This window comes from Staphylococcus sp. HMSC035D11 (assembly GCF_001836075.1).
Classification (GTDB): Bacteria; Bacillota; Bacilli; order Staphylococcales; family Staphylococcaceae; genus Staphylococcus; species Staphylococcus hominis.
The window spans coordinates 93,607-151,277 of record NZ_KV827226.1; the positions used below are offsets into that span (position 1 = coordinate 93,607).

The 57,671-nt window shown below is 31.5% G+C and carries 52 protein-coding genes and 3 pseudogenes (1 of these 55 running past the window's edge); 19 read left to right on the top strand and 36 right to left on the bottom strand.

Annotated features, from left to right (window positions below):
- Window positions 1-41: 41 nt before the first annotated feature.
- Complete coding sequence (opp3b, locus tag HMPREF2647_RS02730) at window positions 42-968, bottom strand: oligopeptide ABC transporter permease (RefSeq protein WP_017175826.1); 927 nt, start codon at window positions 966-968, stop codon at window positions 42-44.
- Between the two features lie 231 nt (window positions 969-1,199).
- Here opp3b and HMPREF2647_RS02735 point away from each other — a divergent pair, with 231 nt between their 5' ends.
- On the top strand, window positions 1,200-1,577 hold the full coding sequence (locus HMPREF2647_RS02735) for a DUF3899 domain-containing protein (protein WP_017175827.1): 378 nt from the start codon (window positions 1,200-1,202) through the stop codon (window positions 1,575-1,577).
- Window positions 1,578-1,629: 52 nt separating this feature from the next.
- Here the strand turns inward: HMPREF2647_RS02735 and fabF are convergent, their stop codons facing one another.
- Both fabF and HMPREF2647_RS02745 read right to left on the bottom strand, forming a co-directional pair.
- The gene (gene fabF / locus HMPREF2647_RS02740; RefSeq protein ID WP_049382334.1) at window positions 1,630-2,874 is read right to left on the bottom strand and encodes a beta-ketoacyl-ACP synthase II; all 1,245 of its coding nucleotides are present in this window, start codon (window positions 2,872-2,874) and stop codon (window positions 1,630-1,632) included.
- A gap of 13 nt (window positions 2,875-2,887) precedes the next feature.
- Window positions 2,888-3,829 (bottom strand): beta-ketoacyl-ACP synthase III, encoded by a 942-nt coding sequence (locus HMPREF2647_RS02745; RefSeq protein ID WP_002488368.1) that lies wholly within the window; start codon window positions 3,827-3,829, stop codon window positions 2,888-2,890.
- 225 nt (window positions 3,830-4,054) lie between these two features.
- On the opposite strand from HMPREF2647_RS02745, the gene HMPREF2647_RS02750 reads away from it, so the two are divergent.
- Window positions 4,055-4,255 carry a DUF2929 family protein gene (locus tag HMPREF2647_RS02750; RefSeq protein ID WP_017175830.1) on the top strand — a complete coding sequence of 67 codons (201 nt, stop codon included), beginning with the start codon at window positions 4,055-4,057 and terminating at the stop codon, window positions 4,253-4,255.
- 101 nt (window positions 4,256-4,356) lie between these two features.
- Here HMPREF2647_RS02750 and clpB read toward each other — a convergent pair whose 3' ends face one another.
- The 3 genes from clpB to HMPREF2647_RS02765 all read right to left on the bottom strand — a co-directional run bounded on the left by clpB (window position 4,357) and on the right by HMPREF2647_RS02765 (window position 9,866).
- Entirely contained in the window at window positions 4,357-6,966 is a 2,610-nt protein-coding gene (clpB, locus tag HMPREF2647_RS02755; RefSeq protein ID WP_048761195.1) for an ATP-dependent chaperone ClpB, read from the bottom strand.
- Between the two features lie 291 nt (window positions 6,967-7,257).
- On the bottom strand, window positions 7,258-9,072 hold the full coding sequence (locus HMPREF2647_RS02760; protein WP_017175832.1) for an acyltransferase family protein: 1,815 nt from the start codon (window positions 9,070-9,072) through the stop codon (window positions 7,258-7,260).
- A gap of 485 nt (window positions 9,073-9,557) precedes the next feature.
- Window positions 9,558-9,866 (bottom strand): metal-sulfur cluster assembly factor, encoded by a 309-nt coding sequence (locus HMPREF2647_RS02765; RefSeq protein ID WP_002448080.1) that lies wholly within the window; start codon window positions 9,864-9,866, stop codon window positions 9,558-9,560.
- A 119-nt stretch (window positions 9,867-9,985) separates the two neighbouring features.
- Between HMPREF2647_RS02765 and HMPREF2647_RS02770 the strand changes: the two genes are divergently transcribed.
- The gene (locus HMPREF2647_RS02770; protein WP_017175833.1) at window positions 9,986-10,807 is read left to right on the top strand and encodes a Cof-type HAD-IIB family hydrolase; all 822 of its coding nucleotides are present in this window, start codon (window positions 9,986-9,988) and stop codon (window positions 10,805-10,807) included.
- 82 nt (window positions 10,808-10,889) lie between these two features.
- Window positions 10,890-12,212: a CoA-disulfide reductase gene (locus tag HMPREF2647_RS02775; protein WP_017175834.1), complete on the top strand. Its 1,323-nt coding sequence runs from the start codon at window positions 10,890-10,892 to the stop codon at window positions 12,210-12,212.
- A gap of 40 nt (window positions 12,213-12,252) precedes the next feature.
- Here HMPREF2647_RS02775 and HMPREF2647_RS02780 read toward each other — a convergent pair.
- The 8 genes and pseudogenes from HMPREF2647_RS02780 to HMPREF2647_RS02815 form a co-directional block, all read right to left on the bottom strand.
- Window positions 12,253-12,653 (bottom strand): annotated as a pseudogene (locus HMPREF2647_RS02780) (YisL family protein).
- 129 nt (window positions 12,654-12,782) lie between these two features.
- Window positions 12,783-13,685 (bottom strand): fumarylacetoacetate hydrolase family protein, encoded by a 903-nt coding sequence (locus tag HMPREF2647_RS02785; RefSeq protein ID WP_049379475.1) that lies wholly within the window; start codon window positions 13,683-13,685, stop codon window positions 12,783-12,785.
- Window positions 13,686-13,811: 126 nt separating this feature from the next.
- A complete protein-coding gene (gene addA / locus HMPREF2647_RS02790; protein WP_017175837.1) occupies window positions 13,812-17,477 on the bottom strand; it encodes a helicase-exonuclease AddAB subunit AddA in 3,666 nt (1,221 codons plus the stop codon).
- Entirely contained in the window at window positions 17,470-20,958 is a 3,489-nt protein-coding gene (gene addB, locus HMPREF2647_RS02795; RefSeq protein WP_070859502.1) for a helicase-exonuclease AddAB subunit AddB, read from the bottom strand. Before addB ends, addA begins: the two co-directional genes overlap by 8 nt.
- Before the next feature lie 128 nt (window positions 20,959-21,086).
- Window positions 21,087-21,653 (bottom strand): signal peptidase I, encoded by a 567-nt coding sequence (gene lepB, locus HMPREF2647_RS02800; protein ID WP_017175839.1) that lies wholly within the window; start codon window positions 21,651-21,653, stop codon window positions 21,087-21,089.
- A 14-nt stretch (window positions 21,654-21,667) separates the two neighbouring features.
- Window positions 21,668-22,192: a signal peptidase I gene (gene lepB / locus HMPREF2647_RS02805; protein WP_049382051.1), complete on the bottom strand. Its 525-nt coding sequence runs from the start codon at window positions 22,190-22,192 to the stop codon at window positions 21,668-21,670.
- A 4-nt stretch (window positions 22,193-22,196) separates the two neighbouring features.
- The gene (locus HMPREF2647_RS02810) at window positions 22,197-22,772 is read right to left on the bottom strand and encodes a TVP38/TMEM64 family protein (protein ID WP_070859504.1); all 576 of its coding nucleotides are present in this window, start codon (window positions 22,770-22,772) and stop codon (window positions 22,197-22,199) included.
- Window positions 22,773-23,140: 368 nt separating this feature from the next.
- Entirely contained in the window at window positions 23,141-24,472 is a 1,332-nt protein-coding gene (locus tag HMPREF2647_RS02815; RefSeq protein ID WP_017175842.1) for a glucose-6-phosphate isomerase, read from the bottom strand.
- A gap of 324 nt (window positions 24,473-24,796) precedes the next feature.
- Between HMPREF2647_RS02815 and HMPREF2647_RS02820 the strand changes: the two genes are divergently transcribed.
- The 3 genes and pseudogenes from HMPREF2647_RS02820 to HMPREF2647_RS02830 form a co-directional block, all read left to right on the top strand.
- The gene (locus HMPREF2647_RS02820; RefSeq protein ID WP_070548398.1) at window positions 24,797-25,999 is read left to right on the top strand and encodes an argininosuccinate synthase; all 1,203 of its coding nucleotides are present in this window, start codon (window positions 24,797-24,799) and stop codon (window positions 25,997-25,999) included.
- A complete protein-coding gene (argH, locus tag HMPREF2647_RS02825; RefSeq protein ID WP_002455540.1) occupies window positions 25,992-27,371 on the top strand; it encodes an argininosuccinate lyase in 1,380 nt (459 codons plus the stop codon). Before HMPREF2647_RS02820 ends, argH begins: the two co-directional genes overlap by 8 nt.
- 682 nt (window positions 27,372-28,053) lie before the next feature.
- Window positions 28,054-28,857: pseudogene (locus tag HMPREF2647_RS02830) on the top strand (glycerophosphodiester phosphodiesterase); the annotation flags it as partial.
- A gap of 88 nt (window positions 28,858-28,945) precedes the next feature.
- Here the strand turns inward: HMPREF2647_RS02830 and HMPREF2647_RS02835 are convergent.
- The 5 genes from HMPREF2647_RS02835 to HMPREF2647_RS02855 form a co-directional block, all read right to left on the bottom strand.
- Complete coding sequence (locus tag HMPREF2647_RS02835; protein WP_017175846.1) at window positions 28,946-30,190, bottom strand: Glu/Leu/Phe/Val family dehydrogenase; 1,245 nt, start codon at window positions 30,188-30,190, stop codon at window positions 28,946-28,948.
- A 108-nt stretch (window positions 30,191-30,298) separates the two neighbouring features.
- The gene (locus HMPREF2647_RS02840; protein ID WP_070859506.1) at window positions 30,299-31,489 is read right to left on the bottom strand and encodes an ornithine--oxo-acid transaminase; all 1,191 of its coding nucleotides are present in this window, start codon (window positions 31,487-31,489) and stop codon (window positions 30,299-30,301) included.
- Between the two features lie 268 nt (window positions 31,490-31,757).
- Complete coding sequence (locus tag HMPREF2647_RS02845; protein WP_070859508.1) at window positions 31,758-32,885, bottom strand: NADH-dependent flavin oxidoreductase; 1,128 nt, start codon at window positions 32,883-32,885, stop codon at window positions 31,758-31,760.
- 174 nt (window positions 32,886-33,059) lie between these two features.
- Window positions 33,060-33,443 (bottom strand): S1 domain-containing post-transcriptional regulator Ygs, encoded by a 384-nt coding sequence (gene ygs, locus HMPREF2647_RS02850; protein ID WP_002455545.1) that lies wholly within the window; start codon window positions 33,441-33,443, stop codon window positions 33,060-33,062.
- A 227-nt stretch (window positions 33,444-33,670) separates the two neighbouring features.
- A complete protein-coding gene (locus HMPREF2647_RS02855) occupies window positions 33,671-34,273 on the bottom strand; it encodes a peptidylprolyl isomerase (protein WP_017175849.1) in 603 nt (200 codons plus the stop codon).
- 68 nt (window positions 34,274-34,341) lie between these two features.
- Here HMPREF2647_RS02855 and kapB point away from each other — a divergent pair, with 68 nt between their 5' ends.
- The 9 genes and pseudogenes from kapB (at window position 34,342) to HMPREF2647_RS02900 (ending at window position 41,883) form a co-directional block, all read left to right on the top strand.
- Window positions 34,342-34,722 (top strand): sporulation phosphorelay system protein KapB, encoded by a 381-nt coding sequence (kapB, locus tag HMPREF2647_RS02860; RefSeq protein ID WP_002448064.1) that lies wholly within the window; start codon window positions 34,342-34,344, stop codon window positions 34,720-34,722.
- Window positions 34,723-34,854: 132 nt separating this feature from the next.
- Window positions 34,855-37,257: a Na+/H+ antiporter subunit A gene (locus HMPREF2647_RS02865; protein ID WP_070859510.1), complete on the top strand. Its 2,403-nt coding sequence runs from the start codon at window positions 34,855-34,857 to the stop codon at window positions 37,255-37,257.
- Window positions 37,250-37,678, top strand: a complete 429-nt coding sequence (locus HMPREF2647_RS02870) for a Na(+)/H(+) antiporter subunit B (protein ID WP_017175851.1) — start codon at window positions 37,250-37,252, stop codon at window positions 37,676-37,678. Before HMPREF2647_RS02865 ends, HMPREF2647_RS02870 begins: the two co-directional genes overlap by 8 nt.
- Complete coding sequence (gene mnhC1, locus HMPREF2647_RS02875) at window positions 37,678-38,025, top strand: Na+/H+ antiporter Mnh1 subunit C (RefSeq protein WP_002448250.1); 348 nt, start codon at window positions 37,678-37,680, stop codon at window positions 38,023-38,025. Before HMPREF2647_RS02870 ends, mnhC1 begins: the two co-directional genes overlap by 1 nt.
- Window positions 38,012-39,511 (top strand): Na+/H+ antiporter subunit D, encoded by a 1,500-nt coding sequence (locus HMPREF2647_RS02880; protein WP_070859512.1) that lies wholly within the window; start codon window positions 38,012-38,014, stop codon window positions 39,509-39,511. The genes mnhC1 and HMPREF2647_RS02880 overlap by 14 nt, the downstream gene beginning before the upstream one ends.
- On the top strand, window positions 39,511-39,990 hold the full coding sequence (locus HMPREF2647_RS02885) for a Na+/H+ antiporter subunit E (RefSeq protein ID WP_017175853.1): 480 nt from the start codon (window positions 39,511-39,513) through the stop codon (window positions 39,988-39,990). The genes HMPREF2647_RS02880 and HMPREF2647_RS02885 overlap by 1 nt, the downstream gene beginning before the upstream one ends.
- Window positions 39,990-40,280 carry a Na(+)/H(+) antiporter subunit F1 gene (locus HMPREF2647_RS02890; RefSeq protein WP_017175854.1) on the top strand — a complete coding sequence of 97 codons (291 nt, stop codon included), beginning with the start codon at window positions 39,990-39,992 and terminating at the stop codon, window positions 40,278-40,280. The genes HMPREF2647_RS02885 and HMPREF2647_RS02890 overlap by 1 nt, the downstream gene beginning before the upstream one ends.
- Window positions 40,258-40,614, top strand: coding sequence for a Na+/H+ antiporter subunit G1 (locus HMPREF2647_RS02895; RefSeq protein WP_017175855.1), 357 nt, complete (start codon window positions 40,258-40,260; stop codon window positions 40,612-40,614). Before HMPREF2647_RS02890 ends, HMPREF2647_RS02895 begins: the two co-directional genes overlap by 23 nt.
- 109 nt (window positions 40,615-40,723) lie before the next feature.
- Window positions 40,724-41,883, top strand: a pseudogene (locus tag HMPREF2647_RS02900) (NAD(P)-binding domain-containing protein).
- Window positions 41,884-41,940: 57 nt separating this feature from the next.
- Here HMPREF2647_RS02900 and HMPREF2647_RS02905 read toward each other — a convergent pair.
- The 6 genes from HMPREF2647_RS02905 to HMPREF2647_RS02930 all read right to left on the bottom strand — a co-directional run bounded on the left by HMPREF2647_RS02905 (window position 41,941) and on the right by HMPREF2647_RS02930 (window position 47,578).
- Entirely contained in the window at window positions 41,941-42,315 is a 375-nt protein-coding gene (locus HMPREF2647_RS02905; protein WP_017175858.1) for a PaaI family thioesterase, read from the bottom strand.
- Between the two features lie 18 nt (window positions 42,316-42,333).
- Entirely contained in the window at window positions 42,334-43,653 is a 1,320-nt protein-coding gene (locus HMPREF2647_RS02910; protein ID WP_019835068.1) for a Na+/H+ antiporter family protein, read from the bottom strand.
- 193 nt (window positions 43,654-43,846) lie between these two features.
- Complete coding sequence (locus HMPREF2647_RS02915) at window positions 43,847-45,325, bottom strand: M17 family metallopeptidase (RefSeq protein WP_070859514.1); 1,479 nt, start codon at window positions 45,323-45,325, stop codon at window positions 43,847-43,849.
- Window positions 45,326-45,424: 99 nt separating this feature from the next.
- Complete coding sequence (locus HMPREF2647_RS02920) at window positions 45,425-46,633, bottom strand: NAD(P)/FAD-dependent oxidoreductase (RefSeq protein ID WP_017175861.1); 1,209 nt, start codon at window positions 46,631-46,633, stop codon at window positions 45,425-45,427.
- 327 nt (window positions 46,634-46,960) lie between these two features.
- On the bottom strand, window positions 46,961-47,320 hold the full coding sequence (locus tag HMPREF2647_RS02925; protein ID WP_049379468.1) for a HesB/IscA family protein: 360 nt from the start codon (window positions 47,318-47,320) through the stop codon (window positions 46,961-46,963).
- 12 nt (window positions 47,321-47,332) lie between these two features.
- The gene (locus HMPREF2647_RS02930; protein WP_002448156.1) at window positions 47,333-47,578 is read right to left on the bottom strand and encodes a YuzB family protein; all 246 of its coding nucleotides are present in this window, start codon (window positions 47,576-47,578) and stop codon (window positions 47,333-47,335) included.
- Window positions 47,579-47,893: 315 nt separating this feature from the next.
- Between HMPREF2647_RS02930 and HMPREF2647_RS02935 the strand changes: the two genes are divergently transcribed.
- Window positions 47,894-48,958 carry an NAD(P)/FAD-dependent oxidoreductase gene (locus tag HMPREF2647_RS02935; RefSeq protein WP_069723667.1) on the top strand — a complete coding sequence of 355 codons (1,065 nt, stop codon included), beginning with the start codon at window positions 47,894-47,896 and terminating at the stop codon, window positions 48,956-48,958.
- 89 nt (window positions 48,959-49,047) lie between these two features.
- Here HMPREF2647_RS02935 and HMPREF2647_RS02940 read toward each other — a convergent pair whose 3' ends face one another.
- Window positions 49,048-49,371 (bottom strand): YuzD family protein, encoded by a 324-nt coding sequence (locus HMPREF2647_RS02940; RefSeq protein WP_048679904.1) that lies wholly within the window; start codon window positions 49,369-49,371, stop codon window positions 49,048-49,050.
- Window positions 49,372-49,474: 103 nt separating this feature from the next.
- Between HMPREF2647_RS02940 and HMPREF2647_RS02945 the strand changes: the two genes are divergently transcribed.
- On the top strand, window positions 49,475-49,717 hold the full coding sequence (locus HMPREF2647_RS02945; RefSeq protein ID WP_002433501.1) for a NifU family protein: 243 nt from the start codon (window positions 49,475-49,477) through the stop codon (window positions 49,715-49,717).
- Between the two features lie 66 nt (window positions 49,718-49,783).
- Here HMPREF2647_RS02945 and dltD read toward each other — a convergent pair whose 3' ends face one another.
- From dltD to HMPREF2647_RS02980, 7 genes are all read right to left on the bottom strand, one after another.
- Window positions 49,784-50,941 (bottom strand): D-alanyl-lipoteichoic acid biosynthesis protein DltD, encoded by a 1,158-nt coding sequence (gene dltD / locus HMPREF2647_RS02950; RefSeq protein ID WP_049382060.1) that lies wholly within the window; start codon window positions 50,939-50,941, stop codon window positions 49,784-49,786.
- Window positions 50,938-51,174 (bottom strand): D-alanine--poly(phosphoribitol) ligase subunit 2, encoded by a 237-nt coding sequence (gene dltC, locus HMPREF2647_RS02955; protein ID WP_017175865.1) that lies wholly within the window; start codon window positions 51,172-51,174, stop codon window positions 50,938-50,940. The genes dltD and dltC overlap by 4 nt, the downstream gene beginning before the upstream one ends.
- 15 nt (window positions 51,175-51,189) lie before the next feature.
- The gene (dltB, locus tag HMPREF2647_RS02960) at window positions 51,190-52,404 is read right to left on the bottom strand and encodes a D-alanyl-lipoteichoic acid biosynthesis protein DltB (RefSeq protein WP_019835072.1); all 1,215 of its coding nucleotides are present in this window, start codon (window positions 52,402-52,404) and stop codon (window positions 51,190-51,192) included.
- Complete coding sequence (dltA, locus tag HMPREF2647_RS02965; RefSeq protein ID WP_017175866.1) at window positions 52,401-53,855, bottom strand: D-alanine--poly(phosphoribitol) ligase subunit DltA; 1,455 nt, start codon at window positions 53,853-53,855, stop codon at window positions 52,401-52,403. The genes dltB and dltA overlap by 4 nt, the downstream gene beginning before the upstream one ends.
- Before the next feature lie 14 nt (window positions 53,856-53,869).
- Window positions 53,870-54,040: a teichoic acid D-Ala incorporation-associated protein DltX gene (locus HMPREF2647_RS02970; protein WP_002455559.1), complete on the bottom strand. Its 171-nt coding sequence runs from the start codon at window positions 54,038-54,040 to the stop codon at window positions 53,870-53,872.
- Window positions 54,041-54,375: 335 nt separating this feature from the next.
- Entirely contained in the window at window positions 54,376-55,164 is a 789-nt protein-coding gene (locus HMPREF2647_RS02975) for a TIGR01457 family HAD-type hydrolase (RefSeq protein WP_002448132.1), read from the bottom strand.
- Entirely contained in the window at window positions 55,164-55,598 is a 435-nt protein-coding gene (locus HMPREF2647_RS02980) for a DUF86 domain-containing protein (RefSeq protein WP_017175868.1), read from the bottom strand. The genes HMPREF2647_RS02975 and HMPREF2647_RS02980 overlap by 1 nt, the downstream gene beginning before the upstream one ends.
- A 102-nt stretch (window positions 55,599-55,700) precedes the next feature.
- On the opposite strand from HMPREF2647_RS02980, the gene HMPREF2647_RS02985 reads away from it, so the two are divergent.
- Window positions 55,701-55,967, top strand: coding sequence for a DUF3055 domain-containing protein (locus HMPREF2647_RS02985; protein ID WP_002448201.1), 267 nt, complete (start codon window positions 55,701-55,703; stop codon window positions 55,965-55,967).
- 53 nt (window positions 55,968-56,020) lie between these two features.
- On the opposite strand, the gene HMPREF2647_RS02990 is transcribed toward HMPREF2647_RS02985, so the two are convergent.
- The 3 genes from HMPREF2647_RS02990 to HMPREF2647_RS03000 form a co-directional block, all read right to left on the bottom strand.
- Window positions 56,021-56,407, bottom strand: a complete 387-nt coding sequence (locus HMPREF2647_RS02990; protein ID WP_017175869.1) for a YutD family protein — start codon at window positions 56,405-56,407, stop codon at window positions 56,021-56,023.
- A gap of 203 nt (window positions 56,408-56,610) precedes the next feature.
- Window positions 56,611-57,531 carry a lipoyl synthase gene (gene lipA / locus HMPREF2647_RS02995; RefSeq protein WP_002448197.1) on the bottom strand — a complete coding sequence of 307 codons (921 nt, stop codon included), beginning with the start codon at window positions 57,529-57,531 and terminating at the stop codon, window positions 56,611-56,613.
- Window positions 57,532-57,642: 111 nt separating this feature from the next.
- On the bottom strand, window positions 57,643-57,671 hold the final stretch of the coding sequence (locus HMPREF2647_RS03000; RefSeq protein ID WP_048679484.1) for a bifunctional metallophosphatase/5'-nucleotidase. 1,303 nt of this gene lie beyond the right edge of the window; the window shows 29 of its 1,332 coding nt (coding positions 1,304-1,332); the start codon falls outside the window, past its right edge; its stop codon occupies window positions 57,643-57,645.

A 57,671-nucleotide genomic window follows, 5' to 3' on the forward strand; every position in this document is an offset into this window, starting at 1 on the left:
ATTTGAATGGTCATCAAATGGTTTATTAAAATTTTCAGGCATTATTTTTTACCTCCTTGTACACGGATTCTTGGATCAATTACACCATAAAGAATATCTACGATAAAAATTGAAACGATAAATAATGTACTAAATAAAATTGTAGTAGCCATAATAACTGAGAAATCATTTGTTGTAATCGATCTAACGAATTGGTCCCCTAAACCAGGTACACCAAAGATATTTTCAATAGTTAAAGTCCCTGTTAAAATACCGGCTAACATTGGAACAATAATTGTAATAATAGGAATTAATGCATTTCTTAATGCATGTCCAAAAAGGACTCTTATCGGAGAGTTACCTTTAGCTCTTGCTAATAATATGTAATCAGAACTTAGTACCTCTATCATTTCAGCTCGAATATAACGAGCTACTGTGGCCATTACACTTGCTGATAATGCTAAGGAAGGCAATACTGCTGTTGAAAATCCTTCCCATCCTGCCACTGGAAACCATCTTAAACGTACTGCAAAAACGTATTGTAATAGTACTGCTAAGACGAATGAAGGTACTGATACTGCTATAACAGAAATAACAGTAGTTGTATAGTCTACCCAAGTGTTTTGTTTCGTAGCAGCAGCTACACCTAAAATTAAACCTAAAATCACTCCAATAATCATTGCAGTAATACCCATTTCCATAGAAGGAATCAATCTCGGTTTAATTAATGACCAAACTGGTTGATTATGATATTGGAACGAATAGCCAAAATCTCCAGTTACTACATTTTTTAAATAATGAAGATATTGCACTGCTACTGGATCATTTAATCCATATTTTTCGTTTAAAATTGCTTTTTGTTCAGCACTTAATTTAGCATCATTAAATGGTGATCCAGGCATCATTTTCATTAAGAAAAATGTAATTGTGATGATAATAAATAACGATAAAACCATATATCCCAAACGTTTTAATATATATCGCGTCATCATATAGTCCCCCTTTACTAAATATTCAAAATTAACATTCCCTTCAAAATTTTCAGAAATATTTATACATATTATATATACTATTTTCATAAAATTGCAATATAATTTTACATTTTCTTAATATAAGTGTAATTTTTATATATATTATTTAAAAGAATATAAATTTTAGATTTTATTTATAGTAAGTTTACAGTAAATTAGACTATATAGATAAAAAAGTCGGAGGTATACATGAACAATATTAAAACTTGGTTTATATGGCTCTTTTTGCCACTCATATGTACTTTTTTACTTTGGATGTTCGTAACTCAACATTCGTTTGTCTCATTTATTAATATCTTATTTTATATATCACTTGTATTATTTATATTGTTATTTTTAATTCTCCTTGTACAAGAAGGTATATTTGATGCTACAAGTTTTGGTTTTAGACGCATGCGTTATCAACTCGCTTCTCGCTCTAAGAAAAAAACTTTAGAGAACGATGACTTTTTCAATCCAAAACAAGTAAAAAAAGAGCATTATACCATTTCAACATGGTTACTACCTGCTCTAATACTATGTGCATTTTACTTCATTTTGACTATTCTCATTTCACTTTTTCTATAATATAAAAAAACCATGCATCTTATTGCATGGTTTTCTACTCTTAACTTAATTTTTAATCTTTAAACTTTTTAAATACTAATACTGCGTTATGCCCACCGAAACCTAGACTATTACTCATTGCATATTCAATTTCTAAATCTTGTGCTTCATTTGGAACAATATCTAAGTCACATTCTGGATCTGGTGAATCTGCATGAATCGTCGGTGCAACTTTAGAGTCACGAATAGATAATGCAGAGAAAATTGCTTCAATTCCCCCAGTAGCACCTAATAAATGTCCTGTCATCGATTTAGTTGAGCTAATTTTTAAGTTTTTAGCTGCATCTCCAAATGTATTTTTAATCGCTTTAATTTCATACAAGTCACCTACTGGCGTACTTGTACCATGTGCATTTAAGTATTGAATATCTTTAGCTTCAATACCTGCATCATCTAAAGCCGCTTGCATTGCACGAGAACCACCTTCGCCTTCAGGTGCTGGTGCAGTAATGTGATAAGCATCTCCAGTTGAACCATATCCTACAATTTCAGCGTAAATTTGTGCGCCACGTGCTTGCGCTGATTCTAATGATTCAATGACTAAGATACCAGCGCCTTCACCCATGATAAATCCGTCACGTCCTTCTTGGAAAGGACGACATGCTGTTTCTTTATCATCGTTTGTTGATAATGCACGACTTGCACTGAATCCTGCAAGTGCCATATGCGTAATAGGTGCTTCAGTACCACCAGTAATCATAGCATCAGCAGCACCTCTTTGAATGATTTTAAATGCTTCACCGATAGAATTTGTACCTGTTGCGCAAGCAGTAACAGTTGAACCATTAGGTCCTTTTGCACCTAAATCAATTGAAACTTGCCCAGTAGCCATGTCAGGGATAAGCATTGGAACAAAGAAAGGACTAACTCTTCTTGGTCCCTTATTCTTCAGTATTGTATGTGCAACTTCAAATGTTTCCATTCCACCAATACCTGAACCAATCCAAACACCGATACGATTAGCATTATCATCATTGATAGTTAAATTAGCATCTTCTACAGCTTGTCTTGCCGCTACTACTGCATATTGTGTAAAACGATCCATGCGACGCGCATCTTTTTTCGAAATATGATCTTCAATATTAAAGTCTTTTAATTCACCTGCTAAGTGAACGTTATATTCTTCAGTATCAACGCGTGTAATTGTATCAATTCCATTGACACCTTTTAAGGCATTTTCCCAATTTGTTTGGGCATCGTTTCCAATAGGTGATAATGCACCCATACCAGTAATTACCACTCTTTTGTTTTCAGTCATACATTAATTCCTCCTATTTACCCCATTTGATTACCATAGCGCCCCAGGTTAGGCCGCCACCGAAACCTACGAGTACTAAAGTGTCATCATCTTTAATTCTTCCGTTTTCTAACTCTTGTTGAATACTTAAAGGAATCGAAGCAGCTGACGTGTTTCCAAAACGGTTAACTGAAACACTCATTTTTTCTCTTTCAATACCCAATCTTTCACGTGCTGATTCCATAATTCTGATATTTGCTTGATGTGGTATAAACATATCAATATCATCAGATTCTAAACCCGCTTTTTCAACTACACGTGTAGACGCTTCGCCCATAATTCTTACAGCGAATTTAAAAACTTCGCGTCCATTCATTACTAGTTTACCAGTCTCTTTATTTAAATATAAATATTTTCCACCTGACCCATCTGAGCCCATTTCATAGCTAATAATACCTCGTCCTTCTGAGACTTCACCAATTACTACTGCACCTGCACCGTCTCCAAATAGTACAGCAGTTGAACGATCAGTTAAGTCAGTGATTTTGGATAATTTATCCGCACCCACTACTAAAATATTTTTATAGTCTCCAGATTGAACATATTGTTTTGCAGTAATCATTGAATACATGAAACCTGAGCATGCAGCAAGTTGATCCATAGTAGGCACTTTACCAGTACCTAATTTTTCTTGTAGTATATTAGCTACAGATGGAAATGGCATATCTCCAGTTGCTGTAGCTACAATAATCATATCTATATCATTCGGTTTAATACCAGCATCTTCAATTGCTTTCTTACTTGCTTCATATGCTAAGTCTGACGTATCTTGGTCGTCACGAGACCAACGTCTTTCTTTAATGCCAGTCATTTTTGAAATCCATTCATCAGACGTATCTAAAAAACCTTCAAAATAGGCGTTATCGACTACTCTCTCAGGTGCATAAGCACCAAAACCTTTTATACCTACGTTCATGAACGTACACCTTCTCACTTCATTTTTTAATACCAGGTATTAATTTAACATACTTTTTAAATCTAACTCAAGTAGTTACACTTGATTAGACGATTTTGTTAAACAGTCACGAGCCAATAATTCATATAAAAAATGGCACAAATTTTTATACATTCTCTACTAATACTATACAAATAATTCACTTTACTTTAAAATGATAATATATATAAATTGGAGGTCATATATATGAAATACCTCGTAACTTTTATTTGGGCGTTAATCTTAACACAAATGGTTAACTTTGTACTTAATAGTTTAAATGGTGGCGGCAGTTTAGATGTGATTAAACCAATTATTATTGCAATCATCATTACCATTGCTATTGCCATTTTAGGTGCTATGATTAAACCTAATGATTTCGCTCGTAAAGGGAATAGAGACGTCTAAATGGTATTGTATTACGTGTTTGGAGTAATATAACGCTCTTAACAAGTTTAATAATAAGAAAAGGCATTGGAAAGCTTTGCTTTCCAATGCCTTTTTATATACTATTCAGCTGAAGGTTTTTGTACATCAAATGTTAATTCTTGACTATCGTTAAGATCAACATTTACTTTTGTACCTTCTGGCATATTTTCTTTAATCATCATACGAGCAAGTGGTGTTTCAATTTGACGTTGTACAAAACGTTTAAGTGGTCTAGCACCAAATTGTGGTTCGTATGCTTCTTCACCTAACCATTTTTTAGCTTCGTCTGATACTTCAATTGAAATACGTTGATCCATTAATCGAATATTTAATTGAGTTAAAATTTTATCTACAATCATACTCATATCATTTATAGATAATGGTTTAAATAATACAATATCATCCATACGGTTTAAGATTTCTGGTTTAAAGAATGCATGTAAACTATCCATAACTGCTTTTTCAGTGCTTTCAGTAATTTCACCAGAATCTTTAACATTTTCTAATAATATTTGTGAACCAATATTACTTGTCATGATAATAATTGTATTTTTGAAATCTACGCTACGACCTTTAGAATCAGTTAAACGCCCTTCATCTAAAATTTGAAGTAACACGTTGAATACATCACTATGTGCTTTTTCAACTTCGTCGAGTAGAATAACTGAATATGGGTTACGTCTTACCGCTTCAGTTAATTGACCACCTTCATCATGGCCTACATAACCAGGAGGCGCACCAATTAATCTAGAAACAGAATGTTTTTCCATATATTCACTCATGTCAATACGAATCATATGTTTTTCAGAGTCGAATAATGATGAAGCGAGTGATTTAGCTAACTCTGTTTTACCTACACCAGTTGGACCTAAGAATAAGAAACTACCTATTGGACGATTAGGATCTTTTATACCTGCACGCGCTCTCACTACAGCATCTGACACAAGATCAACCGCTTTATCTTGCCCTACGACACGTTCATGTAAGATATCACTTAAGTTTAATAATTTTTCTCTTTCTGTTTCGACTAATTTAGAAACTGGAATACCTGTCCATTGGCTTACAATATCTCCAATTTCCTCATCAGAAACAACTTCGCGAATCATGCGTTCATTATCGCCTTGTTCATCATGGAAAGCTTCTTCGTATTCTTTTAATTCTTTTTCTAATTGTGGAATCGTACCATATTGTAATTCTGCTGCTTTTTCATAATTACTTTCTGTTTGCGCATCTTCTAAAGCTTGACGACTACGATCTAATTCAGCACGTTTTTCTTGAACTTTCGCGATTTTTTCTTTTTCTTGTTCTACACGAGATTGTAATGACGCTTGTTTTTCTTTTTCATTTGAAAGTTCTTCTTGTAATTCTTCTAATCGATGTTTACTTGCATTATCTGATTCATTTTTTAATGCACTTTCTTCAATTTCTAATTGCATAACACGGCGATTAACTTGGTCTAATTCAGTTGGATTTGATCCCATTTCTGTTCGGATAGTTGCACAAGCTTGGTCGACTAAATCAATTGCTTTATCTGGTAAAAATCGATCAGTAATATAACGATCTGATAATTCTGCTGCTGCTACTAAAGCACGGTCTTGAATACGCACACCATGATAAACTTCATAGCGTTCTTTTAAACCACGTAAGATTGAAATTGTATCTTCTACGTCAGGTTCACTTACACCTACTTTTTGGAATCGACGTTCTAAGGCTGAATCTTTTTCAATATATTCTCTATATTCATTTAATGTTGTAGCACCGATACAATGCAATTCACCACGAGCTAACATTGGTTTTAACATATTACCAGCATCCATTGCACCATCTGTTTTACCAGCACCAACTAACATGTGAATTTCATCGATAAATAGGATAATACGTCCATCTGATTCTTTCACTTCTTTAAGTACTGCTTTAAGACGTTCTTCAAATTCGCCTCTAAATTTTGCACCTGCAACTAATGCACTTAAATCTAATTCAAAAATAGTTTTATCTAGCAATGATTCCGGCACATCTTTACGTACAATACGTTGTGCTAATCCTTCTACAATTGCAGTTTTACCTACACCAGGCTCTCCAATTAATACTGGGTTATTTTTAGTTTTACGGCTTAAAATTCGAATGGTATTACGGATTTCTTCATCTCTACCAATAACTGGATCCATTTTGCCTTGGCGAACTTCTTCTACTAAATCTCTACCATATTTCTCTAAAGCTTCATAATTTACTTCTGGATTTTGTGAAGTCACATGATTTCCTCCTCTAACTTTAGTAATAATTTCTTTGACTACTTCTTCTTTATTTCCTACAAATTGTTGTGTTGTTTCATCAATGTCCATAGCAGCACGTAAAATATGTTCCATTGAGATATATTCATCTTCATATTCTTTCATATATGACTCAGCTTTATTTAATAATTCGTTTGCTTTTGAGCCAATATATTGTCCATATTGAACATTATCACCTTGTACTGATGGATAGTGTTTTAATTTTTCACTATACGCTTGATTTAATTGATCAGTGTCTATATTTGCACGTTCTAAAATACTTTTAAACAAACTTTCGTCTTCTTCTAAAGTTCCTTTTAGTATTGCTTCAATTTCAATATTTTGTAATTCATTTTCTTTACTTAATTCAATTGCTTTTTGCAAAGCTTCTTGTACTTTATAAGTCATTTGATTGATATCCAAATGTATTCACCCCTACTTTTTGTATAAGAGTATGGTCAAATACTTCTTCGTTTGACTTTGACTTTCTTTGACCTTAATTACATTATAGACCTTCTTTACTAATTAATCAACACTTTTACTCATCTTTTTAACAATTCAATAAATCCTATCATATCAAGCATTCATTTACGTTTCATTCATTACTTATCATATTACCTTACTATTTAAACATTGTTACCTTAATTTTTTCTTAAATGCTAAAAAAGGATTAACTTTGTGAGCATCCTCAACTAGTTAATCCTTTTTAATTATTTATTTTTTAGTCATATTTTTTAGTATTTCATCCGATAATGCTTGTACCCCACTATGTTCTAAGTGCACACCATCAGATGCAAAATATTCAGTGTGACCGGCAGAACGTTTATACCAGTCTACTAAAACAACATTTTTATGTCGCTTAGCTGCGTCTGAAAGTTGTTTATTTACATTATCTTGCCAGCTTCTCGGTACCCTTGTATTAACTAAATATATTTTAGCTTTACCAAATTTACTAATAAGTTGATCAAGCTCATCTTGAGTAAAATCTCCATTTGTACCAAGTTCTAATACAACTTGATTTGATGGTTTATTATAATTAGTATAATTATTTGCAACTATCAGGGCTTCTTGTAAATGACGACCTACTTTACCATCTATAGTTGCTTTAGGAACTTGAGATTTAAATTCTTCACCAATATCTACCATAACTGAATCGCCAATAAGTAATGGGCTGATATTTGTGTAAACTTTATCTTTATTCTCACTCTTACTTGTTTGTCCATTTAACTTAATATTTTCACCGGGCATCATTTTGACTAAATATTTATCAGCAGTACTTGTATTAAAACTGTTTGCTTTATTTGCAATTTCATCTTTTCCAAATCGATCAAATGCACCCATAAATATTAATAACAATGGAATCACAGCTATGATAGTAACGATTGTTCTTATAAATTTAGGTTTACGTAATCGGTCAAAAGAAAATGCACTTAATCCTTCACGTCTAAATGGTGTTTCAATATAACGATAAGATAATTCCGCAAACACCACAGTTAATAGTATATCTAAGATATATACATATATTGGTAACTGACCATCAACAAAATGTATATGTAGAAAACTAATGACGGCGAAATGCCATAAGTATAAACTATATGAACGTTTTCCGATATACACTAACAAAGGATGTCCTAAAAATTTAGCAATCATTGTAGATGGGTGAACGACACTTGCAATAACAAATAATGTCACTAAAGATATCAAATAAAACCCACCATTGTATATCCAATCACTATCGTCATTAACTGTAAAGAATAAAATAATTAAGATAAGTAGGCTACCTATACCAATACCATCTATTGCACGACGTAATCGTTGTGGTGGATTAGCTTTTAATTTAAATGGTGGCCAAACAAATGCTAATATGACGCCTAATAATAATGTTTGTAAACGAGTATCTGTACCAAAATAAACACGTGAATATCCCACATTTGGTTGTGATATAATGACCATTTCTAATAAAGAGGCCAATGATACTATCCAAAATATAAGTGTCACATTACGATATTTTTTAATCGTAAGTAATAATATCACTAAAACGAATGGGAAAAATAAATAAAATTGTTCTTCGATAGCAAGAGACCATAAATGTTTAAGAGGCATGAATGAAAATTGTTCAAAATAGTTAACATCTTTAGCGATATACCACCAATTTGAAACATAAAATAACGCCGCAATAATATCATGTTTAACTCTAATAATTTGTTGAGGTTCAAATAATAAGGTCGCAATACCTACTGTTATTAATAAAGCTATCACCGCTGGCAGTAGACGTTTTATGCGTCTAATCCAAAATTGTTTAAGATTAATAATTCCTTTTTCTTCATACTCTCTCAAAAGTAAACTTGTAATTAAGTATCCTGAAATGACGAAGAAAGTATCTACGCCAATAAAACCACCAGTTAGCCACTTTCTATTCAAATGATATATAATGATGCCTAATACGGCAATTGCTCTTAGACCATCTAAACCAGGCATATAGCGCATTTTTATTTTATCATGAACGCCCTTTTCTAAATTTTGTTTCATTGTTCACATTCTTTCCCTATTAAATAATAAATTTTCAATAAATTCATTAGATATAAAAGCACTAAAATCAGAATAACAATAAAGTTAATTATAGAAATTTGTATGTATGATTGGTCATTCTATAGTCTATGAATTTAATACACTGTATAATATGATTCTGTGTTTTATACTAAGTTGACTGAAAATTTGATATACAATTAAATAAAATATAAATTCATTTTCATTGATTAATTCTTAATTGTTGAAAATTATACTTTTCTTAAGATATAAGTCTTATGTATTGTAGTATAACCTAGAAGTAAATTCAATTTATATTACAATTGTGTCATTTCTTTTTTACTCATTTAAAAATAAAATTGTCACATTCTTATATATTAAAAAAGAGAGTAGAAGAAAAATTCATCCCCTACTCTCTATTAAATATTATATGAAGCTCTTCATAATAAAGAGCTTCATACAATTAATGCTGTCGAGCTCACTTAAATTTATCCAACGCCTAATGCGATTTTTGCATATCTAGACATCATATCTTTATTCCATGGCGGATTCCAAACAATATTAACTTCTGTATCTTGAATCTCTGGAATTTCGGCTAATACTGTCTTAATTTGATCGATGATTTGTGGTCCAAGTGGACAGCCCATAGATGTAAGTGTCATCTCTACAGTACATAATCCTTCATCATCAACATTTACTTTATATACTAAACCTAAATTAACAATGTCTATACCTAATTCAGGGTCAATTACCATTTCCAAAGCGCCAAGGATACTATCTTTTAATGCTTCTTCCATTAGTATCACCTCTCAATAATTATCTTTACACTAATATATCAAATATCCGACAAAACGCCAATAAAATGCTATGATACAAATAAACTAATATTTATGAACTGTAATGCAAGGAGATATTTATGAAACCTTATTTAATTTGTTTAGATTTAGATGGAACATTATTAAATGATAATAAAGAAATTAGTGATTATACAAAAAAAGTTTTAACTTCCTTACAAAAACAAGGTCATTACTTGATGATTGCAACTGGACGTCCTTATCGTGCAAGCCAAATATATTATCATGAACTTAACATGAATACACCTATTGTTAATTTTAATGGTGCCTATGTTCATCATCCAAAAGCAGATGACTTTGAAACCAAACATGAGGTATTAGATGTAGACATCGCTAGAAGTATGATAGAGGCACTTCAAAAAGCTAATGTTACAAACATTATTGCTGAAGTGAGAGACAGTGTCTTTATCAATGACCATGATCCTCGATTATTTGAAGGTTTTTCAATGGGCAATCCTAAAATCCAAACAGGCAATTTATTAGAAAAACTTGATGAATCTCCAACTTCCATATTAGTGGAAGCTGAAGAAGTGAATATCACACGTATTAAACAAATGTTAACTCGTTTTTATGCTGAAAATATTGAACATCGTCGTTGGGGTGCACCTTTTCCTGTTATTGAAATCGTAAAACGAGGTATTAGTAAAGCTCGTGGCATTGACTATGTTAAATCATATTTAAATATAGATTCTTCTAATATTATTGCATTTGGAGATGAAGATAATGATTTAGAAATGATTAAATATGCTCAATACGGAATTGCTATGGACAATGGTTTAGATGATTTAAAACATATCGCTAATCATATCACTTATTCCAATAACGAAGATGGAATTGGGCGTTACCTAAATGAATTTTTCAAACTAGAAATACCTTATCAATAATAAAAATGAGAGTACTTAAAGTAAGATTCTAAAAATTATAATTGTATCTCACTTGTTTACTTCTTAGTTATGGAGGATATGTATGGCTAAAATTATTATAGTTGGTGCTGTTGCTGGAGGCGCAACATGTGCAAGTCAAATTCGTCGCTTAGATAAAGAAAGCGACATTATCATTTTTGAAAAAGATCGAGATATGAGTTTTGCTAATTGTGGTTTACCTTACTATATTGGACATCTCGTTTCTGATCGTCATCAAATATTGCCTATTACACCAGACATTTTTAAAGAGAAGAAAAATATTGTAGTTAAAACACATCATGAAGTAATTGAAGTAAACGATCAACAACATGTCGTACGTGTATTAAATCATCAAACAGGCGAAACATTCGACGAAACTTATGACAAATTAATCTTAAGTCCTGGCGCTAGTGCGAATACTCTTGGATTTACTAATAATTTTACTTTCACTCTAAGAAATGCAGAAGATATGGACCAAATCGATCAATATATTTCTCGTCATAAAGCTAAGCGAGCATTAGTTGTCGGTGCTGGTTACATTTCATTAGAAGTATTAGAAAACCTTTATCAACGTGGTCTTGATGTGACATGGATTCATCGTTCAGATAAAGTCAATAAATTAATGGACCAAGATATGAATGCAGCCATTTTTAGCGAAATTGATCAAAGAAACATTTCATATAGATTAAATGAAGAAATTGAATCAATTCAAGCGCATACTGTTTATTTTAAATCTGGTATACATGAAGATTTCGATATCATTATTGAAGGTATAGGAACTCATCCTAATTCATCATTTTTACGTTCATCAAATATTCATATAGATAAACAAGGTTTTATTCCTGTTGATGATTGCTTTAAAACAAATATACCTGATATTTATGCTCTAGGTGATGTCATCACCTCACATTATCGCCATGTAAATATGAATGCTCAAGTACCTTTAGCTTGGGGTGCTCATCGTGCAGCAAGTATTATAGCAGAACAACTCTCAGGTAATAAACATATTACATTTAAAGGTTTTCTTGGTTCAAATATTGTAAAATTTTTTGACTACACTTTTGCGAGCGTAGGAATAAAACCTGAAGAATTAAGTCTATTTAATTATGAGATGGTTGAAATTAAGTCTGGTGCACACGCAGGATATTACCCAGGTAATACACCCCTACACTTACGTGTCTATTTTAATAAAGACAATAGACAATTAATACGCGCCGCAGCAGTTGGAAAACAAGGCGCCGATAAACGTATTGATATTTTATCAATGGCTATGATGAATCAACTTACAGTAGATGAATTGGCTGAATTTGAAGTTGCCTATGCGCCTCCTTATAGTCATCCTAAAGATTTAATCAATATGATTGGTTACAAAGCACGCAATATATAAAAAGAATCGTTTGAGTAGACACTCAAACGATTCTTTTTACTTAACTTAAACCGAACATTTTAGATAATGGACCCCATGGTAAGATAATTCCAAGAGCCATAGTAATAATAATTAAAATAATTGTTGCCCAAAATAAGCCATGACTAGGTGCATGTTTTTTCTTTTAGCTAATGATACTTCCATTAAAGCAACAACACCTAAGCCACATAACATTTTTAAAGTAAGAAGCATGTGGTTGCCACCTTCACCATGACTCGCTGCCATAAACTCTTCAATTAATTCCCAAAATCCTGAGAATATTGTAAGGAGCATAAAGACTCTAAGCCCCATATGTAATGATTTAAAAGTTGGTGTTGGCCCCTGTGATTTTGAAATGTGTAAAAATGCAATAATATATAACACAATGGTTAAAACCCAACTCACAATATGCATATGTAACAAGACTTGATTACCTCCAATATTTATAATCACTTTCTTTTAATTATCATAACATATTTCCACTTTTTAAGTATTAAAATTTAAAAAGGAGAGAAGCCTTAGCTTCTCTCCTTTTAAACATAACTAGCATTATTATTTGGCAATATAAGTTGTCAAAGTACCAATGTTATCAATAGTTACTTTAACTTCATCACCTGGTTGTAAGAATTTTGGTGGTTGTAATCCAGCTCCTACACCCGCTGGAGTACCGGTTGCAATGATATCACCAGGATGTAAAGCAACATATTTAGAAATTTCTTGAATTAAGTCATCAATTTTATTAATCATTTGACTAGTGTTTCCATCTTGGCGAATTTCATTATTCACTTTAGTGACAATATTAACATTTTCTGGAGTAGGTAATTCATCTTTAGTAACAATATATGGTCCCATTGGGCAACCACCTGTTAAACTTTTAGATAAGAATGCTTGATCTTGTGTATTTTGAGCAGTGCGGTCTGTAATATCATTAATGATAGTATAGCCATAGACATAATCTAATGCTAAGCCTTTAGGAATCTTTTCGCCATATTTACCGATCACAATTCCTAATTCACCTTCGTAATCTAACTGATCTGTAATATCTTTATGATTTGGAATTGTTGCGTTATCACCAGTTAAAGAAGAAGCTGCTTTAGTGAACACATATAAACGTTGCACTTCATGATTTAACTCAGAGGCATGATCTTTATAGTTACGACCAAAAGCAATAACATTATTCGGTGGTGTTACAGGAGGTAAAAATTCAATATCATTAAATGAGAATTTATACTGATCTGCTTTTCCACTATTTTCAACAGCTACTATTGCTTTACGTACTTGTTCTTGGAAATCAAGTGTTTGGTTTTGTTGTAAACCTTCAAGTAGCGTTTGTGGATGGAAGTCTCCTTCACCAAATTCAGCAAAAATTTGTTTTAAATCCCATACAGCGTCTTCACGCTTTACTTTAACGCCATATGATTCAGCGTTATTGTATTTGAATGATAAAAATTTCATTCATTATCAACTCCTCATCTATATCTTATTTCATATTATAACTTTAATTATTAATAAATAACAAATATATATGTCTGAAATTTTAGAAATTTGACGCATCTTTTCTAAAATAAAATAAGATTGATATTATAAAGCATCTTCAATGCTCATCTCACCGAATTGGAAGAAATATAAATAGCCGTTCACTCTTTTATTTAGTATTGTTTCTAAGGTGTTTTTGTAATATTTCATTTGAATTTTATACTTATCACGTAATTGTATTCCAATCTCTTGATCCGTCAGCCCTCTTCTTCGATTAAAAGCATCTGTTTTGTAATCTACAAAATAATATTGATTATCTTTAATAAAAATCAAATCAATCATACCTTGGATAATGGAGACATCTTCATCTAAATCTGGTATTTCATCTACACGTGCTTGATTAACTACAAATGGTAGCTCTCTGTATACTTCATCAGCTTGTGCAATTTTCATATATAAGTCACTACGAATAAATTCCATAATTCTTTCAAATTGGATATCTTTTTTAGCGTCTTCTTCAATAATGTGTTGATCAATTAACATATGAATATAGTCATCTAACTCTATTTCAGTTAATCGTTGTTCTCTAAATGGAAGATGCTGCATAACGGTATGCATCAATGTACCAATTTCATTAGCTTTACGTTTTCTTTCTTGTCTTAAGAATTTAGGACGTTCATAAGTATAAGCACCAATGCGATATTGTCTTACTCTATCGTAACTTGTTCCATCTTCTTTAGTTTCTAATTGACGTTTTAATTCAGATACAGATTGTTTTGATGGCTTTTGAGTATTTTTTATAAATGGATACTTAAACGTTAATTGATGAATCATTTGTTGTTCGTTTTCTTTATTATTCGGAGCCTCTTCTTCAATATCATTGATAGTTCGATGTAATGTCTCATTTGAATCACTTATTAAAGATAATTCATCAAAATGAATGATTTTCAAATCTACATATGGTTTCAAACTGTCATCTAATTGATTGATAGATGTCTCAAATTGATAATCGGATGTGATAGATTGAGATAAGTGTTTCGCTAAAATACTATATACCAGATTAAAAGGTCGTTCTACTGATAATCTTTTATGAAGTGCAATGAGTTGATTTGAAATAGGCAAACGTTCATACTTTCTTAACTTTTCTTCTTTATCTACCGTTCCAATTAGAATGAGCTGTTCTTTTGCACGAGTTAATGCCACATACATTAAACGCATCTCTTCAGAAATCAATTCTTTTTCTGTTAACGATTTAACAACTACAGATGAAAGTGATGGATAAGAAATATTATCTGTTAAATCATAGTACTCCATTCCTAAACCATATTTTTGATTTAATACTAAAGGTTTCCGAATATCTTCTTTATTAAAATTCTTAGAAAGACCAGAATAAATAACATATGGAAACTCTAAACCTTTACTGCTATGAATTGTCATCATTCGAACTACATTATCATTAGGTCCTATCACATTTTCTTCACCAAAATCTTTTTTACGCTCTATCAATTCATCGATAAATCTTATAAATTGATAAAGTCCTCTAAACGTAGAGTTTTCAAATTCTATTGCTTTATTAAACAATCCAAAAAGATTAGCACGTCTGCCTTTACCACCAATCAGTCCGCTAAAATATTGAATGACATAATGATCATTATAGAACTTATCAATTAACTGATACACAGGATGTGTTTGCCCATAATCTTGATATAAATGTATATCTTCAATAAAACGACGTAATTTATCAACTAATTGTGTGTTAGCTTGATCATATTTTATATAGTGTAAAATTGATTGATAAAAGTAATCATCATTTGAACTGACTACTCGAATTTCAGCAAGTTCATCTTCAGTAAATTGATAAATAACAGAGCGCATTAACCCAACTAGATAAATATCTTGCAATGGGTTATCAATCGTTCTAAGAAACGATAGTACTAGTCGTACTTCCGTTTGTTCAAAATAACCTTCCTTACTATTAACATGGAACGGAATATTATTATCTTTAAATACTTTTTGCAAACGTCTAGCATTACTCATTCCACGTTCTAAAATAACAATATCTTTATAAGTTGCTTTACGATAGGCATTGTTTTTCGCATCGTAAACGAGTTTATTATCAAGGATATGCTTTACTTGTTCAACTACATAATATGCTTCTTGTTCCTGTCTATCTAAGTCTGTGTCCTCATTTTCAGATTTAATCAGCGCATGTAATTCGAGTGGCATTGGTTTTTCTGGATAATAATGAGCGCCGAAATATAAACGCGCATCGACATCATAATTAATTTCTCCAACCGCTTCATCCATCATATGATCAAAAAGATAATTAGTCGTTGAAAGTACTTCCTTTCTTGAGCGGAAGTTATTAGATAAGTCAATTCGAAGTCCCGTTTGTTGCCCTTCTTTAGTGAATCGATGATATTTACTCATAAACAATGTAGGATCCGCTTGTCTAAACTTATAAATAGATTGCTTTACGTCTCCCACCATAAATAAGTTGCCATCTAATTCATCACCACGTTTGATAGTAGATATAATTGCCTCTTGTACCTGATTGGTATCTTGATATTCATCAATAAGTATTTCTTCAAATTGATGACGATAATCTTTAGCGATAGTAGAAGGCATCCCGTTTTCATCTGTTAATATTTGTAAGGCAAAATGTTCATAATCTGCAAAGTCTAGTACATTTCTACTACGTTTTTTCTTAGCAAAATCATTAATGATATCTTTAATGATTTGAACTAAATATTTTATCCGAGGCGCTAACTGTTTCATATCGTCTTTAAGTTCATCTACTGACCGCATTAAATATTTATTTTTTACATCTTGAATGGTTTCATTATATTCTTTATAGAAAGATTTAATATCTTCAAGTGTCTCTAAATCTTCATTTTCTTTTTTTATTTTTGATGACATTTGTGGAAATTTTTCAGGTGTATGATTAAGAAGTGCATCTCTATTCAAAACACCATCTTCTAATATGCTTTGACATATCATTTTCTCTCTTTGGACAACTTCTAAATGTTTTTCAACAGCATTACAATAGGATAAAAGATTTTCTGCTTCAAGAAGTGAGTCAAATGCTGCTTTCATATATATTTCTGCAAGTATTTTTAATTCTTTAAGGTAGTCTTGTTGCTTCTCATCATTCTCGTAAGGATCAACTAATGAATCTAACCATTTAAATGGTGAAGGATTAGCTATACTAAAATAATAAAATCGCTTTAACATTTCTCTAAATCCATCGTCATTTCTATCATTTGATAGTTGTTCGACTAAAGTCAAAAATTCAATATCAGGATTTTCATAATGATGTTCTAGTACTTCATCAATTGATTGCTCCAATAAAAGTACGTTTTCTACTTCACTAATCGTTCTAAAATTAGGGTCTAGTTGGATAACATCATAATGTTGTTGAATCACCTTTAAACAAAAACTATGCAGTGTAGAAATTTGAGCTTGATGTATTTTTATACGTTGACTTTTTAAGTGTTCATTCTTAGGATCCTCTAATGAAGCTTGTTGAATACGTTGTTCTACACGATGTTTCATCTCTCTAGCACTTAAGTTCGTAAATGTTACTACAAGTAATTTATCAACATCTACTTCATCTCTTAAGATTTTTTGAATAATACGTTCAACTAGAACAGCTGTTTTTCCTGAGCCAGCAGCTGCTGCAACTAGTATATCTTGTCCTTTTGCATATATACTGTTCCATTGTGCATCCGTCCATTGTGCGTCTTTAGGTTTTATCGGAATATTATTCATTGTCCTCACCGCTTTCTAATTCGACCTCTTGAATTGCTTGAATTGGATTAATCGATTCATCTACATGGCGATAATGTTTACTATCAATAAGGCTATCTACGTGACATACTGACTGGAAACTACAAAATTCACATGGTAATTTGTCTTCAAATTTAAGTGGAGCTACTTCTGTATGACCATCCATAATATTTGAAGCAGTCTCAATAAAATTATTTTTATTGTGTTGAATAAATTTATGAATCGTTGTTTCATCAGCAACTTGGCTTCCCCGTGCACTAATACCTCCATCTTTTTTTAATGTCACGGGTACAATATCTGATTTAGATATCTCGTTAAGTCTTATATCCATAGCATCGATAACTTCAGCATCACTATTGATTAATCCTTTTAATTTATATTCTTTTAGAATAGCTTGATTAATATTTTTCTTATTTAATGCCTCTTCAGTTAAATCGCCCCATTTTTCAAATTTCAAACGTTCATCATGAATGTGGAAATATAACAATCCACCTGGTTTAACCTCTGAACTTAAACCAAGTCGCTCTGAATTTTGTAATACGATATCCATATACGTCATCATTTGCATCTGTTTACCATAATAAACTTTTTTCAAATTTAAATTGGCGCTATGATTAGATGATTTATAATCAATAATATTTACAAAACTTGTATTATTTTTTGTATAAGTATCGATACGATCAATTTGTCCACGAATATGAATCGGAACCCCTTGTGTCGTCATTAAGGGATGTGCAATCAACTCTTCTTCAGTTCTTGGTTTCTTTCTAAAAGCAGTTTCAAAACGTTTTGGTCTAAATTTTGTATTCTCATTTTGATAACGAAGTGCCTTTAAAGTACTTTCAACAATGACACCTATACGTTTAGATACATAACGATAATATGCATTGGAATCCATTAAATTAAATTGCACTTGTGGTAAAACATGTTGTAGAGCTTCTTCTGTAAGTGCATGGATTTTCTGATTATCCAGTTGACTAAATTCTCCGTTTACTTTATCCGAAATATATTTTAAAGCATTATGAAAAATATTACCTAAATCAAAACTTTCAAGTTGATATTTGGTACGTTCATTTAAACGAAGACCGTAAGTAGTATAATGTTGGAACGGGCAATCATTATAACCTTCAAATCGTGAAACACTAGCATTAATAGACGTTCCATATAATGCTTCTGACAATTGTGGTGTGAGTTGAATGGTTTCATTATCATATGTTAATGCTGTTGATAAATAGTTTATACTGTCATTTAATTCTTCATTTTCACTTATAACTTTATAAGCATCAAGCCACGTATCTGCTACCGCTTCTTCTTCCAACCACGATTTCAATGCTTCAAATAAATGAATTTTAGTTTGATGTGGATGTTCCATTAATGTAAGAGGATAAGCATGATGCAGATAATGAATATTTTGGATATCCAAATTACTGAACAATGCTTGAATCTGATTTAAAAATGGACTTTTCTCTTTTTCATCTCCTTGCATCCCCATAAGACTATATGAAAAAGTCATTTGTTCACATGCACGTGTCATAGCAATATAGCATACAAATGCTTCATCCATTTGTAAGATATCAGAGGTTGGACTTAATTCAACACTTCCCTGTTCCTCTAACAAACGTTTTTCTTCATCAGTGATTAAGCTTGAAGATGACATGGGCTGTGGCATCACTCCATCATTCATCCCAACCATATAAACGTGTTTTTTATTATCAACTTTTGCTAAATCCATAGTCCCTATGCTCACTTGATCCAATGTTTGAGGAATCATTACAAATTCGAGTTGTTCAAGTCCAATGTCAAATACTTCTAAGAATCGATTTAAACTCATTTCTTCTTCTTCAAATACTGTGACTAAATCATCTAGTATTTGTATTAATCCATTCCATAATTGGTCAATTTCTTCTGCTTTCTCATGGTCCCCTTTTAAATCTAGTTCATCACGGTGAGCCATTAAATATTTAGGTAAATCAAAAGCTTCCATTGTTTCATAAAATGCAGTTGCATAATCTCTAACATTTTTAGAGTGAAGCATGGCTTGTTCAAAACGAAGTATTTTATTTACAACATCATCCTTTAAGCGTACGACGTCTTCAAATGCTTCTTTTTCTTCTTCAGTTAATTGATGCTCTTTACGTCCCATTTTTGTAAAATTATCGATATTAAACAATTTATCATCTAACCATTTTTTACCGTAAATACCTCGTTCAATGACAAAGTTTTCTAATAGATCAATTAAGTAACTACTATTTTTAAATTGATGAGATAAAATATTGGTTTTAAATAGTCTCATCATTGGACTAAGCCCCATATTACTTTGGATAACTTCTAATAAAGAACGTATCATTTCCATTATAGGATGATGTGTCATCGATTTTTTAGTATCAATATTATAAGGAATATCGTATTGTGGCAAAATAGATTCAAATAGATAAGCATATGTTTCATCTCTATATAAAATTGCAATATCTTGATATCTAAAGTGTTTATCACGTGTATCTTTAATAATACGTCGTGCTATTTCATTAACTTCTTCTCTCATATTCGATGACTCAAGTAAATCAATATAACCATGTGATTGAGTTGGATTAACTTGAAGTGCGTCAAATTGTTGTTCTAATTGTAATAAATCTTTATTTTTGAAACGATATGGTGTTGTAAAATAATGTTCATTTAAAGGTATATGTAATTCATTTGCAATTTCTTTTAAGTGAATAAGTACGTCAGAAGGTTTTCTAAACATACTAAAGTGATCTTCATTACCATCTGTAGTTAATAATATAGTAACTTGTTTAGCATTTTGTACTAATGCTTTAATAATTTGATATTCAAGTGTTGAAAAGTTATAAAATCCATCTATATAAATATCAGCATGCTTAATCCACTCAGATTTGTGCATTATTTCAATAAAATAATTAAGACTGTCTTCAGCGGTAATAAATTCTCCATTTAATCGTTCTTCAAAATAATGATAAATAAGCGAAATATCTTCTAGTTTATGTCGGGTTCTTGTTTGTAATTCATTATCTTCTAAAAATGAATCAAGTTGATGAGGTGTTACAGAATATTTCTTAAAATCTTGGATTTGTTCACTTAATTTTTCACTAAAACCATAATAATCTGCTTGAGATTGATATAATTTCATTTCTGATTTGTGTTGTTGAACGATATTGAATATCATCATTTCAATAGCTGCTTTAGTTAAACGTGTTTCAGTTAATCCTCCGAGTTCTTGAAAGATTCTATAGCTCAAACGTTCAAAATGTAAAACTTCCGTTCTTAAACTCCCGTTTAACTCTCGATCATTTACGAAAGATTGCTCCAATTGAAACGTACTTTGGGTAGGTGCAATCAAAATGATAGGATCTCCAAGAGGATTTTCTTTCATTTGTTGTTTAATATTTTTAATCATATGATACGATTTACCGGTACCAGCTCTTCCAAGATATGTATTTAATTCCATTATCTACACACTCCTTTAAACTCATTTTACCACGGAACATACGTTCTTAAAAAGTAAAGTAGATAAAATAAAAGTAGAATGTGAATTCACCTGAATTGACATTCTACTTTCATTTTTAAATTGATATCCTACTTATCTGGATTAAAATTAAATTTAAAATCATTTAGTGGCCAAAATCTAAATGATACTTTACCGACGATTTGTTGTTTATCTATTAATCCAAACGCTCTACTATCTTTACTAACTTCACGATTATCTCCTAGCACTAAGTATTTATTTTTAGGAATAACGTTAGACTTAGGATGAGCATTAAGAAGATCCTTAGTTTCAAAAGATCCTGTAATGTACTCTCCTTGTTTATGTTTTTCATTATAGTCTAAGTAAGGCTCATTTACTTTTTTTCCATTAACATATAGCTGATCTTTTTTATATGTCACACTATCTCCTGGTACGCCTATCACTCTTTTAACATAGTCATCAGATTTATTAGCATGGAAAACAATAACATTTCCTTTTTTTATGTTTCCTACCTTATAACCTAAAATGTTAACCATTACATGTTGTCCATCTTTTAATGTTGGATCCATAGAGTCGCCTTTTATTGTATAGGATTTGGCAACAAAAGTGACTACAAGCCATACAAGCAATAAGCCTACAGCTATCGCAACAATCCATTCTGTTATTTCTTTTTTCAAATATAACACCTCATCTATTTATTAAACTCATAGTTGAATGATCTAAAAGGATAATACCTTAGATATACATTTCCTATAACATCACTTTTTTTAATTAATCCATATTTTCTCGAATCAGTTAATGTATTACTATTATCATTCAACACTAAAAATGAGTCAGGTGGAATAATATCCCCATCAGTATTTTCTAAATCTCGTAATGCGAAATCATTAATATCTCTATTTTTAGCATAATATTTATTCACTTGTCTATCATCTTTATATAATTTACCATGCCTTATTTCTACCGATTCGCCTGCTTTCCCAATAATACGGCTAAAATGAATTTGATCATGATGACGATACATAATAATATCGCCTTCATTTAATAAATTAAATGTCACTTTCAATTTATTAATCATTATATAATCATTTTTATTTAGAGTGGGGGCCATCTCATTAGTATGAACAATTGCACTTCTTAGTAAAAAATTTTGGATAAATATCACAAAAATAATTGCTAAAATAATGGAGATACTCGTACTTATAATTCGACGCAAAATGTCACTCCTCATGTGTTCCCATAAAATGTTTTTCAACTCTTTTTCCAATAAACCATATGACTATAGTAACAATAATTAAAATAATTGCTCTTATAGGATGGGTTAAAAATGTAGTCACTTCTCTACCCATCACTGCTAAAAATGAGATGGAAATAAACTTTGAAAATAATAAAATAATAAAATAATTCTTCATTTTAATATGAGAAAAACTAGCTACAAAGTTTACTACTGTATTAGGTGTAAATGGAAAACACATTAATATAAAAATAGGAACAAGTCCTTGTTTATCTATAAAATATGTAAGTTTTTTCACACCTTTTTTTGCTTTAACTCTTTGCATAAAAGATGCATCAACGAATTTCCTAAAAAAATAAAATACAGTAAATGTCCCAGCGACGATCCCTAACCAACTAATAATGGTTCCTGTAATAAAACCATAAGCATGAACATTTAAGATGACATATAGAGTTAAAGGAAAAACAGGAATCATAGCTCTTAAATAGAGAATAATAAAACCTGCAAAGTATCCTAATTGTTGTAACACATTAAACCAATGTTCAATTTGATGAAACACTATATCATCAAATCCTTTCTTGAAATTTCATCATTCTCTATTGAGTATAAAATTATTTTACACTCTTTTCTTAAAAAAACTATTAATTCAATAAGAAATCAGTCACAAGTACTAGATAACAGATTTAACATTAGTCATATTAATCATTTAAAAGAGAGTGAGACTGAATTCAAAACGAATTCAGTTTCCTTCTCTTGACCCCATATTACGTTAAACAAAAACTTCTTTTTATGAAAGTCTAGTATGTTGAAAAAGATTGATATAAGTATATATTCAATTGAGTCATTGACTGCCAATATATAAAAAACGCCTAAGACAGCTCATCATGTCCTAGGCTTTAAACTATCATTTTATTTAAATTTATGTTGATATTATAAACGTTCTTCTAATTCTTTTTTCTTATCTTCATAACCTGGTTTACCAAGTAAAGCAAACATATTTTGTTTATAAGCTTCTACACCAGGTTGGTTAAATGGATTAACACCTAATTGATAGCCACTCATCGCACAAGCTAATTCAAAGAAGTAAACAACATAACCGAATGTTTCTTCATCTAAACGTGGGATATTCACAACGATATTAGGAACGCCACCATCAGTATGAGCTAATAACGTACCTTCAAATGCTTTTGTATTAACTTCATCGATTGTTTTTCCAGCTAAATAATTTAAGCCATCTAAATCGTCATCATCTTTTTCAATTGTAATATCATGTTTAGGTTGATTTACTTTTACAACAGTTTCAAATAAGAAACGGCGTCCTTCTTGAACGTACTGACCTAATGAATGTAAATCAGTAGTATAGTTTGCGCTTGAAGGATAAATACCTTTAAAGTCTTTACCTTCAGATTCACCGTATAACTGTTTCCACCATTCATTAAAGTACTGCATAGATGGTTCGTAGTTAATTAACATTTCAGTTGTATAACCTTTACTATAAAGAACATTTCGAATTGTTGCATATTGATATGCAATATTCTCTTCTAAATTTTCAGATGATAGTTCTTTACGAGCTTTATTTGCCCCATTCATAATTGCTTCAATATCAATACCTGCAGTTGCAATTGGTAATAATCCTACTGCAGTTAATACTGAATAACGACCACCTACATCATCAGGTACAACAAATGTTTCATAACTTTCATTATCTGCTAATTGTTTCAATGCACCTTTTGCTTTATCAGTTGTAGCAAAAATACGTTTTTTTGCTTCGTCTTTACCATATTTTTCTTCAACTAATTGTTTAAACAATCTAAATGCTACAGCAGGCTCAGTCGTTGTTCCTGATTTAGAAATAACATTTACTGAAAAGTCTTTATCAGACAAGTAATTCACTAATTCTTGTGTATAACTTGAAGATAAGTGATTTCCTACAAATACAATCTCAGGATATTCTGTACTGTTACGGAAAGATGAAGTAAGCATTTCAATTGCAGCACGTGCACCTAAATATGAACCGCCAATTCCGATAACTACCAATACATCTGAATTCGATTGAATATGTTTTGCTGCTTTTTGAATTCTAGAAAACTCTTCTTTATCATAATCTTCAGGTAAATTTACCCAACCTAAAAAGTCGCTTCCAGCACCTGTACCTTCATGAATCGTTTTATGAATTGTTTTTACAATATCTTTTTGTTGATCAAGTTCATGTTGACCAAAAAATTCTAACGTTTTTCCATAATCTAATTGAATATGAGTCATTTATAAATCCTCCAATGTTTATGAATTAGTTTCATTTTACTAACTTTAAGTTATCTATTCAATGAACAAGTTCAATTATTCAAAAAATAGTCTGTTTTTTTTAGAATCATTGAATTACCTTACCTTGTAATGAATACACAATCGAAACAGCAATAAACTCCTTAGTTGTAGTAATATTCAATAAATATAGAAATAACAATAGATGATTAATGATATTCAAATTATCTTTATTTTGTATAAATATGTAAAAAAATGGTTTTATTTTCAAAAACAATCTGTTAGTATAGAATTATATTAATTTTCAGAAAATTTTGAGGTGACAATATGAAAGATAAAATTGTTTTAGCTTATTCAGGTGGATTAGATACTAGTGTAGCTGTTAAATGGCTTATAGATAAAGGGTATGACGTAGTGGCAGTATGTTTAGATGTTGGCGAAGGTAAAGATTTAGATGTTGTTTATTCTAAAGCATTAGACATGGGCGCCGTCGAATGTCATGTTATTGATGCAACTAAGGAATTTAGTGAAGATTATGTAAGTTATGCAATAAAAGGAAATTTAATGTATGAAAATAGTTATCCTTTAGTATCTGCGCTTTCAAGACCCTTAATAGCGAAGAAATTAGTAGAAATTGCTGAACAAACAAAGTCAATCGGTATTGCACATGGTTGTACTGGTAAAGGTAATGATCAAGTACGTTTTGAAGTAGCAATTAAAGCACTTAACCCTAATTTGAAAACATTTGCTCCTGTTAGAGAGTGGGGCTGGAGTCGTGAAGAAGAAATCGACTATGCAATCAAACATGGTATTCCTGTAAGTATTAATCATGATTCACCTTATTCAATCGATCAAAATTTATGGGGTCGTGCAAATGAATGTGGTATTTTAGAAGATCCCTATGCTGCTCCACCGAAAGATGCATATGATTTAACTGCTGAATTAGAGGATACACCAAATACACCAGATGAAATTATCTTATCATTTAAAAATGGTGTTCCTGTTCAACTTAACCATAAAGACTATGATTTAGATCAGCTAATTCTAACATTAAATGATGTAGCTGGTAAACATGGTATCGGACGTATCGATCACGTAGAGAATCGTTTAGTTGGTATAAAATCACGTGAAGTATATGAAACACCAGGTGCTGAAGTGATATTAAAAGCTCATAAAGCTTTAGAAACATTAACATTAACTAAAGATGTGGCGCATTTTAAACCAGTCATTGAAAAACAATTTGCTGAACAAACATATAATGGTTTATGGTTCTCACCTTTAACAGACAGTCTAAAGCAATTCATCGATAGCACTCAACACTATGTTGAAGGAGATGTTAGAGTTAAATTATTTAAAGGTAATGCTATTGTTAATGGTAGAAAATCGCCTTATACACTTTATGATGAAAAGTTAGCAACTTATACTAAAGAAGATGCTTTTGATCAATCAGCTGCAGTCGGCTTTATTGATATTTATGGACTGCCAACACAAGTAAATGCTTATTTACATGGAGGTTATAGTAATGAGTAATAAAGCATGGGGAGGTCGTTTTCAACAACAACCTGAAGAATGGGTAGATGCGTTTAATGCTTCTATTGACTTTGACCAAACGCTTTTAGATGAGGATATTCAAGGTAGTATTGCACATGCAACAATGCTTGCACACCAAAACATTATTTCTGAAGAAGAAAAAAATGCTATCGTAAAAGGTTTGAAAGATATACAGGCAGATTTTCATAACCATAATATTGAATTTAAACATGCTTTAGAAGATATACATTTAAATATTGAACATGAACTGATACAACGCATTGGAGATCCAGGTGGCAAGTTACACACAGGTCGTAGCAGAAATGATCAAGTAGCAACAGACTTACATCTCTATGTTAAAAAACAGGTCATTGAGATTCAAGCACTTATTCGTTCATTCCAAGAGTCTATTTTAACTCTAGCAAAATCTCACGTAGAAACGATTATGCCAGGTTATACGCACTTACAACGTGCTCAACCTATTTCTTTCGCTCATCACATCATGACATATTTTTGGATGTTGGAAAGAGACTATACACGTTTTGCAGATAGTTTAAAACGTATTGATATATCTCCTCTTGGCGCTGCAGCATTGAGTGGCACTACACATCCTATCGATAGACATGAAACTCAAGAATTACTTGGTTTTGAATATATTTATGAAAATAGTCTTGATGCAGTGAGTGATCGTGATTACATTATTGAAACATTGCATAATATATCATTAACAATGACTCACCTATCACGTTTTGCAGAAGAAATTATTTTTTGGTCTACGGATGAAGCGAAATTTATTACACTATCTGATGCATTTTCTACTGGTTCATCTATTATGCCTCAAAAGAAAAATCCAGATATGGCTGAACTCATTCGTGGTAAAGTTGGACGTACGACAGGACATTTAATGAGTATGCTTGTCACATTGAAAGGCTTGCCTCTTGCATATAATAAAGACTTACAAGAGGATAAAGAAGGTTTATTTGATTCTGTTCGTACGATGAAAGGTTCTTTACGTATTTTTGAGGGCATGCTTAATACGTTAACGGTTAATACAAATCGTTTAAATGAAACAGTGCATCAAGATTTCTCTAACGCAACAGAACTTGCAGATTATTTAGTAGATAAAAATGTACCGTTTAGAACAGCACATGAAATTGTAGGAAAAATTGTCTTTGAATGTATTCAACAAGGCATCTATTTATTAGATGTACCATTTGAACGTTATCAAGAATTAAATGATAAAATCGAAGAAGATGTATATGATTACTTAAAACCAGAAAATTGTTTAAATAGAAGAAAAAGTTATGGTTCTACAGGCCAAGATGCTGTGCGTCATCAATTGAACGTTGCAGAAAATATTTTAAAACAATAATGAATACTATTATTAAATGACTATGAATCGAATAAATAAAGATTCTAATAAAGCATCTACTTGAGGATTAACTCTAAATCGCTTAATCGTTTTATAAGAAAGTTTTTGATTTTGTGAAGATCACATCACTTGTAAGAATAAGTACTGAAGTTTCCTTTCGTAGAGTAAGTTAAGTCATGTTAGAATCTTTATACATAAGGCACTTCGTTAATTTAGTTTAGTGATGTTTATTAAATTATACGAAAGTGCCTTATTTTTTTAAAGTATTTCAATGTAAAATTACATATAAATATAAAGTAAATTGGCAAGACTCATTTTTTAGTTAAATTTAATTTAATTATTTTAACTTTCTCTATATTTATTGTTAATAAATTAATAGTTTTGCTAAAATTTTGAAAAAATTATTCTAAAAATTTCTTCTCTTTGCTAAAGTTTTAATGTATTTTTAAATTGAACTGAGAGGATGAATTTTTTGAAGGTTTCTAAAAAAGCAATGATATCTAGTTTAGCAATAGCCACTATCGGTTTAGTAACATTACATAATCCAGTAGAAGCAAATAATAATCATAACAACTATAGCACTACTTCTAATTCCGCTGCAGAACATCAACAGTTTAATCAATCACAAAATAAATATACGTCAGTAGCGATTAGTAAACATCGTAATCAAGATCATTCGAATTGGATGACCAACTTAACTGGCGAACGTTTTACGACTATCGCTCATAGAGGTGCAAGTGGCTATGCGCCGGAACATACGTTTCATGCATATGATAAAAGTCATAATGAGTTAGGGGCGTCGTATATTGAATTAGACTTACAACGTACGAAAGATGGACAACTTGTAGCAATGCATGACGAAACCGTTGATCGTACAACAAACGGTACAGGTCGTGTCGAAGACTATACACTCGCACAACTTAAACAACTAGATGCTGGGTCATGGTTTAACAATGCTCACCCTGAATATGCGAAACCAGAATATAAAAATGCTAAAGTCCCTACTCTAGATGAAATTTTATCTCGATACGGTACAAAGGCTAATTATTATATTGAAACTAAAAATCCTAATGTATATCCAGGTATGGAAGAACAACTACTTGAAACATTAAAAAAACATCACATGTTAACTGGTAACTCTTTAAATCATGGACATATATTAATTCAGTCTTTCTCAGAAGAAAGTTTACAAAAAATGCATCAATTAGATTCACGAGTACCATTGATTCGATTACTTGATAAAAATGAATTGCAACAACAAAGTGAAGCAGATTTACAACATATTCTCTCATATGCCATAGGTGTCGGCCCAGATTATACTAGTTTAAACGCTGAAAACACTAAGCATTTAAAAGATTTAGGTTTCCTAATTCATCCTTATACAGTAGATAAAACTACAGATATGCAACGTTTAAATCAATATGGTGTTGACGGTCTATTTACAAATTTTGCTGATAAATATAAAGCTACTATCCCAAACGAGTAATTTTATTAATTAAATCACTCTATAAAAAACCTCCCAATAACGAGTATATATTTCTCATTATTGGGAGGTTCATTTTTAATAGTTATATTTACGCCCATCCACGATAGCGTGCTGCTTCAGCGGTACGTTTAATTCCTACAATATAAGCTGCCAATCTCATATCAATTTTTCTATTCTGAGCTAATTCATAAATAGTATCAAAAGCCTCGATTAATTTTTCCCGTAATTTTTCATTGACTTCATCTTCTGACCAGTAATAACCTTGGTTGTTTTGTACCCATTCAAAATAAGATACTGTCACGCCACCTGCACTTGCTAATACATCGGGTACGAGTAAAACGCCACGTTCAGTTAAAATACGTGTAGCTTCTGGAGTGGTTGGTCCATTTGCCGCTTCTACAACAATGTCAGCTTTAATATCGTGTGCATTATCTTCTGTGATTTGATTTGAAATTGCAGCCGGTACTAAAATATCACAATCAAGTTCGAATAATTCTTTATTTGAAATTGTATCTTCAAATAAGTTAGTTACAGTACCAAAGCTATCACGACGATCTAGTAAGTAATCGATATCTAAGCCATTAGGATCATGTAATGCACCATATGCGTCTGAAATACCAACTACTTTAGCACCCATATCATTTAAAAATTTAGCTAAGAAACTTCCAGCGTTCCCAAAGCCTTGAATCACAATACGTGACCCTTTAATTTCTTTTCCTCTACGCTTAGCAGCTTGTTCAATAGCAATCACTACGCCAAGAGCAGTAGAACGATCACGTCCTTGTGAGCCACCTAAGACAATTGGCTTACCAGTAATAAACCCTGGAGAATTAAACTTATCTAAAGCACTATATTCATCCATCATCCAAGCCATAATTTGAGAATTTGTAAACACATCTGGAGCAGGAATATCTTTAGTTGGTCCTACAAATTGAGAAATTGCACGTACATATCCTCGTGATAAACGTTCTACTTCATGAATACTCATTTGACGTGGATCACATACAATACCACCTTTACCTCCACCATAAGGTAAGTTGACAATGCCACATTTTAAAGTCATCCACATCGATAAAGCTTTGACTTCTTCTTCATCTACATCAGGATGGAAACGAACGCCACCTTTAGTAGGACCTACAGCGTCATTATGTTGTGCACGATACCCAGTAAATGTTTTAACTGTACCATCGTCCATACGTACTGGAATACGTACTTGCAAGAATCTTAATGGTTCTTTAATTAAATCATACATACCATCATCAAATCCCAATTTATGCAATGCTTCTTTAATGATGCTTTGTGTAGAAGTCACTAAATTATTATTCTCAGTCATAATCACTTTCGCCTCTTTTTTTTCACAAATGTTTTCGCTTTCATAAGTATTGTAACACGCCTATACTTTTTAAAGAAATTAAATCACGCCATATTACGTCATATCTATTTACTCAAATACACTTCTAATTCGATTTAATGCTTCATCTAATTCTTCTTTAGTAATAACCAAAGGTGGCGCAAAACGAATTACTGTATCATGGGTTTCTTTACACAATAAACCTTTTTCTTTCAACGCTTCACAAAATGGTCTTGCACTGTCGTGTAATTCCATACCAATGAATAACCCGCGTCCACGAACTTCTTTAATTGCAGGGTGGTTAATCTTTTGTAATTCTGATTTAAAATATTCACCTAGTTCATTTGAATGTTCTGGTAAATTTTCATCGATAATGACATCTAAAGCCGCAATTGACACTGCACAAGCAAGCGGATTGCCACCAAAAGTAGAACCATGAGAACCAGGTGTAAATACATCAAGCACCTCGTTATCTGCTAATACAACTGAAATTGGTAAGACGCCTCCACCAAGCGCTTTACCCAAAATATATACATCCGGTTTAACATTATCCCAATCACATGCAAATAATTTTCCAGATCGTCCTAATCCAGCTTGAATTTCATCGGCGATAAACAAAATATTATGTTCATTACATAAATCTCTAATGGTTTTCAAATAACCTTCTGGAGGAATATTAATGCCTGCTTCGCCTTGAATAGGTTCAACTAAAACAGCTGCTGTGTTTTTATTAATTGCTTCTTTTAATTGTGTTTCATTGCCAAAGTCAACTTTACGAAAACCATCTAATAAAGGACCATATCCACGTTGATATTCAGCTTCAGATGATAAAGACACAGGGGCCATTGTACGACCATGGAAGTTCCCATTAAATGCAATAATCTCAGCTTGATTTGGTTCAATACCTTTAACGTCATAGGCCCAACGACGTGCAGCTTTTAAGGCTGTTTCAACTGCTTCAGCACCTGTATTCATTGGTAGTGCTTTATCTTTACCAGCTAATTTACAAATTTTTTCGTACCATTCCCCTAAGTTATCACTATGAAAAGCACGAGAGACAAGTGTCACTTTATCTGCTTGATGTTTTAATGCTTGAATAATTTTTGGATGACGATGACCTTGGTTAACTGCTGAATATGCTGATAACATATCTATATATTTATTACCTTCTGGATCAGTAACCCAAATCCCCTCTGCTTCTGAAACAACAATTGGTAGCGGCACATAGTTATGAGCACCGTAATGGTTTGTTAGTTCAATTATTTTTTCAGATTTAGTCATAATATCTCCCCTTTGCTTATTGTTATATTAAAACTAATCACTATATTTACTGGCTTTCGAAACTCTATTTTAAAATATTAAATTCTCTCTAAATCCTTTTATGAAAGCCCTTACAAACATAATGACATATCCTCTTATCATTTTACAAGTAAATTATTTCTATTAGCTAAAATTTTAATATAAACCTTTTTTTCTTAATAAAAAAAGGTAGTGGACAAAATTCATTATGAATTCTGTCTCACTACCATACTATTTCATATTTTATTAATTATTTATCTTTACGAGGTAACGGATAAAATCCTTTATTAAATTGTTCCCATAAATTTGGTGGTAACGCATGTTTATCTTCACGATTTGGATCAAAGTATGAGATAATTTCCTCTTCTTTACCCTCTTCAATTTTATTGATAAAGTTATAATCTAGAAGAATTCCACGACCTAATGCTACGAGTTCAATGCCTGTCGATTCTACTGCATCTAAAGCATCATCAGCAGTAAATACAGAACCTATACCAATGACTGGCATACGTCCATCTACCCATTGATGGATAAGTTTTAGACGTTCTTCTCCTTCATATTTACCCTCACGTGTTTGTGAATGAATATCCATAATTGAAATATGAACATAATCAATCGCTTTTTTTGTAATTATTTTAATTAATTTTTCTGTGTGTTCCATTGAAATACCAGGTGATTCTGCTTCTTCTGGTGATAATCTATAACCTACAATAAAATCTTTATTTGCATAAGTTTCTTTAACTTTTAATACTTCATCAATCACTGCAAGTGGGAATTTTAAATGGTCTCCCCATTCATCTTCACGACGATTATAGTATGGAGAGAAGAATTGATGAATTAAGTAATGGTTCGCTCCATGTATTTCTACGCCGTCAAATCCAGCTTCAATGGCGCGACGTGTAGCTTCACCGAAATCTTTAATTGTTTGTTCGATTTCTTCAGTAGTGATTTCTCTTGCATGATGTTCCTGTTGTTGACCAAAACTTTTCATTGAAACGGGGCTTGGTGCCACAACATCTCCATTAGGAGTCAATTCAGGTAAAGCTTGTGCACCACCATGATGAATTTGTACTAATGCTTTTGCGCCATTTTTCTTCATTGCTGTCGCTAAGCGTTTTAAACCTTCGATATCTGAATCGTGTGCGACAGAGGGTTGGCCTGGGAAGGCTTTACCAATATCATTTACATTACTTGCAGCATTAATTGCAAGACCTACATCTTTGGCACGTTTCTCAATGTAAGAAATTTCGACATCTGAAATAGTACCATCATCATTTGATGATGTATGTGTTAAAGGTGCAAGTACAAAGCGATTTCTTAATGATACACCGTTGGGTAATGTAACAGTTTCAAATAATTTTTTATATTTATTATTCATAAGTAATTCCTTTCTAAATCTTTTAGTTTTATTATTTTCAAACTATAACATGAACATTTTTATGTCTCTACTTTTATGCTTATATGCATTAACCATCTTTTTAAATTTAGCAATATATTGACATAATAAAAAACGTTACTTAAAAAAGTAACGTTTTAGCGTGTTGACAGTCATTCAATTATTATTACGAATTGCACGTTTAGACTGCTTAATCCAGACCGGTAGGCGTTCTTCAAGCGTTTGAAACCCATACTTTTCTGTCTCTTTAATTTCATCTAATACAGACTGTTTTTCTTTTTTTCGTTCATAATTCTTAAAGTAATCATTATCTTTAAGTGACAAATTAAGCTTTCCTTCATCGTCTATAGAAAGGATTTTAGCTTTTACAATTTGACCTTCTGATAGAAATTTTTTTAGATTATGGACATAATCATCCATAATCTCTGAAATATGGATAAGTCCTTCAGTATGGTCAGGGGTCTCAACAAAAGCGCCATACGGTTGAATTCCAGTCACACGCACTTTAATATGCTGACCTTCTTTATAGTGAGTATTCAACTTGATAACCCCTTATTTCGTTTTTCTTAACATATTAATAATAGCATAAATCCCATACTTGGACTAACGATAAACTAATAAAAAATTAATTTCTTTAGAAATTTATATTTCTTCTTCATAAATTTACATTAAAAAGTTCGTTTTTAATAAAAAAAGATGAGCATAAATGTCTTACTTAAAACAGTTTACGCTCACCTTTTTTTATTTAATGATATTTCTTTGATGAATTAAGCTTTTTTATCTTCTACATCAATAGATTCAATAACCACATCATGTACAGGCTTATCTTGTGCCCCTACTTTAGTATTTGCAATATCTTCTAATGTAGTTTCACCGTCAATTAATTGACCAAACACAGTATGTTTTTGATCTAACCAAGGTGTTCCACCTTTTTCTGCATAAGCTTTAGCAATTGGTTCAGGCCAACCGCCATCAACAAGCTGATTAAGCATTGTATCTGGTACTTCTTTCATTTGAACAACAAAGAATTGTGAACCATTTGTATTTGGACCAGCATTTGCCATTGAAAGAGCACCATATAAATTAAATGCTTCTAATGAAAACTCATCCTCAAATGAACCTCCATAAATACTTTCTCCCCCCATACCAGTAGCAGTAGGGTCTCCACCTTGAATCATAAAATCATTAATGACACGATGGAATGTAATGCCGTCATAATATCCATTTTTTGCATGTGTCACAAAATTTTCAACTGTTTTTGGAGCAATCTCAGGAAACAGCTTAAATGTCATATCTCCTTTATTTGTATGCATAATTACTTTAATTTCATTATCTTGTATTTCTTTATTTAACTGTGGATAGTTAGTCATTTAAATTCTCCATTCATGTTATGATGATATAGATACATATTAACATATTTGAAAGGAAGTAATATAGCATGTTATATCGATTCTCTCACAAAACAGGTACTTATGGTGTAACGATTAAAGAAGATAGCGATCATCAAGTTTTAGTACAAATTGAACAAGTCATTAAACATCCTAAACAAGGAGATTTACATCATCCTGGTGAAACTGAAGGTGTTTTTTTTCATGAAAGACGTGCTTTAAGCCATTATGAAAAACGTTATGCAACACGTTCACAATTGAGAGATTTTAATGTAGAAGAGATGAAATATGAAGATTCTTTACAACAAGCGATTACTAAAATGGAAAACGAATTAAAACAACAACACACAGAATACGCAAAATTGGCATTAGACAATTTAAACAGTCTAAAAAAAGACTATTCTATCCAATATAAACAAAATTTTTTCTAGTCCATTTTACGTCTTTCTTCCTATTTAACAAGATAAGTAAAATTGCTGACTTTACATCTTTTCACAGTTTTTCAGAATAAATTGATTGATGTATAATAAAATTTATAACAATTTTTGAAGGAGGAAAATATAGTGAGTTTGATACATATTGCGGTACTTTTACCGTTAATATTCGCACTCATTATTCCAATCCTTTATCGTTTCTTTAAAAAGATTCATTTAGGATGGTTTGTATTACCTGTTCCTGTTGTCTTATTTATTTATTTTTTATCTTATATTTCAACTACTCAATCAGGTAATACAGTAATAAAAACTTTCAATTGGATGCCACATATCGGCATGAATTTTGATATTTATCTTGATGGCTTAAGCATACTCTTTAGTTTGCTTATAACTGGCATTGGAAGTTTAGTAGTTCTTTATTCAATCGGTTATTTAGATAAATCTGAACGATTAGGGAATTTTTACTGTTATTTATTACTGTTTATGGGTGCAATGTTAGGCGTCGTACTCTCAGATAATATCATTATCTTATATCTATTCTGGGAATTAACTTCATTCTCAAGTTTTTTACTCATTTCTTTTTGGAGAGAAAAGAAAGCTTCTATATATGGAGCACAAAAGTCACTGATTATCACTGTATTTGGAGGACTTAGTTTACTTGGTGGATTAATCTTAATTTCACTTGCAGGACAATCATTAAGTCTACATTATTTAATCCATCATGTATCTCAAATACAAGACAGTGCTTTCTTTACACTTGCAATGGTTTTAATTATGTTAGCAGCTTTCACAAAATCTGCACAAGTGCCATTTTACATTTGGTTACCTGATGCAATGGAGGCACCTACTCCTGTCAGTGCATATTTACATTCAGCTACAATGGTTAAAGCAGGGTTATATCTTGTTGCACGTTTAACCCCATTATTCGCGATATCAGAAGGATGGATATGGACTATTACTTTAGTAGGCTTAATCACACTATTTTGGGCTTCATTAAATGCAACGAAACAACAAGATTTGAAAGGGATTCTAGCATTTTCTACAGTTTCACAATTGGGAATGATTATGTCTATGCTAGGTATTGGAGCTATAAGTTATCATTTTGAAGGTAGTGACAGTCAATTATATATCGCTGGTTTTACAGCAGCTGCTTTCCATTTAATTAACCATGCTACCTTTAAAGGTGCATTATTTATGATTACAGGTGCCATTGATCATGTGACAGGCACACGTGATGTAAAAAAATTGGGCGGTTTACTTACTATCATGCCAATTTCTTTTACTCTTACTGTAATTACAGCATTAAGTATGGCAGGTGTGCCACCATTTAATGGTTTCTTATCAAAAGAAAAATTCTTAGAGGCTATGATAGAAGCTACACACACGCCTCTATTTAGTTTAAATACTCTAGGTATTGTTTTTCCAATTTTAGCGATTGTAGGTAGTATATTTACATTTGTATATTCAATTAAATTCGTACTACATGTATTCTTGGGTAAATATCATTCTGATTTATTACCTAAGAAAGCACATGAAGCATCATTATTAATGTTAATTTCACCAGCAATTCTAGCAACGCTAGTTGTTGTTTTCGGACTATTCCCTGAACTATTAACACATTCTATAATCGAACCAGCTACTAAAGCCATAAGTGGAATATCAACCGTACATGCAGAATTCCATATGTTCCATGGTATTACTCCTGCGTTCATCTCTACTTTAACGATTTGGATTGTAGGTATTATCTTATTATTTACGTTCAATTATTGGATTCGTTTATTAAAAGCACAACCAGACAACTTAAAATTAAATTATTGGTATGATACTACTGGCAAATGGTTACCAAATCATTCCGCTTCTCTAACTAATTATTATGTTAATGGGTATGTACGGGATAGTTTAGTCTTTATTTTTGGTACATTAATTGTGTTAACACTCATCACATTAGTGAGGGTACCGTTTAGCTTTAATTTTAAAAATATAAATACAATTCACATCTATGAAATGATTATTATCATAATACTTACTATCTCAGCGTTCTTAGTTGTTACAGCAACATCTCGTTTATTTAGTATTATTATGCTTAGTGTTGTTGGCTATGCAGTATCAGTTTTATTTGTTTTCTTTAAGGCACCTGATTTAGCTTTAACACAATTTGTTGTTGAGTCTATCTCAACGGGTCTATTTCTATTATGTTTCTATCACTTGCCTAACTTAAATCGCTATAATGAAAAAACATCATTTAAATTAACGAATGCTATCATCTCTATTGGTGTTGGTTTGGTAGTGACAATATTAGGTCTTATCGCTTATGGTAATAGACATTTTTCTTCTATTGGAGAATATTACAAGGCACATGTTTATGACTTAGCACATGGTAAAAATATGGTTAACGTTATTCTCGTAGACTTCCGTGGTATGGATACCTTATTTGAATCTTCTGTATTAGGTATTGCAGGTCTTGCAGTTTACACGATGATTAAATTACGAAGTAAACGTAACAAAACAAGTGAGGTGGAAAGCAATGAATAGACAAAATAACAATTTAATGTTTCAGTATTCAGCTGTAATTATTGCTTTCTTAATTGCTCTTTTTGGTATTACTTTATTTTTAGCAGGACATTACACACCAGGTGGAGGATTTGTTGGTGGATTGCTTCTATCAACCGCTTTAACCATTATTATGATTGCATTTGATATAAAAACGATGCGTAAAATCTTTCCTTGGGATTTTAAAATCTTAATTGGTATTGGTTTATTATTCTGTGTAAGTACGCCTATAGCAAGTTGGTTTTACGGAAAAAGTTTCTTTACACATACAGAATTTAATATTCCATTACCACTTCTACACTCTGTTCATATGAATACACCAATGTTCTTCGACTTTGGCGTTATGTGTGCAGTAATTGGTACAGTAATGACTATTATTATAACGATTGGAGAGAACGAATAGTGGAAATTATTATGATTATTGTATGTGGCATACTTACATCAATCAGTGTCTATCTCGTTTTATCTAAAAGTTTAATACGTATTATTATGGGAACAACGCTGATTACACATGCATCAAATTTATTTTTAATTACTATGGGAGGATTGAAACATGGTGAAATGCCAATATATGAAAAAGATATTCATCACTATGTAGATCCAATCCCTCATGCATTAATACTTACTGCAATTGTTATTGCATTTGCAACTACTGCTTTTTTCTTAGTCTTAGCTTTTAGAACGTATAAAGAATTAGGCACAGACAACATAGAACAAATGAAAGGAGTGCCTAGTGATGATAGCAACTAATATGGTTGTTCTTACATTAGTTATACCAATCATTACCGCTATTATTCTTATCTTTTTGGGTCAACGCTATCCATTAAAGCGTGCGGTCACATTGATAGGTTTAGTTTTAACTTTGATTGTAGCGATGATTAATTTAATTAATGTTAGTAAATTTGGTCCTCTTAAAGTAGAATTAGGTTCTTGGCCAACCCCATATGGTATTATCTTTTTATTAGATACGTTAGGGGCAATGTTGATTGTAACGAGTATTATCATTACTCTGCTCATTACGATCTATTCTTTTTCAACTGCCGGAATCGATAGAGAGCGTTATTATTTTCATTTTTCAATCGTCTTTATGTTAGTGGGTATTATTGGTGCTTTCACTACTGGAGATATTTTTAACCTTTTCGTATTCTTTGAAGTCTTTTTAATGTCATCTTATGCATTGCTTGTATTAGGTGGTACACGTATTCAACTTCAAGAAACGGTGAAATATTTACTTATTAATGTTGTAACATCGACATTTTTCGTTATTGCTGTTGCTATCTTATATTCAATTGTCGGCACTTTAAATATGGCTGACATTAGCGTAAAACTGAATGAATTATCTCATTCACATCAAGGATTATTAAGTATTGTCTTTATTTTGTTCATCTTTGTGTTTGCAACTAAAGCTGGTGTCTTTCCATTATATGTTTGGTTACCTGGATCATACTATGCGCCACCTTTTGCTATCATTGCATTCTTCGGTGCTTTATTAACTAAAGTTGGCGTCTATGCTATTTTAAGAACACTTAGTCTTTTCTTCCATAACACAATGAGTTTTTCTCACTATACTATTTTATTCTTAGCACTATTAACGATTATATTTGGATCCATTGGTGCCATTGCTTATTATGATATTAAAAAAATTATTTTATATAATATTATGATTGCAGTAGGTGTCATACTCGTTGGTGTTGCTATGATGAGTAAATTAGGAATTATGGGTGCTATATATTATACCATTCACGATATGTTAGTTAAGACTGCACTTTTCTTAATTATTGGTGTCATGTATCAAATTACCAAAACATCAAATCTTAAGTCATTCGGTGGTTTAATTAAGACATATCCTATACTTGGTTGGTCTTTCTTTATTGCAGCTTTAAGCTTGGCTGGTATTCCCCCATTTAGTGGGTTTTATGGAAAATACTTTATTGTAAAAGCCGCTTTTGAAAAAGGATTTTATATCAGTGCAATTATCGTATTACTTTCAAGTTTAATCGTACTCTATTCTGTGATTCGTATTTTCCTACATGGTTTCTTTGGTGAACCTAAGGGATATAAACTGAATAACAAAGTAAATGTAAAACAAGCAACAATCGTTTCAGTAATTGCAGTTATCATTACTGTACTATTTGGTTTATCTGCTGATGCACTTTATCCATTTATATCAGAAGCAGCTAAATCTTTCTATGATCCTAATGTTTATATTAAAAGTGTATTAGGAGGTAGATACTAATGGCTCTTCAATTTGTGTTAAATATTATATTAGCTATTATATGGATGTTTTTAAGCGGCAGTTATACATTTAATAACTTTTTACTAGGATTTTTAATAGGAATTGGACTTGTTTACTTATTTAAAAAAGTATTGCCTGGTAGTTTTTATTTAAAAAGAGTTTATAAAGTCATTAAATTGATTGTTGTCTTTTTTATAGAATTAATGAAAGCCAATATTGATGTATCCAAAATTGTGTTACAGCCAAGACTTAAAAATCAACCTGGTTTCTTTATTTATCACACAGATTTAAAACATGATTGGCAAATTGTTTTATTATCTAATTTAATCACTTTAACACCAGGAACTGTCGTTTTAGGTATTAGTGATGATAGAACTAAAATATACATTCACTCAATTGACTTTAGTACAAAAGAAGAAGAAATTGAAAGCATTAAATCATCACTTGAAAAAGTAGTGAGAGAGGTGGGCGAAGCTTAATGGTAAAAACAATTATTATTATTGCTTTAATTGTCGTAGTATTATCGATGCTAGCAATGTTTATTCGTATTATTAAAGGTCCCACTTTACCTGATCGCGTCCTTGCACTAGACGCTATTGGCTTACAATTGATGGCGTGTGTTGCATTATATAGTGTATTTATCGGCTCACAATACTTACTTGTAGTTATTTTACTTATTGGTATTTTAGCTTTCTTAGGTACAGCAGTATTCTCTAAATTTATAGATAAAGGTAAGGTGATTGAACGTGATAGCAAAAATCATCATTAGTTTAGCCATCATTTTCATTATCTTAGGTGCATTGATAAGTGCAATTACTGCTATTGGTATTATTCGTTTAAAGGATGTCTATTCACGCGGTCATGCTGCAGGTAAATCTGCAACATTAGGTGCTATATTTTTATTATTTGGAACGTTTTTATATTTTATGGGAACAGAAGGATACGCCAATATGCAACTGATATTCGGCATTATTTTCATTTTGATTACTGGCCCTCTTTCTAGCCATTTAATGATGAAAGCATCATATAATAATAAAACGCCTTATACTAAAGATACAAAAATTGATGAACTTAAAGATGAATTTAACAATAAGAAAATATAATTTGATAAAAATCGAGGTACTTTCTTAAAGTGCTTCGATTTTTTGTTTTGAAAAAGATAGTTTTATGTTATTATAAATCGTAATAATTACGTTTTAAAGGGGTTTTATTATGCATCGGACTATTATTGGTGGCGGTATACAAGGAACCACTATAGCAATTAAGTTACGTGAAGTAGGCATGTCCATCCAAAATCTTACAATTATCGACCCTCATGATTCTTTATGCGAACAATTTCATAAATGCACAAATAGAATTGCTATGCCTTACTTACGTTCACCTATTGTACATCATATTCATCCTGACCCATTTCATTTGAAAAAATTTGCAAAAATGAATTAGTATATTAATCCAACTTTTGGTCGTTATCAAAGACCTCAAACAGAGATGTTTATGGATCACACACATGCTCAAATACATAACTACTATCTAAATCAAAGTCATATTCAAAGTTATGTTCAACGCATTGAAAAAAATCAAAGAGAATGGAGTATTACAACAAGTCATCATTCTGTCATTCAAACTGATTGTGTTGTTTTAGCACAAGGATGTCATAATGAACCTTTTGTCCCTGTCGCATTTACTCAAGCTAAAGATGTATGTCATATATTTAGTGATCATTTTAATTCTCAATTATTTTCACAATCATCTCATGTCATTGGAAGTGGTATTTCAGCTGCTCATTTAACATTAAAGCTTTTAAAATTAGATAAGAATAAAATCGTTCATTTATGGATGAATAAAAATATAGATATTCAACATTTTGATGCTGATCCTGGTTGGCTAGGTCCCAAAAAAATGAAGGCCTTTTTAAATTATTCTTCACATGAAGAAAAACTTCAAACAGTGTTAACAGAAAGACATAAAGGTTCAATGCCTCACGAGTTATATTTACGCTTAAAGAAATATGTTCAAAACAAAAGACTTATCATACATAAAGAAGAGATTAAGGACTTAAAATCGCATCAAATTATTACTGAAAATTTAAATATCCCATATGATTACATTCTTTTAGCAACTGGATTTAAGCCTTCAATTTTGCAGCAACCCATGATACAATCTCTAATTCAAAATGCTAATGCCCCCTCCTATCTTGTGGATTTCCAAAAATCACACATGAATTAGAATGGTTACCTCATTTATTTGTTGCTGGTGGACTAGCTGATTTAGAACTTAGTCCATTTGCCAGAAATATCATGGGAGGTAAAGAAGCAGCTCAAAGCATTTATAGCGTATTTCAAAGAATAAATCACCATAGAGAAGTATCATAAATATAAAATACTAGCCCGTAGATGAATATTTTCTACAGGCTAGTATTTTATAATTTGTTATTTTAATGGTTTAATCCCTATTGTACCTCTCATGATACTAATTAATTTATCTTGATCACTTTTAATTTCTATATTCCATACTTGTGTCGTATGACCTTTATGAATAATAGAAGCGGTAGCAATCACGCGTCCCTCTTTTACTGAGTGAATATGATTGGCATTCATTTCTAAACCTAATGGGATAAAGTGTTTCGTATCAATTAAATGGGCAGCGCCTAATGAACAAGCTGTTTCACCTAATGCAATACTTGCACCACCATGTAGATAGCCAAAGGGTTGTTTAACCTTATCAGTGACTGGCATAGAAATTACAACTATTCCCTCATCTACTGTTTCGATTTTCATATCAAATGTTTCAAGTAAATTAGACATGTTGTCACCTCTTTTTTTCTATAATACCATTGCAGCTATTGTACCAAAAATCATCAATGGAACATTATAGAAAAGGAAGTTAGGTATACATGTATCTCTAATGTGATCATGTTGACCATCTACATTAAGACCTGCTGTGGGTCCAAGTGTTGAATCACTTGCTGGTGAACCAGAATCTCCAAGTGCAGCAGCTGTTCCTACTAAAGCAATTAATGCCATATTATCTAAACCAAGAGATGAACCTAGTGGTATAAATAAAGCTGCAATAATTGGAATCGTAGCAAAAGATGATCCAATGCCTAACGTAACAATAAGGCCAACAATATACATTGCAATAATAGTAATTAATTTATGTCCATTTGTAATCTCAGTTAAACTAGAAACTAATTTTTCAATATCACCAGTAGCATTCATGACACCGGCAAAACCGTTAGCTGATAAAATAACGACACCAATAAATGACATTATTTTTATTCCTTCTACAAATTGACTATCTAATTCATTCCATTTATAAATACCAGAAATAAAGAATATCAGCACTCCAGCTAATGCTCCAAAAATCATTGAATCCGTAAATGTTTGAACTAAGAAAGTAGCGAAAATAGCAACAATCGTAACAACTAATACATATGGCCGAATTTCTGCTATTTCTTCTTCATTATCTTTAAGTACCTCTTGCTTATATTCACGTGGTTTACGATAAACAAACAACCCAATCACTAAACCGACAATATAACCAAGTGAAGGAATTAACATTGCTTTCCAAATCATATTAAATTCGATAGGATGATGAGCTTTTTGAAATCCACTTTGTATAATTTGGTGGAAAATCTGTCCAAAGCCATAAGGTAGTAAAACATATGGCCAACATAAACCAAATCCTATAACTAAACCAATTAATCGTCTATCAATTTTCAAATCGTTAAATAGACTAAGTAATGGTGGAATTACAATTGGTATAAATGCAATATGTACTGGAATTAAGTTCTGACTCATAATACTCATTGCTAGTAATACTAAAATAATAATCACTTTTACTTTAATCCTTGATAAGCGGCTATTCTCAGTATGAATCGCACGAATAATTTTATTTACTAAATAATCTGTGATGCCACTATATGATATCAGTGCTGCAAAGCCCCCTAATAAAGCGTAACTTAATGCCACTTCCGAACCATCTACAATATTTTTACCGAATACACTAATTACTTTGTTTAAACTCATGCCCGATATTAGACCACCTACAAGTGAACTAATAAATAAACTAATGATAACATTCAGTCTTAAGAGACATAATATAATCATTAATATTACGGCAATAACTACAGCATTAAACATTATACTCACATCCTTTATCACTCTACCGAACTAAAGTGTATAATTATGTGATTAATAATATCAAGTAGTTAGGCGGTTGTCAACGCCTAATATAATAGTATTTTAAAAAAATAAACGTCTAAGGTATCAATGTACCTCAGACATTTATCTATTTTGCCTCACAATGAATGTATATTCATTTCTAACATCCATTTTATATTGATTGTCTTAACCAATTCACAATGGTCATTATCATGCTTCCTGTCGGACCTTTAGGACCTTTATAGTTATTTTTATTAATCGTTGCAGGACCTGCAATATCAAAATGAATATGTGGCGTTTGCTCACTAAAATGCGTAACGAAAGCTGCAGCAAATAAGGCTTTACCTTGTCCATTTGTATGATTCACTAAATCAGCGACCTCTGTATTACGAATCAATTGTTGTTCAGTTTGAGTAATAGGTAATTCAAAAGCGAATTCATCAACTTCTCTAGCACTTTTTAAAATGTGTTTCATATCTTCATCTGCATTCGAACTAAATAAAGCAGCCTTATCTTCTCCTAATGCCGCTATAGCAGCACCTGTAAGAGTAGCAAAATCACATATTAAACGTGGTTGAAATTGATTTGCATAAAATACGCCATCTCCTAAAACTAAACGGCCTTCAGCATCGCTATTTAAAACTTCTACTGTTTCACCACTTAAGGCAGTATATACATCATCTGGTTTCATAGCCTGTTGACTAATCATATTTTCTGCAGAGACAATGACACCTACAATATTTACTGGTAAAGATAATTTAGACGCAGCATCAATCATTCCTACAACGTTAGCAGCACCACACATATCAAATTTCATTGTTTGCATACCCATTTTAGATTTGATGCTATAGCCACCAGAATCATATGTAATCCCTTTCCCAACTAATGCAATAGGTGCTTCATTTTTATCTGTTCCATGATACGTTAAAGTAATAACAACAGGAGGGTGAGTAGATCCTTTACCTACAGCATGTAGTAAACCAAAACCTTCTGATAACAATGTGTCATTATTTTTAATATCTACTGAAACAGAAGACGATTTAAAGTGATGTGCTACTTCACTTGCAAAGTATTCTGGAGTAAGTATATTGGGAGGCATATTACTAAAGTCACGTGCTATATTCACCGATTCACCAATCAAATACCCTGCTTTTATATTTTTTGTATCCTCATCACTATTAGATGATTCTATATATAATTCCAGTTGATATGGTGTGGATTTGTTAGATTTATAGTTGTTAAATTCATAAATCGATTGTCTACTTTGTAATCCGAAAATCTCTGCAATACTTGTTTTGTCAATTTGTTTTGAATTAAATGTATCAAAAAGAACATTTGCTTCTGTCACACGCTCTTTTTTTAGATATTGAAAAAGTGTACCAAATACTTTTAAAAATGAAGCATAAGATAATGTTTTCAAATTTCCTAGTCCAACCGTAATTAAACGTTTAGGTTCATTATTTATGTATAAAATAGTCGAAGATGTTTTTCCTAATTGACTACTTACAATATGTCGATGTCGGTAATTTTCAATAGTTTGTGTAAGGTCACTATTTTTGTACGTGATCTTTCCAATTTGATTAAGATGATCGGGTACTCCTAGAATAATAATGTCGGTCATTTTATTCGAATCATAATTAAAATGTATCATATAACTCTCCTTTAAAATAAAGGAGTGAGATATTGAAATCTATTTTGTTTCACAGATTTCTGTCTCACTCCTTAATGATTAAATATTTAATTTATTAACTTAGAATTTACCTTTTTTAAATGCTAAGCCAACGCCACCCATTTTGAATACTGCACGTGTATCAATCACTTTCTTCATGAACGCAGCTTTTTTACCAGTGATGTCTCTACCAAACACATGACCTACACCATCATGTGAACCTAAAGAACAAACTGTACCACGATCAATATATTCGAAGTCAGTTGTAGCTTGACCATTTAAGATATTTTCAATGTTTTTAGCAACATGTGCACCTTGTTGCATAGCAATTTGAGCTGTAGTTGGTAATGGACGTTCCTCACCTGCTGGGATAAACGCAGAAACATCACCAATAACGAAGATATCATCATGACCATCGATTGTTAAATCTTGTTTAGTTACGATACGACCACGTTTTACACCTTCGAATGATTCTTCCATAAGTTGACTACCGCGAACTCCAGCAGCCCACACTGCAGTATTGGCTTCAAGTTGTTGTTCTTGATCATTTGTTTTAACTTTGAAACCTTTTTCATTACAAGCAACGATTGGCGTACCAATTTTAAATTCAACGCCACGTTCTTCTAAATAATTAACTACATAATTTACAAGATTTTCTGAGAACATTGGTAAAATTTTAGGCATAGCTTCAACACATGTAATTTTAACTTTATTTTGATCTACACCATATTTATTACATAATTCAGGAATTCTGTCTGTTAATTCACCTAAGAATTCAATGCCTGTAAATCCAGCGCCACCTACTAAAATTGCTAAATCATTTTCATCTTTCTCTTTTGATGCAGCGTAGTTCGCAAATTTATCTTCAATATGACGAGATAATTCGCGGGCAGTATGAATATTTTCAATTTGGAACGCATGTTCTTTCATTCCGTTAATACCGAATGTTTCACTTTCAAATCCTAAAGCAACAACTAAAATATCATATTCAAAAATACCATGAGTAGTTTCTACTTTTTTAGCGTTTCTATCAATTTTAGTTACTTCTGCATTGATGAAGTTGACTTTATTTTTGTCAATTACACTTTCAATTGGATAAATTAAATCTTCATAATTTAAAGTACCAGCTGACGCTTCGTGTAACCAAGTTGCTTCATAATGATATTTGTTTTTGTTAACTAAAGTGATTTCTGCTTCATTTGCAGATACTTCTTTTTGTAATTTAGTAACTGCTTGTAAACCTGCATATCCTGCACCTAATACAAGTACTTTTTTACGATTTTGTGCCATTTCATTCACCTAAGCTTTCGTATTTTTTCTTAAATGTAGATAAAGGCTACAAGTTTCAGAACATGTTGAAACGTAGCATTTTTATAATACAATAGTATTGTAAAAATACTGATTGTTTCGTAAAACTTTGAACTTAACCTATTTGTTCATCCCCATTTATAGTCTTAGTCAACACTTTTATATTCCATTTTGCGAACATTTATTCACAAAAAAGACAAAATTAATCCACTTCCAATTTTATAGTTTTTATACCATATTTTCAAGCAACAACAGAACGATTATTTAAATTTATTATTACTATATTGTATTAACTTAAGAATATGAGACTTAACAATTTTCAGGATGTCCAGCTACTTTTGCTGTTCTAAAAGAACTGCCACATCCACATGATGCAATTGCATTTGGGTTGTCGATTTGGAATCCACCACCCATTAATGATTGTTTAAAATCAATTTTAGTGCCATTCAGTACGGGAGCATCATCTTTATCTACTAAGACTTTTAATCCATAATATTCTAATATTTCATCATTTGATCCTGGGGCTTCTTCTGCAGACATACCATATGTTAAACCTGTACATCCGCCACCATTCACTTTAATTTTTAAATAACCGTTTTCCATATGATTACTTTTCAACATGTCTTTTACTTCATAAGCTGCTGCTTCAGTAAGTATTACTGTTGGCATTTCTAATCACTCCTATAATAAGTTTGTAAAATCATTTTCTTCTATGTGTTTATAAATATTGTTTAACAAATCTTCAGGTGTATCCCCTTCTACGACTTCTCCATCTACCAATGCATATAACCCAGAAGAACATAAACCACAATTATTGAGACATCCATATTCTAACACATCTACTTCAGGATCACTTTCGAGTTTATCGTAAACGTAGTCTCCGCCTTTGGCCATATTCGATATACAGAATTCGACTAATGGAAACATACTTCACCTTCTTTTTAATTTAATTACATTATTATAACAAATCTCTTAATATGTTGCATTGCTATGGTTTTTAACTATTTGTATTTTGCAATAACATTTCACATTTGTTTGTCGTGATTATTAAAAACATATATAATAAAATTATATTAATCTTTCATTTATTTGTTAGGGGACAATAAATGAAAAATAAGCGTTAAAATAGGCTGAATCACTTATTATTGAACCTATACTTTATTTATACAGTCTGACATTATAAAGGTCTGACATTAATACTACATAGCCAATTGATATTTTAATGTAAAGGGGTAACATAATATGAAACATTTAGTTCTGCTTGGTGGAGGGTATGGTAATATGCGTATTATGTCGCGCATTCTTCCAGATGTTCTTCCTCAAGAATACACATTAACTCTTATAGATCGAATGCCGTTTCATGGTTTAAAACCTGAATTCTATGCGCTCGCTGCAGGCACAAAATCTGATAGTGATGTGCGAATGAATTTTCCTAATTCACATCGCGTAAATACAATTTATGGAGAAATAAGTGATATCGACTTAGATAACCAAATTGTTTCGGTAGGACAAACTAAAGTAGATTATAGTGAGTTGATTATCGGACTAGGTTGTGAAGATAAATATCATAATGTTCCAGGAGCTAAAGAATACACTCATAGTATTCAAACGCTTTCTAAAGCCCGTGAAACGTTTCATAGTATTAGCGAGTTACCTAAAGGAGCGCGTGTTGGAATTGTAGGAGCTGGCTTGAGTGGTATTGAATTAGCAAGTGAACTACGTGAAAGTCGCACAGATTTAGAAATTATTTTATATGATCGTGGACCTCGTATATTAAGAAATTTTCCAGAAAAATTAAGTAATTATATTGCGAAGTGGTTCCGCGAAAATAATGTAAACGTGGTTCCTAATTCTTTGATTGATAAAGTTGAGCAAGGAACAATTTATAATGGAGGTACACCAGAGCCTGTTGATATTGTAGTATGGACAGCAGGTATTCAACCCGTTGAAATTGTAAGAAAACTGCCTATTGATATTAATAAAAGTGGTCGCGTTATCGTTAATCAATATCATCAAGTACCAACTTATAAAAATGTTTATGTAGTTGGAGATTGCGCAGCTTTACCACATGCGCCAAGTGCTCAATTAGCAGAAGTACAGGGTGATCAAATTGCCGATGTACTAAAAAAACAATGGAATCATGAACCACTTCCTGAAAAAATGCCTGAATTAAAAGTTCAAGGTTTCTTAGGTTCTCTAGGAGAGAAAAAAGGGTTTGCCTATATTATGGATCGCACAGTCACAGGACGTTTAGCGCATATATTAAAATCAGGTGTTTTGTGGCTATATAAATATCATAATGGATAAATAAAACTGGGAAGCAGGACAGAATTTAATTTTATTCATCATCTCAAGCTTCCCCACATTTTTATAAAAATTGAATACTGCACTTTATATTAATTGTTTATAATATATTGTTCTATAAAATGAGTCACTTTTTTTGACTGAATATAACCGTCAGCCACATATTCATCGTTCATTGTAATAAGCGGGTAAAACAACTCATCATTTTCAATTTGCTCAATATATTGTTGATCATGATCACTTAAATTTTCAGTTTCTTTTTGAAAATCGATATATGTATATTCGAAATGAATATTAGGATATTTTCTTTCTAATAATGGTTTTAGCCACTCATACGTATTTTTAGAAGTTGGTGCATTGACACAACTTGCACACACTACATCTGCACCGTAAACAACAACACTTACTTTCGTCATATATTAATCCCCCGTTTAGTTTTATAGATTTTTCTTTCTTTATCTATTATAATAAATTAATAATAAGTTTATGAAGTATTTTACTTGAAAGGAGACATATCTCATGCCTACTGAGAATGCAACAATGTTTGATCAAGTAGCCGAAGTTATTGAACGTTTACGTCCGTTTTTATTACGTGACGGAGGAGATTGTACATTAGTCGATGTAGAAGATGGCATCGTAAAATTACAATTACATGGTGCGTGTGGAACATGCCCAAGCTCAACTATTACATTAAAAGCAGGTATAGAACGTGCTTTACACGAAGAAGTACCAGGCGTTATAGAAGTAGAACAAGTTTTCTAACGATATAAATTAAAGACACCCTACCCTCAGTATTTAATCAGAGTAGGGTGTCTTTTTTTTTGCTATTTAGAATTGAGTTTGATGATTGTTCATATGTTTTTCAATTTGACGATCCATGTATACCCAACCTTTCCAACCTACATGTACCACATCACTTAATACATATTTTTCATAGTCTTTATTTGACATATCATACACTTTCCCACCATGTCCAACAACAGTTTTATGTATTTTTTTATAGACAGGTTCACGTGTTGAACGGTGAATACCTAAATGATCGTACCATTTACCATTTACTGGAAGAATAACATATTGTACATCAGCACCTGCTTGATGCATTGTATCTACTAGTAAAGATAAATCCTTAAACTCTGGTGAATTCATTTTAAATTCATATTGGCGACGATTCATTGGCTTTTTATGCATTAGTTTTTTCCAATATTCGTTACGGATACCATAACTATTAGAAGTAGAACGTTTTTCACCAAGTTGCACTGCTTTATTACTCATGTTTTTCCAAGAATCATTGGGTGATGTAAGTGAGTGTACATGAGTTAATGGTGATTTATCTAATGAAAAGTATGTTTTTATTGCCTCAATTTTAAGAAGTTGACTTTCTTTAAACTTAGAAATATAACGACCTTTTGGGTTGCTTGGATCTTTTACTAATTCTTTTAAATATTCCTTATTAGGAACACTTCTAAATTTTAATAATCGTTTAGCATAGCGTTGTTTTAACTCTGAAGGCATATCCTTTTGTTGAAATATCTGATTGATTTGATTTGGTGTCGTACGCGCAGCCATATCCATATCATTAACGCCATGTGTACTAAACCATTGTGGTGAAATGATAAATGTCATCTTTTTACCTTTAAGTTGATCATATTGACCCGCTAATTCAATAGCATTAATTAAATCTGTATTACCGCCCGTACCAACTAAGAATACAGGCTTTGTATTTTTTCGATGATGCATTGCTATCGCAGGATTAAACGGATCACGTTTATTTAACTCACTTGAACCATAAAGTGGATAATATTTATCATTACTAAATAATTGATTTTGAATGAGCGTACCTTTAAGTACTTGATCAGTTAGTGACGTTCTATTATCAGCAAGTGTCTTATTGTTAACGAGACCAGTAAACCAACTCGCAGGCATTAATACAAAAGCTAAAAATATGATTCCACTAATAAGAATTGGTAAAAATGGTTTGAATTTCATCGTAATTCTTCTAAAGCTTCAACAATTTTATTAGGAGTTGCCCATTCATCGCGATCAAAATCCATAATTGATACTTCAATTCCTAATCTATTTTGAATTTCTAATAATAATCCAACTGTTTGAAATGAATCAATAATTCCTTCTTCAAAAATCTCAACATCTGGGTTTTCTTTAACTACGTCATTTTCTGCTACATCAGCTAATACTTCTAAAACTTGTTCTCTAAATTCCATCATTTATTTCTCCCTTTAAATTAATTTTCCTGAGAATATTAAGAAGCCAAATGCTACAAAATGGAATGTGATAATAACACTTAATGCTGTAGCAAAACCATTTTGAAAGCGAGGTGGATGTTTCTTTCTCCAGCGTTCATAATATCCATATCCGATAAACATTAAACCGTGATAAATACCATATACAATATAAAATACTTCTAATCCGTGCCATACACCCATAATAAAGAAATTTAAGAAGAAGGCAAAATTTGACATTGCAAATTGATTCTTCATTATTTTTTTACTAGACATATAGAACAATGTTCTCATATAAACACAGTCTCTAAACCAGAATGATAATGACATATGCCATCTATTCCAGAAATCTTTAATGTTACGTGCTTTAAACGGCTGTTTAAAGTTTGGTGGTGTATTAATGCCATATAGATAACTCACTGCTATTGCAAATAAACTATAACCTGCAAAGTCAAAAAATAAGTAAAAGCTATAGGCATACATATATAACCATTTATGAGTAAAACCATGTAAATGCATTAATAATGGCATAATTGCATATACATTAATTAAATGAGCAATAATATATTTATATAAGAAGCCCATCATAATCATATGAATCGCTTTAACTACCATACCTCTGTATTGCTCACCAGTTGGTATTTTTTTATCGTCTTTGACAAAACGTTTATAACGGTCGATGGGTCCTGAAGATACTGTTGGAAAGAATGAAATAAATTGAATCAATTTCCCCACTTTAATTTCTTTAATAGAACCATCTCTAATTTCCATTATAAGTTGTACACTTTTAAAAGTAACATATGAGATTCCTAAGAATCCGACAAATTCAATTAACTTATGTTCATGGAAATGTATTTGATGTCCACCTAACCATGAACTTTGTAATATTTTAACAAGTGCTAAAGGTAAAATAGATAAAATCATAATAATTAAAAATTTAATAAAAGTATTATTTTTTTGTCGTGATTTGTAATACCACATGATTAATAGCACTTGCCATATTAAGTAAATTACAAAACTGATTAATTGAACACTTAAATATTTCTGTCCAAATAAATTGTATGTATCTGAAGAGAAAATAATCACAATCATAATCACTGTACTTATCCCATTGTATACATAGCTTCGCTTACCTAAAAATCCGAGTATGATGACTGGTAAAAGAACGATAAATGCGACTAAGAAGAAGGTAAACGTACCATAAGGAATCATGCGTCGATATCCTCTGCAACTTGTTTACGATCAAGTTTTCCATTTGATGTTAATGGAAGTTGTTCCATCCAAACGAATTTTCTCGGAATCATATATTCAGGTAAGCGAGATTTCAATTCATTTTTAATGTTTCTGGTCATCTCTAAGTCATTATCAACTTTTTTAGTAGGTACAATAGCACCTACAAGATAAACAACTTTTCCATTTTTATAAATTGGCACAACAACAGTTTCTCTAACGTATTTTGAGTGTCTTAGTTGTGTTTCAATTTCTTCTAGTTCCATGCGATAACCGTTTAACTTTATTTGAAAATCGATACGTCCTTGGATAAACCAATAACCATCTTTTTCAATAGCTTTATCACCCGTGTGATAAATGCGAACGCCATTATCAAACTTAAATACTGCTTCAGTTTTTTCTTTGTTTTTTAGATATCCTAAACTCACACTTGTTCCTTTAATAACAAGTTCACCTTCATCAGTTGTTGATAGTGTAGTATTCGGTCTTGCTACACCTACTGGAAGTGGGTTATAACGTTCTAAAATCTCGGGTGTGATTTTTACACCAGTAACTGCAACTGTCGCTTCCGTTGGTCCATATGTGTTATAAACAATTGCATTTGGATATCTATCAACAAGTGCTTTAGCTGTTCTATGCGGTAAAATTTCTCCACAAAAGAAGAAATGATTTAAACTTGGATAATCTTTTTCATTAAGGTTAGGAAGTAATAAACACATTTCTATAAATGATGGTGTTGATACCCAAGCATTAATTGGCGTTTGAACAAGCATTTCATTTAATAACTTCGGTTTTTTTATCATATCTTTATCTACTAAGTTAAGTGTTCCACCAGATGTTAAACATGGATAAATTGCCATTACAGATAAATCAAATGAAAATGGTGCTTGGTTCAGCCACTCCTGATGATTATCTGTTTCATTTAATGAGACCATCCATTCTGCAAATTCTATTAAACTCGCATACTCAATTTGCACACCTTTAGGCTCACCTGTAGAACCAGAAGTGAATATAGTATAAACAACATCTGTTTTATCCATTTGACTATCAAAAACAATAGGATAATCAGAATGTTTAATATCTTCGATTGTAAGTTCTTTCCTTGGTTGATTCACACTTGAATCAGTTGTATTTAAAATAAATGTTGGATCTACTTTATTCATAATCATTTCTACACGTTCTATTGGAACTGACGTATCAATTGGGACATAGCCACATCCTGCTTTGATTGCTCCTATCATTCCAACTACCATATATGGTGACATATGACCATAGATGATTAATGGCTTATTTGTATCTTGCAAATAATGTGCTAGCTTACTAGATTCTTCTATAAGTTGACGATACGTTAACTCATCTGATTTATGTCTAATAGCTACTCGATCTGGATTTTTTTGTCCAATATCATTAATTAAATTTATAATATCTGTCATCCTTTGACTCCTTACTAGAATTCGTTATATATAAAGTTATTATGTGTATCGCCTGAACCATATATAAGATACAAAGCTATAAAAATTGCTAAGTATAGAATAGTCAGTAGATATGGTTTTGCTTTTTCATAAAAAACACTTATTTTTTTAGTTTCTCTCAATTGAATATTACACCTCACAAACATTGCTATTTATTTTGAAGAACAATTCTACTTATTTTATATTTAGTAAAGTTATCTTACTATCAAGAAATATTATATCGCACTTTTATTTTTACACTTTATTATATAAAAATATTAATTATATATCAAATTTATTTTATATAATAATTAGTGAGTGTTAAATATGTATCTATCTTATCCGATATGTCCTTATTCTTATCTTTGATATTCTATATATTAGTACTAATGATTACATATCACAATTACACAGAGCATAACAAAACTGTTAGATATAAAAACTTCTTATTACTCATATCATCAATTTAAGTAATAAGAAGTTATCATAGAAATTATTTTTATTAATTAGTATTACTTTCTAATTCAGCTATAGCCACATTCAAATCTTTAAATGAATAGGTTGGCTTTGGTTGTTTAGTTTGAATTTCTTCATAAGATGTTACACCTGTTTGTACATGTACCGTATCCATCCCCACATTAATACCAGACATTATATCTGTATCATACAAATCTCCCACCATAGCCACTTCAGACTTATCGAGTTTCAAAATATCTAAAGCAATTTGCATGATGATGGTTTCTGGTTTACCAATAAATTGTGGCTGTTGTCCAGTAGATACACTAACCACACTTGTAATAGCTCCATTTCCAGGTAAGAAGCCTCTTTCTTTAGGAATTGAGACATCTGGATTCGTAGAGATAAATTTTGCGCCTTTACGTACTGCTAAAGTAGCTATTGCAAGTTTTTCATATGTGACTGCTTCATCTAAACCGATAACTACGTAATCTACATTCTCATCTTCTTTTACGGTTAAACCTGCATCGGTTAATGCTGTTCTTAAACCATTACCTCCTAGCATATACACACTAGCTTGACTATTTTCTTCTGCAATGTAATTTGCCGTAGCTAGAGCAGAAGTAACTACTTCGTCTGGTTTAGCGTCAATCTTCATTTCTTTTAACTTTTCTGTTACTTCTTCAGGCGTCTTAGTAGAGTTATTAGTAACATATAAATGAGGAATATCGTTTTTGTTCAAATAATCGATAAATTGAGCAGCACCATCAATTTCTGCTGTACCCATATACATTGTTCCATCTAAATCGATTAAATAACCTTTATAATTTTTCATTATGAATAATCTCCTTTTCCAAAAGCGGTAATTGGCACATTTTCTTTTTTTAGAAATTGAGTAACTTCTTTCACAAATTGTCGATAATACGGTATTGAGGTGTCAAATAATGGTACAAGTGTTTCAACTTCTAATTCTGTATAATGATGTGCAAACTGTTTTCTGATTTTAACTGTATCATTAATATGGTTTTGTGTATCTTTGGAAATCACCCCTTCAAGTTCTAAAATATCAATAACATCTTTATAGTTACCAGGATCTCTCAAAATAAAAGCGTCAATAATCATATTTCCAATATCTACTGATGATTCAATTAACATTTGCGCAATACGTTCAAATGCATAATGATTTGATTTATTTGTTTCATAATCCTTAATAAGCTGATTTAAATATTTTATTTTAAGTGCTAATTTATCTTTATCTACAAAATACATATCGGTCACCTCTTATTATTATTATCATATCATAGTTTTGCATCATGCATCATTTGTCGTTATACTAATTTCACATATTAAAAATAAAGGAGCATGACTGATATGATAGATATGTTTCTGTACGATGATGAGGAACAATCGCAAGCACAATTTGTAGGATTTGTAGGTGAACATAGTCGCTATGATTTAATGCTTATTCAGACCGATCGTCATTACGGTAAAACACTGGTATTAAATCTTCAAACTAATAAATTTGGCATCATAGGCACAGATGATATTGAAGAAGAAGGATATATTGCTCATATATTAGGTGTGTCTCAAGAAGAAAGCGAAGAAATCATTGAATATCTAAATCAAGTTATTCAATAAATGAAAGGTCAAAACAATGATATTTACAAAATATACATTGTTTTGACCTTTCATTATTTATTATTCTTTTTTTCAGTAGATTGCGTAGCTTGTATTGTTGGTTTTATTTTAACATCATGTAATTTATCCTCTACTTCATCTACACTATCTAGTTCTAATCGTTCATTATCATTAATATGTCTCACTATGAAATATGGACAACCAAAATTACAATATTCCAAAATATAATCTTGAATGGTTGAAAAACGTTTTGAAATTTCAGCTTTTTTATTTGAATCTTTATAAAATCCTTTTAAACGTAATTGATCATAACCAAAATCCCCAACTACAAAATCATATTTATCAAGTATATCTGAATATCTTGAAGCAAATAATTCTTCGTCAAAGCATTCTCTATAATCTTCAATTAATTCAAAATACTGTTGATTAACTTTAATCATAATAAGTCACCTTTAATTGTAATTATAATAAAAACTTAGATTGCCTATTTTAAAGAAAAAGAGCAATCTAAGTTTTAGCATCCATCTATTAATAAACATTGTTAATTGACTTTATGTACTCATATTATTGTTTCACAAGATAATATGACTTCATTATGCAATATCACTTAACAGAAAGTTTATTATAAATTTTTGGGTTAATATTATTTTTGTTGTAACTGTTCTTCTCCAAGACGGTGTTTTTCTTTTGCCGCTTCATTTACTTGTTCATCAGCATGATAAGAACTTCGTACCATTGGACCAGCTTCACAATGTTTAAATCCTTTTTCCATTGCAATTTTTCTTAATTTACCAAATTCTAATGGAGTATAATACTTTTCAACTTTTAAGTGTTTACGTGATGGTTGTAAATATTGACCAATTGTTAAAATATCAACATCATTTGCACGTAAGTCATCCATTGTTTCATAAATTTCTTCCAATGTTTCACCTAAACCTACCATTAAACTTGATTTAGTTGGAATATCAGGTTGTAACTCTTTAGAACGACGTAAGAATTCTAATGTTCTGTCGTAAGTCGCACGCGCACGAACTCTTGGAGTTAAACGACGTACTGTTTCAATGTTATGGTTTAAAATATCAGGTCTTGAAGCCATTAGTGTTTCAAGTGCTTCATAATCCCCACCCATATCTGACGGTAAAATTTCAATTGTCGTATATGGATTACGTTCACGTACTTTACGAACCGTTTCTGCATATACATTAGATCCTGCATCTCTTAAATCATCACGTGCAACAGCTGTGATAACAACATGTTTAAGATTCATTAGTTCTACAGACTCTGCAACACGTTCTGGTTCATTTAAATCTAGTTCATTAGGTAAGCCAGTTTTTACTGCACAGAAACGACAAGCTCTTGTACATACCGCACCTAAAATCATAAATGTAGCCGTACGTCTAGCTCCCCAACATTCATGTATATTTGGACATTTTGCTTCTTCACAAACTGTATGTAAATTTTTCTCACGCATCATTTTCTTGAGGCCGATGTAGTTTTCATTAGTGTTTAGCTTTATTTTCAACCAATCTGGTTTACGTAAAATCTCTTCATTTTTAGTAGCCATAACAACACATACCCTCCTGTTTAATCTATCTTCAACTATTATAACGAAATTTACATTAAATTAAAATGTAATAACTTATAAAATTAAGACATAACTATGAACATTTGTGTACTAAGAAGAATGATGCATATGAATTAATT

Excerpts from the sequence above, each read along its gene's own strand:
- HMPREF2647_RS02765 (WP_002448080.1), bottom strand. The coding sequence starts at position 9,866 with ATGGAAGAAGCATTAAAAGATAGTATCCTTGGCGCTTTGGAAATGGTA.
- HMPREF2647_RS02925 (WP_049379468.1), bottom strand. The coding sequence starts at position 47,320 with ATGCCAACAGTAATACTTACTGAAGCAGCAGCTTATGAAGTAAAAGAC.
- HMPREF2647_RS02770 (WP_017175833.1), top strand. The coding sequence starts at position 9,986 with ATGAAACCTTATTTAATTTGTTTAGATTTAGATGGAACATTATTAAAT.
- kapB (WP_002448064.1), top strand. The coding sequence starts at position 34,342 with ATGTTATATCGATTCTCTCACAAAACAGGTACTTATGGTGTAACGATT.
- dltC (WP_017175865.1), bottom strand. The coding sequence starts at position 51,174 with ATGGAATTTAGAGAACAAGTTTTAGAAGTATTAGCTGATGTAGCAGAA.
- HMPREF2647_RS02745 (WP_002488368.1), bottom strand. The coding sequence starts at position 3,829 with ATGAACGTAGGTATAAAAGGTTTTGGTGCTTATGCACCTGAGAGAGTA.
- opp3b (WP_017175826.1), bottom strand. The coding sequence starts at position 968 with ATGACGCGATATATATTAAAACGTTTGGGATATATGGTTTTATCGTTA.
- HMPREF2647_RS02970 (WP_002455559.1), bottom strand. The coding sequence starts at position 54,040 with ATGTTTGTGAGGTGTAATATTCAATTGAGAGAAACTAAAAAAATAAGT.
- fabF (WP_049382334.1), bottom strand. The coding sequence starts at position 2,874 with ATGACTGAAAACAAAAGAGTGGTAATTACTGGTATGGGTGCATTATCA.
- HMPREF2647_RS02845 (WP_070859508.1), bottom strand. The coding sequence starts at position 32,885 with ATGAATAATAAATATAAAAAATTATTTGAAACTGTTACATTACCCAAC.
- HMPREF2647_RS02905 (WP_017175858.1), bottom strand. The coding sequence starts at position 42,315 with ATGTCTAATTTACTTGAAACATTTGATATGAAAATCGAAACAGTAGAT.
- HMPREF2647_RS02815 (WP_017175842.1), bottom strand. The coding sequence starts at position 24,472 with ATGACTCATATTCAATTAGATTATGGAAAAACGTTAGAATTTTTTGGT.
- HMPREF2647_RS02870 (WP_017175851.1), top strand. The coding sequence starts at position 37,250 with ATGAATAGACAAAATAACAATTTAATGTTTCAGTATTCAGCTGTAATT.
- addA (WP_017175837.1), bottom strand. The coding sequence starts at position 17,477 with ATGAATAATATTCCGATAAAACCTAAAGACGCACAATGGACGGATGCA.
- HMPREF2647_RS02945 (WP_002433501.1), top strand. The coding sequence starts at position 49,475 with ATGCCTACTGAGAATGCAACAATGTTTGATCAAGTAGCCGAAGTTATT.
- HMPREF2647_RS02890 (WP_017175854.1), top strand. The coding sequence starts at position 39,990 with ATGGTAAAAACAATTATTATTATTGCTTTAATTGTCGTAGTATTATCG.
- HMPREF2647_RS02930 (WP_002448156.1), bottom strand. The coding sequence starts at position 47,578 with ATGTTTCCATTAGTCGAATTCTGTATATCGAATATGGCCAAAGGCGGA.
- HMPREF2647_RS02935 (WP_069723667.1), top strand. The coding sequence starts at position 47,894 with ATGAAACATTTAGTTCTGCTTGGTGGAGGGTATGGTAATATGCGTATT.
- HMPREF2647_RS02990 (WP_017175869.1), bottom strand. The coding sequence starts at position 56,407 with ATGATTAAAGTTAATCAACAGTATTTTGAATTAATTGAAGATTATAGA.
- HMPREF2647_RS02880 (WP_070859512.1), top strand. The coding sequence starts at position 38,012 with ATGATAGCAACTAATATGGTTGTTCTTACATTAGTTATACCAATCATT.
- HMPREF2647_RS02760 (WP_017175832.1), bottom strand. The coding sequence starts at position 9,072 with ATGAAACAAAATTTAGAAAAGGGCGTTCATGATAAAATAAAAATGCGC.
- dltD (WP_049382060.1), bottom strand. The coding sequence starts at position 50,941 with ATGAAATTCAAACCATTTTTACCAATTCTTATTAGTGGAATCATATTT.
- HMPREF2647_RS02840 (WP_070859506.1), bottom strand. The coding sequence starts at position 31,489 with ATGACTAAATCTGAAAAAATAATTGAACTAACAAACCATTACGGTGCT.
- dltB (WP_019835072.1), bottom strand. The coding sequence starts at position 52,404 with ATGATTCCTTATGGTACGTTTACCTTCTTCTTAGTCGCATTTATCGTT.
- HMPREF2647_RS02940 (WP_048679904.1), bottom strand. The coding sequence starts at position 49,371 with ATGACGAAAGTAAGTGTTGTTGTTTACGGTGCAGATGTAGTGTGTGCA.
- HMPREF2647_RS02910 (WP_019835068.1), bottom strand. The coding sequence starts at position 43,653 with ATGTTTAATGCTGTAGTTATTGCCGTAATATTAATGATTATATTATGT.
- argH (WP_002455540.1), top strand. The coding sequence starts at position 25,992 with ATGAGTAATAAAGCATGGGGAGGTCGTTTTCAACAACAACCTGAAGAA.
- HMPREF2647_RS02820 (WP_070548398.1), top strand. The coding sequence starts at position 24,797 with ATGAAAGATAAAATTGTTTTAGCTTATTCAGGTGGATTAGATACTAGT.
- HMPREF2647_RS02835 (WP_017175846.1), bottom strand. The coding sequence starts at position 30,190 with ATGACTGAGAATAATAATTTAGTGACTTCTACACAAAGCATCATTAAA.
- HMPREF2647_RS02920 (WP_017175861.1), bottom strand. The coding sequence starts at position 46,633 with ATGGCACAAAATCGTAAAAAAGTACTTGTATTAGGTGCAGGATATGCA.
- HMPREF2647_RS02915 (WP_070859514.1), bottom strand. The coding sequence starts at position 45,325 with ATGATACATTTTAATTATGATTCGAATAAAATGACCGACATTATTATT.
- HMPREF2647_RS02735 (WP_017175827.1), top strand. The coding sequence starts at position 1,200 with ATGAACAATATTAAAACTTGGTTTATATGGCTCTTTTTGCCACTCATA.
- addB (WP_070859502.1), bottom strand. The coding sequence starts at position 20,958 with ATGGAATTAAATACATATCTTGGAAGAGCTGGTACCGGTAAATCGTAT.
- HMPREF2647_RS02980 (WP_017175868.1), bottom strand. The coding sequence starts at position 55,598 with ATGTATTTTGTAGATAAAGATAAATTAGCACTTAAAATAAAATATTTA.
- HMPREF2647_RS02975 (WP_002448132.1), bottom strand. The coding sequence starts at position 55,164 with ATGAAAAATTATAAAGGTTATTTAATCGATTTAGATGGAACAATGTAT.
- HMPREF2647_RS02750 (WP_017175830.1), top strand. The coding sequence starts at position 4,055 with ATGAAATACCTCGTAACTTTTATTTGGGCGTTAATCTTAACACAAATG.
- lipA (WP_002448197.1), bottom strand. The coding sequence starts at position 57,531 with ATGGCTACTAAAAATGAAGAGATTTTACGTAAACCAGATTGGTTGAAA.
- HMPREF2647_RS02885 (WP_017175853.1), top strand. The coding sequence starts at position 39,511 with ATGGCTCTTCAATTTGTGTTAAATATTATATTAGCTATTATATGGATG.
- HMPREF2647_RS02775 (WP_017175834.1), top strand. The coding sequence starts at position 10,890 with ATGGCTAAAATTATTATAGTTGGTGCTGTTGCTGGAGGCGCAACATGT.
- HMPREF2647_RS02855 (WP_017175849.1), bottom strand. The coding sequence starts at position 34,273 with ATGACTAACTATCCACAGTTAAATAAAGAAATACAAGATAATGAAATT.
- dltA (WP_017175866.1), bottom strand. The coding sequence starts at position 53,855 with ATGACAGATATTATAAATTTAATTAATGATATTGGACAAAAAAATCCA.
- HMPREF2647_RS02985 (WP_002448201.1), top strand. The coding sequence starts at position 55,701 with ATGATAGATATGTTTCTGTACGATGATGAGGAACAATCGCAAGCACAA.
- HMPREF2647_RS02785 (WP_049379475.1), bottom strand. The coding sequence starts at position 13,685 with ATGAAATTTTTATCATTCAAATACAATAACGCTGAATCATATGGCGTT.